Genomic DNA, 56,453 nt, shown 5'->3' on the forward strand with positions numbered 1-56,453 from the left:
TCGATGCCGCCCTCGGGCGACGCGGCCGCGTTGACGATCATCCCGCACGGCTGGCCCGGATCCTCGCTGTGGAACAGCTCGGTGCCGGGGCGGGCCGTGTTGGGCTCGACCTCGGCGTGCACCAGCGCCGTGCGGCGCTTGATCGTGCCGCGATACTGGCTGCGCGCGACGATTTCCTGGCCCGGATAGCAGCCCTTGCGGAAATTGACGGCGCCGATCACGTCGTAGTTGACCATTTGCGGCACGAACTGCTCGACCACCGGCTGCGTGATGCGGGGCTCGGCCGCGCGAATTTCGAGCCAATCCCACACGGCCGGCGAGACGCGCGCGAGCTTGCCGTCGAGCGCGGGCGCCGCCGCGTCGAACTGCTCGCGGGTGGCGATCCACAGGTAGCGCGGGCGATCGGCCGCGTCGGGCAGGCGCATCAGCGTGCCGGCCGGGCCGTCGAGCTTGGTGTGAACGCCGTCGGGCAGCGCCTCGAACAGCCCCGACAGCGCCTCGCGCACGTCGCCGGCAAAGCCGGTGGCGACCAGCTCGGCCGCGTCGCCGAGCTTGGCCTTGGCGCGCAGCACGAACATCGAGAGCCGCTTCTGGACGGCGGGCTGAATATCCTTCGAGACCAGCAGGCGCACGCCATTGGCGCTGCGCCAGGTGGTGAACGACGCCAGCAGCCGGCCTTTCGGCGAGCAGTAGCCGGCCAACCGGACGCTGGCCGCGTCGAGGTGTTCGACATCGTTGGTGAGTTGGCTGTGCAGGAAAGTCGCGGCATCGTCGCCGGCGACATCGATGATGCCGAACTGCGGCAGCGCCGCGTAGGCGCCGCCCGTGCGCACCGCCTCGAATTCGGCGGCGGCGGGACGGGGCAGGTCGGGGAGGCTGGGGGCAGCCGCAGCGGGCGCCCCGTTCGTGATCGGTAGGTTCATGGAACTGGGGAGCAGTCAATCCTGACTTTGGCAGAGACAAGCAAGTATTATATTGACCTTCACCGAACCCCGTTGCCGATGTCCTTATTCTCAAAATGCGCCGCGCTCGCGGCGGCGGCCGTCGTCGTGGCCGCTGCACTGGCGGGCGGCGGTTATTATCTGGCGATCCAGCCCCTCGTTTTGCCGGCCCCGACCATCGATGTCACGATCAAGCCCCGCAGCAGCGTCAAGAGCGTCGCGCAGCAGCTCGTGCATGGCGGCGTGCCGCTGCAGCCGCAGTTGTTCACGCTGATGACGCGCGTGCTCGGCCTGTCGAGCCGCCTCAAATCGGGCAATTACGAATTCAATACCGGCTTGACGTCGTACGACGTCTTGCAGAAGCTCGCGCGCGGCGACGTCAACGAATACGTGGCGACCGTGATCGAGGGCTGGACCTTCAAGCGCATGCGTGCCGAGCTCGACACCAATCCGGCCCTCGTGCACACCACGCTCGGCCTGAGCGACACGGAAGTGCTGCGCGCGATCGGCGCGACGCCGGCCGAGATCAACCGCGGCAGCGGCGAGGGCCTGTTCTTTCCCGATACCTATCTGTTCGACAAGGGCACCAGTGATATCAACGTCTACCGGCGCGCCTACCACCTGATGCAGACGCGCATCGACGAGGCGTGGCGCATGCGAGCACCGGGCCTGCCGTATCGCTCGCCCTATGAAATGCTGACGGTGGCGTCGATCGTCGAAAAGGAAACCGGCCACGCGGCCGACCGCTCCCTGGTGGCGGCGGTGTTCGCGAACCGGCTGAAGATCGGCATGCCGCTGCAGACCGACCCGAGCGTGATCTACGGCCTGGGCGACGCCTACGACGGCCACCTGCGCCGACGGGATCTGCAAATGGACACTCCTTACAATACCTACACGCGCCGCGGCCTGCCGCCGACGCCGATCGCGCTTCCGGGCGTGGCGGCGCTGCAGGCCGCCGTGAACCCGGCCGCCACCGCGGCGCTCTATTTCGTCGCGAAGGGCGACGGCACGAGCGTCTTCTCGGATACGCTCGGCGATCACAACAAGGCCGTGGACAAATACATTCGAGGTCAATGAGATGGCGCGTGGAAAATTCATCACGTTCGAGGGGATCGACGGCGCGGGCAAGACCACGCACCTCGCCTGGTTCTGCGAGCAATTGCGCGCGCGGGGCGCGAGCGCTGGCCGGCAGGTCGTGCAAACGCGCGAGCCGGGCGGCACCACGCTCGGCGAGGCGCTGCGCACGGTGTTGCTGGAGCAACCGATGGACCTGGAAACCGAGGCGCTGCTGATGTTCGCGAGCCGCCGCGAGCATCTGGCGCGCGTGATCGAGCCGGCGCTCGCGCGGGGCGACTGGGTGGTGTCCGATCGCTTCTCCGACGCCACGTTCGCCTACCAGGGCGGCGGGCGCGGGCTGCCGCGCGACAAGCTGGAAGCGCTCGAACGTTGGGTGCAGGGCGGTTTTCAGCCCGATCTGACGCTGCTGTTCGACGTGCCGCCCGATATCGCCAGCGAGCGGCGCGGCGCGGCGCGCGCGCCCGACAAGTTCGAGGCGGAAAGCGATGCCTTCTTCCTGCGCACGCGCGCCGAATATCTGCGCCGTGCCGAGGAAGCGCCGTACCGCTTCGTCATCGTCGACGCCACGCAGTCGATCGCGCAGATCCAGCGGCAGCTCGACGCCGTGCTGGCCGCGCTTTGAGCAGGGGGCCGATCCGATGATCTATCCGTGGCAAACCGACGACTGGAACCGCCTCCAGGCGCTGCGCACGGCCTGGCCGCATGCGCTGCTGCTGCATGGCCAGGCCGGCATCGGCAAGCTGCGCTTCGCGCAGCATCTGGCGCAGGGCTTCCTGTGCGAAGCGCCGCAGGCCGACGGCGAGCCGTGCGGCCAGTGCGTGGCCTGCAACTGGTTCGCGCAGGGCAACCATCCCGATTACCGGGTGGTGCTGCCCGAGGCGCTGGCCGGCGAGGCGCCGGGCGCGGTGGCCGAGGAGCCGAAGGCCGACGACGAGGGCGGCAAGAAAACCCGCACGCCGAGCAAGGAAATCAAGATCGAGCAGGTGCGCGGGCTGCTCGATTTCGCCGGCGTGGGTTCGCACCGCGGCGGCGCGCGCGTGGTGGTGCTGTATCCGGCCGAAGCGCTCAACGTGGCCGCCGCCAACGCATTGCTCAAGACGCTCGAGGAGCCGCCCGCGGGCATGGTGTTCCTGCTGGTGTCGGCGCGGCTCGACCGGCTGCTGCCGACCATCATCAGCCGCTGCCGCCAATGGCCGATGACCTTGCCGTCGCACGAGGCCGCCGTGGCCTGGCTCGACGCACAGCGCGTGCCCGATGCGGCCGCGTTGCTGGCCGAGGCCGGCGGCGCGCCGCTGACCGCGCTCGCGCTGGCCAGCGACGAGCACCGGCCGCTGCGCGACTGGACGCTGGCACAATTGGCCGCCGGCCCGAAGTGCGACGCGTTCGCCTGCGGCGAATCGCTCCAGAAACTGCCGGTGCCGGTCGTGCTCGGCTGGCTGCAGCGCTGGAACTACGATCTGCTGGCCCAGCGCGCGGCCGGCCAGCCGCGTTATTTCCCGGCCCAGCGCGCCGCGCTCGAACGCTGCGCGGCGGCCGTCGACGCGAACGCGTTCGCGCGTTTCATCAAGACCGTCACGCGGCAGCGCGCGATCGAGAATCACCCGCTCAATGCGCGGCTCGTGTTCGAGGAGTTGTTCCTCGGCTATCGCGAGATGTTCGCGTGAGCCCCAGGCCGCCCAGCCCGGGCCACGCCGCGCCGGCTTTTTTCACCGTCTGACAGGAAGCGCAGGATGTTCGTCGATTCCCATTGCCACATCAATTTCGAAGGCCTCGCCGACCGGCTGCCCGAGGTGCTCGCCAACATGCGCGAGCAGCAGGTCACGCATGCGCTGTGCGTGTCGGTCGATCTGGAAACGCTGCCGCAGGTGCTCGCGATCGCCGAGCAGCACGCGCACATCTACGCGTCGGTCGGCGTGCATCCCGATCACGAGGACGTGCGCGAGCCGTCGCTGGCCGAGTTGATCGAGCTGGCCGCGCACCCGAAGGTGGTGGCGATCGGTGAAACCGGCCTCGACTACTACCGGCTCGGCGAGCGCAGCATCGCCGACATGGAATGGCAGCGCGAGCGCTTTCGCACTCACATTCGCGCCGCGCACGCCACGCGCAAGCCGCTGATCATCCATACGCGCGCCTCGTCGGAGGACACGCTGCGGATCATGGCCGAGGAAAACGCCTCGGTGCCGGGCGGCGTGATGCACTGTTTCACCGAGCCGTGGCCGGTGGCCGAGGCGGCGCTCGCGCAGAACTTCCATATCTCGCTGTCGGGCATCGTCACGTTCAAGAAGGCCGAGGACGTGCAGGACGTGGCGCGGCGCGTGCCGATCGAGCGCCTGCTGATCGAAACCGACTCGCCGTACCTCGCGCCGGTGCCGTATCGCGGCAAGCCGAATGAACCTGCGTACGTCAGTTATGTCGGACGCTTTATCGCGGCGCAACGCGGCATGTCCGACGAAGCGCTCGCCGCCGCGACCTCGCAGAACTTTTTCCGGCTGTTCGGCATCGCCGCCTGAGGCGCTGCCGCACCGGATCAACCCAGGGTAGGAGCCAACAATATGAAACCGATGAACGGTCCGTCCATGTCTCGCCCGGGCGTCGCGCTGCGCGCGCTCGTCCTGTCCGCCGGCCTGGCAGCCGGCTTCGCGGCGCCGCTCGCGCACGCCGAATCGCGCGATGCGATCGTCAAGGCCGTCAAGTTCGACGATATCAGCGACATCGCCAAGCAACTGAAGCAGGGCCTCGACCCGAACCTGACCGACGACAAGGGCAACCCGCTGCTGGTGATCGCCGCGCGCGAAAAGTCCGACAAGGTGGCCGACGCGCTGGCGTCCGCGCCGAACGTCGATCTCGAGAAAACCGATCCGGCCGGCGAGAACGCGCTGATGATGGCGTCGCTCAACGGCGATTTGCCACTCGTCAAGCTGCTGATCGACAAGGGCGCCGAAGTCAGCAAGAAGGGCTGGTCGCCGCTGCATTACGCGGCCACCAACGGCCAGGACGAGGTGGTGCGCTACCTGATCGACAAGTCGGCCTATATCGACGCCGGCTCGCCGAACGGCACCACGCCGCTGATGATGGCCGCGCGCGGCAACCACGACACGACCGTCACGCTGCTGCTCGACCAGGGCGCCGATCCGGCCATCAAGAACCAGCTCGGCGTCACCGCGCTGGAATTCGCCCAGCACTACAAGGCGCCCGACGCGGTCCAGATCCTCTCGAAGCGCACCACGCGCCTCGGCGACGCCCAGCCCGCGAACGGGAATGGGGCTGGTGGCCAAAACAGTGCAAAATAGCGGTTTTGGGCGCGGCGCTTGCCGCGCCGCTTTCGTCGTACCGGCCTGACGCCGCCGACCTGACATAAGGAATATCCAATGTTGCGGGCGCTGTTTTTTGCCGCCGTGTTCGTCGCGCCGCTTTCCGCGCACGCCTTCACGGCCGGTGATCTCGACAAGCTCTGTGCGAAGACCGACGTGAAGTCGCGCGCATCGTGCGGTGCGTATATCGAGGGCGCCGCGGATGGCGTCTACAACACGATCGACGCCATCGGCGGCACCACCGGGCCACGCGTCGGCCAGTATTTCTGCCTGCCGCCCGACATCAAGGCGCAGCAGATGACCGACGCGATCCGCAAGTACGTCGCCGAGAATCCCAAGATCGTCGACTACAACGCGAGCACGGCCGTGTCGCTCGGCCTCGGCAAGGCGTTTCCGTGCCGCAACGGCAACTGATCTGAATCACGGGCGCGCCCGCATCGGCGGCCGGTTTGCGCCGGCGCAGCGGGCCGCCCGCGCCTGACACAGCGTTGCCGGCTTCGGCCGGCCTTCCTGGCGCACCGTGGCGGTTTTCGCGCGGCCGCGCCCCGAACCACCTGTAGCGGGCACCCCGCCCGCCCCAACGACGACACCCCGCGCGATGACGATCCCTATCGATCAACTCGCGGCCATCGCCGATGCGCCGCTCCACACCTGGCTTGGCACGCTGTTCGTTGCCGTGCTCCTGCTGGCCCTCGCGGCCGGTGTCCACCGGCTCGGCGCGCGAATCCTGATTCCGCTCGCGCGCCCGTATCCGTTCATGAGCGTCATCGTGCGCTATATCGACCGGCCCGCGCTCGCCGTGCTGTCGTTCCTCGTGCTCGAATTCCTGTCCCTGCAAGTCGCCGACGAGCTGTCGCATGCGGGCGGCCTGCGCACGCTGTCGGCCGTCGGGCTGATCATCGCCCTGACCTGGCTGCTGATGCGGCTCGCGGCGGCGGTGGGCGAGGCGATCGTGCAGGCCAATCCGGTCGACCGGGCCGATAATCTTGCCGCGCGCCGCATCCACACCCAGGCGCGGGTGCTGGCACGCTCGGCGATGGTGGTGGTGGTGATCGTCGGTGCGGGCGCCGCGCTGATGACGTTTCCGAACGTGCGGCAGATTGGCGCCAGCCTGCTGGCCTCGGCCGGCGTGGCCGGGCTGGTGGCCGGTATCGCCGCGCGGCCGGTGCTCGGCAACCTGATCGCGGGCTTGCAGATCGGCCTCTCGCAGCCGATCCGGCTCGACGACGTGGTGGTGATCCAGGGCGAATGGGGCCGGATCGAGGAAATCACCGGCACTTATGTCTCGGTGCGGCTCTGGGATCAACGCCGGCTTGTGGTGCCGCTGCAATGGTTCATCGAGAATCCGTTCCAGAACTGGACCCGCAACAGCGCCGAGATCATCGGCACGGTGTTTCTGTTCGTCGATTACCGCACGCCGCTCGAACCGCTGCGTGCGGAACTGTCGCGGATCGTGACCTCGGCGCCCGAGTGGGATGGCCGCGTGCAGGTGTTGCAGGTGACCGACGCGACCGAGCGCTCGATCCAGTTGCGCGCGCTGGTCAGCTCGGTCGATTCGTCGCTGTCGTGGGACTTGCGCTGCCGCGTGCGCGAAGGCTTGATCGCGTTCCTGCAGACGCATTACCCGGACAGCCTGCCGCGCGGGCGCATGGAGCTGGCCACGCCGGGCGAGGCGAGCACGCCGGACCTGCCGTCGTGGCTGTCGCACCCGCCGGCCTCCAGCACCTCGGCCAACACGCCGGCCGATCCGGCCGCGGCCGAAGCGCCGCTGCGCTGAACCGGGCCGATCCGTCATGAGCCATGGCACCTGCCGCCCATCGCTGCCGCGGCTGACGGCCCTGGCCGTCGAGAACTACCGCTCGCTGCGAGATTTCATCGTGCCGCTGGCCGGGCTCAACGTGGTGACGGGGCCGAACGGCAGCGGCAAATCGAGCGTCTATCGCGCGCTGCGGCTGCTGGCCGATACGGCGCAGGGCCGCGCGATTCCGTCGCTGGCGCGCGAGGGCGGGCTGGCCTCCACGTTGTGGGCCGGCCCCGAGCGCTTCTCGCGTGCGATGCAGGCGGGCGAGGCGCCGGTGCAGGGCGTGACCCGCTCCGGCCCGGTGTCGCTGAAGCTCGGCTTCACCTGCGAGGATTTCGGTTACGCGATCGACGTCGGCCTGCCGATCGTCTCCGATACCCAGTTCGGCCTCGATCCGGTGATCAAGCGCGAATGCGTCTGGGCCGGCGCGCTGCTGCGGCCGTCGACGCTGCTGGTCGATCGGCAGGGCGCGCACCTGCGCACCCGCACGGCCGGCGGCGAATGGCGCAGCGTGCCGCAGCCGGTCGCCTCGTTCGACAGCATGCTGACCGAGTTCGTCGATCCGGCCGGCGCACCCGAGATGATCGCGGTGCGCGAGCGAATTCGCTCGTGGCGCTTTTACGACCATTTCCGCACCGATGCCGGCGCGCCGGCCCGCCAGACCCAGATCGGCACGCACACGCCGGTGCTGGCCGACGACGGCGCCGATCTGGCCGCGGCCCTGCAGACGATCATCGAGATCGGCGACCGCGAGGCGTTGGCGGCCAGCATCGACGATGCGTTCCCCGGTGCACGGGTGGCCGTCGACAACGTCGGCGGGCGCGGGCGCTTCGAGGTGACGATGCGCCAGCCCGGCCTGCTGCGCCCGCTCGGCGCGGCCGAGTTGTCGGACGGCACGCTGCGCTACCTGCTGCTCGCGGCCGCGCTGCTGACGCCGCGCCCGCCGGCCCTCTTGGTGCTGAACGAACCGGAAACCAGCCTGCATCCGGACCTGCTGCCGGCGCTCGGCCGGTTGATCGCGCTGGCCTCCGCGCGCTCGCAGGTGATCGTCGTGTCGCATGCGTCGCGGCTGATCGCGACGCTGGAGCGCGAGGCCGGCAGCCTGTCGCTGGTGCTCGACAAGCGGCTCGGCGAAACGCGCCTCGATGAAGACGGCCCCGAGCGCCCGGCCTGGAAATGGCCGTCGCGCTGAGTGCGGGGCCGGCTTGCCGGGCGGCTTGAAATCGGGTCGAACACCGGCTGCCGCGATGCGGTAAATCAGACCGGCATCGAATGTATCCGTGCTGTAACAACGTCCAGAAAATGCAATCCGGGTGCCCAGGCGGCCGCCGATCGGCCAATAATGGCGCAGTACCGGCGCGCGGCAGGCGGTGGCTTTGTCGCGCCGCAGCCGGCGGGCGTTCCTGGAGAACATAACGATGAAGATTGCTCAGATCGCGCCTTTGACCGAATCGGTGCCGCCGAAGCTCTACGGCGGCACGGAACGCGTCGTGTCCTACATCACCGAGGCGCTGGTTGAACTCGGACACGACGTCACGCTGTTCGCGAGCGGGGATTCGCAGACCAGCGCGAAGCTCGACGCCGTGTGGCCGCGCGCCATGCGGCTCGACGTGTCGATCCGCGACCGCGTCGCCCCGCACATGCTGTTGATGGAGCGCGTGGCACGCCGCGCCGCCGAGTTCGACGTGCTGCATTTCCATATGGATTACTACTCGTTCTCGGTGTTCAAGCGGCAGCCCACGCCGTTCCTGACCACCTTGCACGGCCGTCTCGACCTGCTCGAACAGCAGCCGATCTTCGACCTGTTCGATACCGCGCCGGTGGTATCGATCTCGAACTCGCAGCGCCAGCCGCTGCCGCGCGCGAACTGGCTCGGCACGGTGCTGCACGGGCTGCCCGACACGCTCTACACGCCGCAGCCGGTCGAGCCGCGCTATCTGGCGTTCCTCGGCCGCATTTCGCCCGAGAAGCGCGTCGATCGCGCGATTCGCATCGCCGAGCGCTGCGGCCTGCCGATCCGCATCGCGGCCAAGGTGGATACGGCCGACGAGGAATATTTCGAACGCAAGATCAAGCCGCTGTTCGCGCTGCCGCACGTCGAATACATCGGCGAGATCGCCGACAACCAGAAGGCCGAATTCCTGTCCGGCGCGCATGCGCTGCTGTTCCCGATCGACTGGCCGGAGCCGTTCGGCCTGGTGATGATCGAGGCGATGGCGTGCGGCACGCCGGTGATCGCGTTCAATCGCGGCGCGGTGCCGGAGGTGATCGACGAAGGGCTGACCGGCTATATCGTCGAGGACGAAATCGGTGCGGTGGCGGCCGTGAACCGGCTGTCGCGGCTGTCGCGCACGCGCGTGCGGCAGCGCTTCGAGGAGCGCTTCACGTCGCGCCGGATGGCGCAGCAGTACGTGGATGTCTATCAGGCGCTGATCCGCGCGCAGAAGCGCTCGCGCTTCAAGGTGATCGATTCGGCATCATGACGATGCGGCTGGCCGAAGGCACTGGCACCCGCAAACAAGAACGCCCCGAGTTTCTCGGGGCGTTTTTTCATGCTCGCTGGATTGCGTATCGGCACCCGCGCAGCCCTTGCCGGCCGCGCAGGCGCGTCATGCTCACCGGCTTACGGGTTGATGCGCGACACCTTGGTGCCGTTGATCGACACGTCGCCCATCAGGCCCGCGTTGGTCAGCACGATCACTTCCACCGGCGCGGTGGCCGTGTTGGTGTCGACCGCGCCGTTCGCGCCCATCTTGACGAGCGCGACCGAGGCGTCGGCGCCGGCCGACCAGCCGTCGGTGCCGCGGAATTTGTCGAGCGCATCCTGCGTCATGAACAGGAACACCACGGCCTTCGATTGCGCACCGGCCTGCAGGCCGACCGACAGCGACGACGTGTTGTAGTAGCCGGCCGTGCTGCCGCCGACGCGCAGCGCGCCATTGCCGGTTTGCGCGCCGACGATGAAGCCCGCCTGCAACACGCTCGGGAACACCAGGATGCCGCGCGACTTGGCGGCCAGTTCGCGCGAGCCGGGCACGGTGGTGTAGAGGCGCGACAGCGTCGCGTTCACGCTGGCGTCGATCGCGTTGCGCTTCGAGGCGCTGGTCGAGGCGTTATCGGGCTTGTCCGGGGTGGTGGTGCAGCCGGTCAGTGCGAGACTTCCGACGATGAGCGCGGCGGCGGCTTTCAACACGAGATTGCGTTTTTGCATGTTGTTTTCTCCATCAGGTGTGGTTTCGCGGGTCGTCCCGCCGAAACGGGGTCAAGCGCCACGTTTATATCACAGCCATCCGCGGCTTATCGCCGCATCTCGGTAAAAACAGTGTCAAATCGTTTCAGATCGTTAACGTATTGATTCGGCTGGTGAAATTTTGAATTTCTCAACAGTTGAAAGCAAATCGGAAGGCGGGCGCCGCGCACCATGAAAAATGCCGCGCCTGCGTGAGCAGGGCGCGGCATCGGAGCGTGACGCAGCGGGAACCGCGCGCGTCAGGCCGGCGGCTGGTTCGACAGGCAGCTCTTCATGAATGCCTTGCGGTCGTCACCCTTCTTGCCGGTGGCTTGCGTGTTGCAGGCCTTCATCTTGTCCTGTTGCGACATCTTCGGCGGGGTGGCCGACAGGCAATCCTTCATGAACGCCTTGCGTTCGTCGCCCTTCTTGCCGGCGGCTTGCGTGTTGCAGGCCTTCATCTTGTCTTGCTGGCTGTTCGCGGCGAACGCGGGGGAAGCCAGCATGCCGCCGACGAGCAGCGCGGCCATGAGCGATCGGATTTTCATTGGACACTCCGGTTCAATAATTGGCGTAGTCGTGACACCTGGGACGATGCGCGTGGCGCGAATCGCCGGGCCATTATGGCAAACCATTTCGGGAACAACAAAGGGACTAACGCGTGGCGGGGCCGCCGCGTTGACGGTGTTTCCACCAACGGGGCGGGCGTCTCGCGGCCAGGCCTCCCGAACCGGCAGGCCACCTCGCACGTCGGCAATCGCAGCGATTACAATCCCGGCCATGACACTTCCGACCTCCCAACCGATTTCCTCCGCCGCGCCGGCCTCGCTGCCGCGCATCGCGGTTCTCGCCACCGGCGGCACGATCGCGGGCGCCGCGCCCGACGCCACCAACACGGCCGGCTACCAGGCCGGCGCGCTCGGCATCGCCTCGCTGCTCGACGCCGTGCCGGCGCTGGCGCGCGTCGCGCGGATCGAGGGCGAGCAGATCGCCAGCATCGACAGCAAGGATCTCGATCCGGCGCTGTGGATCGTGCTGGCGCAGCGTGTTGACGCGCTGGCTGCCGATCCGCGCATCGACGGCATCGTGATCACCCACGGCACCGACACGCTGGAGGAAACCGCCACGCTGCTGCATCTGGCCGTCAAGACCGCCAAGCCGGTGGTGCTGACCGCGGCGATGCGCCCGGCCACCTCGCTGTCGTCCGACGGCCCGCTGAACCTGCTCAATGCCGTGACCGTCGCGGCCAGCCCGGCCGCGCACGGCCAGGGCGTGCTGGTTGCGTTCAACAACAAGATCCACAGCGCGCGCGACGTGGTGAAGACCAGCACCTACGCCGTCGATGCGTTCCAGTCTCCGGAGCTGGGCGTGCTCGGCTGGGTGCAGGACGGCCGCGTCGAATTCGCGCGCGGCGTGGTGCGCGCGCATACCGCCGCGACGCCGTTCGCGGTGGGCGCCGACTGGCCGGCCGTCGAGATCGTGACGAGCTATGCGGGCGTGTCGCGCACGGCCGTCGATGCGCTGGTGGCGGCCGGGGTGAAGGGCATCGTCGTGGCGGGCACCGGCAACGGCTCGATCCACGCCACGTTGCAGGCCGCGTTGGTCGATGCGGTGGCGAAGGGCGTGGCCGTGGTGCGCGCCTCGCGCGTCGGCTCGGGCCATGTGATGCGCAACGGCGCGGCCAGCGACGATGCGCTGGGCTTCGTCAGCGCCGGTTCGTTGAATCCGTTCAAGGCGCGCGTGCTGTTGATGCTGGCGCTCGCGTCCGGCGTGAGCGGCGCGCAGGCCTTGCAGGCGGCGTTCGATACGTACTGAGTACGGAGCGCCGGGCCTGATGAGCTAAGCGACGCCACCGATGCGCCGCCATGAAAAAAGCGGACTCGCGAGTCCGCTTTTTCGTTGTTGCACCGTGCGCGTGAGTGAACGATACGGTGCCGTGAATCGATCCGACGAGCGGACGCCCGACGACGACGTCTGACCGACCAAGGCTTCCCCGGCATCGCCGGGCGCCGCTGCGGACCCCAACACCGCTCTCAGCCCAGAGCGGCCTTCAAACCGCCCGCCGGATCTCGCGATCCACCGGGCGCCCCACGGGTGGGCGGCGATGCCGCCCGTGTGTCCTGCCTGCCGTGCGCCCGCGTTATTGGGCTTCGGCGATTTCGAGGTTCGACATGATTTCCAGCGCGCGCACGATGGCCGAGTGATCCCACGCCTTGCCGCCGTGCGCCGCGCAGACGCTGAACAGTTGCTGCGCGCTCGACGTGTGCGGCAGCGCGAGACCGAGCCGGCGTGCGCCGTCGAGCGCCAGGTTCAGGTCCTTCTGATGCAGCTCGATGCGGAAGCCCGGATCGAAGGTGCGCTTGGTCATCCGCTCGCCATGCAGTTCGAGGATGCGCGATGCCGCGAAGCCGCCCATCAGCGCGCGGCGCACGCGTTCCGGGTCGGCGCCCGAGCGCGCCGCGAACAACAGCGCCTCGGCCACCGCCTCCAGGTTCAGCGCGACGATGATCTGGTTCGCGACCTTGGTGGTCTGGCCGGCACCGTTGTCGCCGACCAGCGAGATGTTCTTGCCCATCGCCTCGAACAGCGGCTTCGCGCGCTCGAATGCTTTTTCCGGGCCGCCCACCATGATCGTCAGCGTGGCGTCGCGCGCGCCGACCTCGCCGCCCGAGACGGGCGCATCGAGGTAGTCGCAGCCCAGCGCGTTGATCTGCCTGGCGAATTCCTGCGTGTCGAGCGGCGAGATCGAGCTCATGTCGATCACCAGCTTGCCGGCCGTCAGGCCGCGCGCCACGCCGTCGTCGGCGAACAGCACGTTGCGCACGTCGGGCGTGTCGGGAACCATCGCGATGATGATCTCGGCGCTGTCGGCCACCGCCGTCGAGTTGCCGACCACGCGGGTGCGCTCGCGCAGGTCGTCCGGCACCGGGTAGGCGCCGTTCACCACCAGCGTGTGGCCGGCCTTGAGCAGGTTGCGGGCCATGTGCGAGCCCATGATGCCGAGTCCGATGAATCCGATCGTTGCCATATGTTCAAGTCTCCTGAATGAGTGAGGGCGGGCGGGGGGCGCGCGGCTCAGGCGTATTCGGCGCTGCGCAGCTTCGCCTCGCGCAGCCAGCCGAGGCCGTCGCGAGTGGTGCCGCGCGGCTTGTATTCGCAGCCGACGTAGCCGTCGTAGCCGAGTTCGTCGAGCAGTGCGAACAGGTACGGGTAGTGGATCTCGCCGGTGCCCGGCTCGTGGCGGCCGGGGTTGTCGGCAAGCTGGATGTGCGCGATCGACGGCAGCTTCGCGCGCAGCGTCGCCGCGAGTTCGCCCTCCATGCGCTGCATGTGATAGATGTCGTACTGCAGGAACAGGTTGTCCGAACCGACCGCGCGGATCACGTCGAGCGCCTCGGCCGAACGGTTCAGCGCGAAGCCCGGGATGTCGTAGGCGTTGCACGGCTCGACCAGCAGGCGGATGCCTTCCTGCTTGAGCGCCTTCGCCGCGAAGCGCAGGTTCTCGACGATCGTCACCAGCGTGGTGTCGCGCGCCGCGCTGGCCGAGGCGATACCCACCAGGCAGTTCAGTTGCGGCACCTTGAGCGCCTTCGCGTAGTCGATCGCGCGGCCCACGCCGTCCTGGAATTCGGCGGTGCGGTCGGGCAGGCAGGCGATGCCGCGCTCGCCCTGTTCCCAGTTGCCGGCCGGCAGGTTGTGCAGCACCAGCTTCAGGCCGTGCGTGTCGAGCCGTTCCGCCAGTTCCTGCTTGTCGTACGGGTAGGGGAACAGGAACTCGACGGCGTCGAAGCCCGCTTGCGCGGCCGCCTGGAAGCGGTCGAGGAACGGCAGCTCGTTGAACAGCATCGTCAGGTTCGCGGCGAATTTCGGCATGAGGGTGTCTCCGGTCGGTCAGTCAATCAATCAGGAAAACGAATCGAATCGGCGAGTGGGTGAGTCGATTCGATTCGGCGCAGCGAAGCCGTGCTCAATCGAGCAGCGAGATGGCGGTCGGCGCATGTTCGGGGCGCTCGGCCAGCGGCTCGAATTCGTTGATGGCGTCGATCTCGGCGCCCATCGCGATATTGGTCACGCGCTCGAGAATCACTTCGACCACCACCGGCACGCTGAACTCGGCGATCAGGCGCTTGGCCTGCTCGAAGGCCGGTGCGATCTCCTCCGGCTTGGTGACGCGCAGCGCCTTGCAGCCGAGCCCTTCGGCCACCGCGACGTGATCGACGCCGTAGCTGCCGAGCTCGGGCGCATTGATGTTCTCGAACGCGAGCTGCACGCAGTAATCCATGTCGAACTGGCGCTGCGCCTGGCGGATCAGGCCGAGATACGAGTTGTTCACCACCACGTGCACGTAGGGCAGCTTGAACTGCGCGCCCACCGCCAGCTCCTCGATCATGAACTGGAAGTCGTAGTCGCCCGACAGCGCCACGATCGGCCGCGACGGGTCGGCCACGCGCACGCCGAGCGCGGCCGGAATGGTCCAGCCGAGCGGGCCGGCCTGGCCGCAGTTGATCCAGTTGCGCGCCTTGTACACATGCAGGAATTGCGCGCCGGCGATCTGCGACAGGCCGATCGTGCTGACGTAGCAGGTGTTGCGGCCGAACGCCTGGTTCATCTCCTCGTACACGCGCTGCGGCTTGATCGGCACCTCGTCGAAATGGGTCTTGCGCTGTTGCGTGCGCTTGCGGGCCTGGCATTCAGCCAGCCACGCGCCGCGATCCTTCAGGCGGCCGGCGGCCTTCCACTCGGCGGCCACCTCGACGAACAGTTCGAGTGCCGCCTTCGCGTCCGACACGATGCCGAGATCGGGGCCGAACACGCGGCCGATCTGGGTCGGTTCGATATCGACGTGCACGAATTTGCGGCCCTTCGTATAGACCTCGACGCTGCCCGTATGACGGTTGGCCCAGCGGTTGCCGATGCCGAGCACGAAATCGGAGGCGAGCAGCGTGGCGTTGCCGTAGCGGTGCGAGGTCTGCAGGCCGACCATGCCGGCCATCAGCGGGTGATCGTCGGGAATCGCGCCCCACGACATCAGCGTCGGGATCACCGGCACGCCGAGCGTTTCCGCGAAGCTCACCAGCAGGTCCTCGGCCGCCGCGTTCAGCACGCCGCCGCCCGACACGATCAGCGGGCGTTCCGCGTCGTTGAGCAGGCGCAGCGCGGCCTCGATCTGCGTGCGCGTCGCCTTCGGCTTGTAGACCGGCAGCGGCTCGTAGGTGTCGATGTCGAATTCGATCTCGGCCAGTTGCACGTCGATCGGCAGATCCACCAGCACCGGGCCGGGGCGGCCCGAGCGCATCAGGTGGAAGGCCTGCTGGAATACGCGCGGCACCAGCGCCGGCTCGCGCACGGTCACGGCCCACTTGGTGACCGGCTTGGCGATCGATTCGATGTCGACGGCCTGGAAATCCTCCTTGTAGAGCCGGGCGCGCGGCGCCTGGCCCGTGATCGCGAGGATCGGGATCGAATCCGCCTGGGCCGAATAGAGGCCCGTGATCATGTCGGTGCCGGCCGGGCCGGAGGTGCCGACGCACACGCCGATGTTGCCGGGGGCGGCGCGCGTGTAGCCCTCGGCCATGTGCGAGGCGCCCTCGACGTGGCGGGCCAGCACGTGACCGATCGCGCCGGAGCGGCGCAGCGCCGAATAGAACGGATTGATCGCGGCGCCCGGAACGCCGAAGGCGGTCTGGATGCCTTCTTTCTCGAGCACCAGAACGGCTGCGTCGACGGCTCTCATCTTGGCCATGCATGTCTCCTTGGAATGGCGAATCACGGTGTGGAGACACTGTATGGCTGCGTCAAAGCTTTGATAAGATCGTCGCTTGTCGCTTATTTCAGAACTAAAAGTATCGAATCGGGGGTGCAAGCCGAGCCTTCAAGGCTTGGGGGCATGCCGATCGATCGAATGGACGGAGACGGACGATGGACCGGTTCAAGCAGATCGAGACGTTCATGCGCGTGGCCGACGCCGGCAGCCTCGCCTCGGCGGCGCTGGAGGAGGGGGTGTCGCCGGTGGTGCTGGGGCGGCGCATCGACGCGCTGGAAAAGCGCCTCGGCGTGAAGCTGATGTATCGCTCGACGCGGCGGCTGGTGGTCAGCGAGGAGGGCGCGGCCTTTCTTGAACGCTGCCGCGGCCTGCTCAGCGATTGGGCGCAGGCCGAAAACGAGGTGGCGGCCGGGCGCCGCGCGGTCAACGGGCACCTGATCGTGTCGGCGCCGGCCGCGTTCGGCCGCAAGCACGTCGCGCCGTTCGCGCCCGCGTTCGCCGCCGACAAGCCCGAATTGCAGATGTCGTTCAACTTGACCGATCGCGTGGTGGACCTGGTGCGCGAGGGCTACGACCTGTCGATCCGGATCGGCGGCGCAGTCGATCCGAACTTCGTCGCCGTCAAGCTGGCCACCAACCGCCGGGTGGTGTGCGGCACGCCCGACTATTTCCGCCGCCACGGCCGCCCGAAGACGCTGGAGGATCTGCCGAAGCACAATTGCCTCGCGTTCAATCTGCAAGGGGGCCAGAACCGCGGCTGGTATTTTCGCCGCAACGGCAAGGTGGCGACGATCCGCGTGGCCGGCAATCTCGACTGCAACGACGGCGAGCTGCTGCACCGCTGGGTGTCGGAAGGGCTCGGGCTCGGCTGGCGCTCCACCTGGGAGATCGCGCGCCAGCTCGAAACCGGCGAGCTCGAAACCGTGCTCGACGAATTCGCGCTGCCCGATTACGACATCCTGGCGGTCTATCCGCAGCAACGCTACGTGCCGGCGCGCGTGCGCTATTTCATCGACTATCTGCGCGAGGCCTATGCGCAGCCGGGGTACTGGCGCGGGGCAAGCTGAGGGCACGCGGCGCACCAATCGGGACGGATCGCGGGCCATGGTCAGGCCGATTTCAACGGCTCGGCCCGCCAGTTGCCGTTCAAGTCGTTGAAAACACGACCGATTCACGCCGGAAAACCACCGAAACCATTGCGTGCCCCTGCCGAACGGGTTATGATCTTCGGCTTCTCACTTGCCACACCGGTTCCGACGCCCGGGTGGCTTTAATCCCCAAGGAGTGTGTATGCGTCATTACGAAATCGTATTTATCGTGCATCCCGATCAGAGCGAGCAAGTGCCCGCGATGATCGAGCGTTACAAGACCACGATCACCACGCGCGGCGGCCAGATCCACCGCGTTGAAGACTGGGGCCGTCGTCAGCTGGCCTACATGATCGAGAAACTCGCCAAGGCTCACTACGTCTGCGTGAACATCGAGTGCGACCAGGCTACGCTCGACGAACTCGAACACGCGTTCAAGTTCAACGACGCAGTGCTGCGCCACCTCATCGTCAAGCTGAAGAAGGCCGAAACCGGCCCGTCGCCGATGATGAAGGAAGTTCAGCGCGAAGAAGCCAAGAAGGCAGCTGCAGCGCAGCCGGCCGAAGCGCAGGCTTAAGACCGAACGGTCAAGCCACCAAGGATCGCGTCTCTCCGTGAACAGGCTGCAACTGACGGCAAGCGTCGTCGAGCGACAAGCGGTGCGATATACGCCCGCCGGCGTTCCGATCGCAAGCTGCACCTTGCAGCACCACACGGAGGTCGTCGAAGCCGGTATCCGGCGCCAGGTCGAATTGACGATCGAGGCGATGGCCGCCGGCGAGGCGAGCGGCAAGCTGGAACGCTGCGAGATGGGCGTCGAAACGCTCTTCACCGGCTTCCTGGCAAAAAAAAGCCGCAACGCGCGAACCCTGGTGTTTCACATCACAGCATTGCAGGACATAGGAAAGGACTGAATCATGCCCCGTCCCACTGGCAAGAAATTCGACAAGCGTCGTCAGCAACAAAACCCGCTGTTCAAGCGCAAGAAGTTCTGCCGCTTCACGGCAGCCGGCGTTGAGCAAATCGACTACAAAGACACGGATACGCTGAAGGACTTCATCGGCGAAAACGGCAAGATCACGCCGGCGCGTCTGACGGGTACGAAGGCGCATTACCAGCGCCAGCTCGACACGGCAATCAAGCGTGCGCGTTTCCTCGCGCTGCTGCCGTACACGGACCAGCACAAGGCCTAAGGCCAGCGACGCAATAAGGAGAATTCGAATGCAAATCATTCTGTTGGAAAAAGTCGCGAACCTGGGCAACCTGGGTGACATCGTCAAGGTCAAGGACGGCTACGCACGTAACTTCCTGATCCCGAATCGCAAGGCTCGCCGTGCGACGAAGGACGCGATCGCCGAATTCGAAGTCCGCCGCGCGGAACTCGAAAAGGTCGCCGCCGAAAAGCTGGCAGCCGCTACGGCAGTCGGCGAGAAGCTGGCAGGCCAGTCGTTCGAAATCACGCAGAAGTCGGGCGTCGACGGCCGTCTGTTCGGCTCGGTCACGAACGCGGACATCGCTGAAGTGCTGAAGAAGGCCGGCTACGAAGTCGAAAAGGCACAAGTGCGTCTGCCGGAAGGCCCGGTCAAGATCATCGGCGAGCACGCTGTTCAAGTCGCGCTGCACACGGATGTCGTCGTCGACATCACCGTGAACGTGATCGGCGACCACGCCTAAGCGACATCACGGCAACCGGGCGGTGCTTACCGCCCATGCCGCGAAGGCAGGGCCCGGGAAACCGGCCCTGCCTTTTTCTTTTCCGCCGCCGTGTCTGGCGTCATCTCGCCCATTTCGCGATAATCCCAAGCCATGAACGTGCCGCACGACCCCCAAATCGAATCGCTGAAAGTCCCGCCGCACTCGGTCGAGGCCGAGCAATCGGTGCTGGGCGGCCTCCTGCTCGACAACGCAGCCTGGGACCGCATCGCCGACTTTCTTTCGCAACAGGATTTCTACCGCTACGACCACCGGCTGATCTACGAGCACATCGGGCGCCTGATCGCCTCGACGCGCCCGGCCGACGTCGTGACGGTGTACGAGGCGCTGGTCACGGCCGGCAAGGCCGACGACGTGGGCGGCCTGGCCTACCTGAATGCGCTGGCGCAGAACACGCCGAGCGCCGCGAACATCCGCCGCTATGCCGAGATCGTGCGCGACCGCGCGGTGCTGCGCCGGCTCGTGTCGGTGGCCGACGAAATCTCGGCCGACGCGTTCAACCCGCAGGGCAAGGAAGTGCGCCAACTGCTCGACGAGGCCGAGTCGAAGGTGTTCTCGATCGCCGAGGAAGGCGCGCGCGGCACACAGGGCTTCCTCGAAATCGGGCCGCTGCTGACGCAGGTGGTGGAGCGCATCGACACGCTCTATCACACGGCCAACCCGAGCGACGTGACGGGCACGCCGACCGGTTTCGTCGATCTGGACCGGATGACGTCGGGCATGCACGGCGGCGAACTGATCATCGTGGCGGGGCGTCCGTCGATGGGCAAGACCGCGTTCTCGATGAACATCGGCGAATACGTGGCCGTGGAATATGGCCTGCCGGTGGCGGTGTTCTCGATGGAAATGCCGGGCAGCCAGCTCGTGATGCGGATGCTCGGTTCGGTCGGCCGGCTCGACCAGCACCGCATGCGTACCGGGCGGCTGTCCGACGAGGATTGGCCGAAGCTGACGCACGCGGTGCAGAAGATGAGCGAGGCGCAACTGTTCATCGATGAAACCGGCGGCCTGAACCCGATGGAACTGCGCTCGCGCGCGCGGCGTCTGGCGCGGCAATGCGGCAAGCTCGGCCTGATCATCGTCGACTACCTGCAGCTGATGAGCGGTTCGTCGTCGCAGGGCGAGAATCGCGCGACGGAAATCTCCGAAATTTCGCGCTCGTTGAAGAGCCTGGCCAAGGAACTCGACGTGCCGGTGATCGCGCTGTCGCAGTTGAATCGCGGCCTGGAACAGCGCCCCAACAAGCGCCCGATCATGTCGGACCTGCGCGAATCGGGCGCAATCGAACAGGATGCCGACGTGATCCTGTTCATCTACCGCGACGAAGTGTACAACCCGGACAGCCCCGACAAGGGCACCGCCGAAATCATCATCGGCAAGCAGCGTAACGGCCCGATCGGCCCCGTTCGGCTTACGTTCATCGGTCAATATACGAAGTTCGACAACTTCGCCGGGTCGCAGCATTTCCAGGGAGATTGACGCCGCTTGTAAAGCCCGGCGCCGCGAAGCGTTGTATCTCGCGCGGCCCGGGAGAAGGGCCTTACGTGTTTGCCGGGAAACGGTACAATGGCGCCGCATTTGTGACAGTCATTTGACAATACTCGGAAATTTCATGTTCGGTCGATTCATGCCCACCGAGGGCAAGTTCTTCGAAATCTTCAATTCGCACGCGAACTTCATCGTGGCCGGCGGCCGCGAGCTCGAATTGCTGATCGACAATCTCGACGATGCCGAGATCCACAAGCAGAAGGTGCAATCCGCGGAGAAGTCGGCGGACAAGTTGACGCATGAAGCGATCGACCTGCTGCACAAGACCTTCATCACGCCGCTCGATCGCGACGAAATCCACAAGCTGATCACGACGATGGACGACATCCTCGACCTGATGGAGGACGTCGCCACGGCCGTGTCGCTGTACGACGTGCAAGCCGTCACGTCGGAGGCGAGCCAGTTGGCCCACATCGTCACGGCGTCGGCCCAGCATGTTCAGCAGGCGGTGGCGCTGCTGTCGGACATGAAGCAGTCCTCAAAGATCCTCAAGGCTTGCGAGGAGATCGACCGTCTCGAATCGGATGCCGATCGCGTGCTGCGCTCGGCGATGTCGAAGCTGTTCCGCGAGGAAAACGACGTCAAGAACCTGATCAAGCTGAAGGCGATCTACGAGCTGCTCGAGGAGATCACCGACAAGTGCGAGGACGTCGCGAACATCATCGAAGGCATCGTGTTGGAAAACGCCTGAGCGAGCCACGATGCATTCGATACAACTCGCCATCTGGGCCGTTGCGACGCTCGTCATCGTCGCACTCGTGTTCGACTTCATGAACGGTTTCCACGACGCCGCGAATTCGATCGCGACCGTCGTGTCCACCGGCGTCCTGAAGCCGCAGCAGGCGGTCGCGTTCGCCGCCGTGTTCAACGTCATCGCCTATTTCGTGTTCCACCTGAAGGTTGCGCAAACGGTGGGCAAGGGCACCATCGATCCGGCCATCGTCGATCACTACGTGGTGTTCGGCGCGCTGGTGGGCGCGATCGGCTGGAACATCATCACCTGGTATTACGGGATTCCGTCGAGCTCCTCGCATGCGCTGATCGGCGGGCTGGTCGGCGCGGCCGTCGCCAAGTCGGGCTGGGGTTCGCTGAACCTGGACGGGCTGATGAAGACGGTCGCGTTCATCTTCATCTCGCCGCTGCTGGGATTCGTGCTCGGCTCGCTGTTCATGCTCGCGGTGTCGTGGATCTACTTTCGAACGCCGCCGAGCAAGGTCGATCGCCGGTTCCGGCGCTATCAGCTGCTGTCGGCCGGGCTTTACAGCCTTGGGCACGGCGGCAACGATGCGCAGAAGACCATCGGCATGATCTGGATGCTGCTGATCGCCACCGGTTATGCGTCGGCCACGGCCGATGCGCCGCCGGTGTGGGTGATTGGCGGGTGCTATCTGTCAATGGGCCTCGGTACGCTGTTCGGCGGCTGGCGGATCGTCCGCACGATGGGGCAGAAGATCACCAAGCTCAAGCCGGTCGGCGGGTTCTGCGCCGAGCTGGGCGGCGCGCTGACGCTGTTCTCGGCGTCGTGGATGGGCATTCCGGTATCGACCACGCACACCATCACCGGCGCGATCGTCGGCGTGGGCGCGACGCGCAAGCTGTCGGCCGTGCGCTGGGGCGTGGCGGGCAATATCGTCTGGGCCTGGGTGCTGACGATTCCGGCTTCGGCGCTGATCGCGGCGGCGGGCTGGTGGGTGGGGCACCGCGTGTTCTGATCCGCGCAGTCCAGCCGTTGCGCGCCGTTGCTTCGAGCAGCGACAAAAAAGCGCCGCGAGCCGAAAGGCCGCGGCGCTTTGTTTTGTGAATTTGAGTTGATTGCCGCCAGTCGGGACAGGCGCTGCGCAGGGCGTCGCTCAGTAGCTGCCGGTGGCGAAGCGGGCGATCGGATCGTCGCCGCCAGCGTTGCCGCTTGTGGGGGCACCCGATGCAGTCGAGGCGCGGATGATGCCGCCAGCGCCGTCCGGCGATACCGTCTGCGCCTGGCGCGCTGCTTCACGGGCCGTGGGCGGCGGCGGTTCGAACGCATCGGCCGCCGCGTCGATCGGGTCGCGCGAGGTGGTGGTCGTGGCGGGCTGGCCTGGATCGGGTGAGGCGGCGTAGCGCGGGGCAGTGGCAACCGGAGTGTCGTCGACCGATGAGGTGGCCGACGTTGCGCCTGCGGCGCGCGCTTGCCGCTGCGCCGCCGACAGCGCGGTGGGTGGCGGTTCGAACGGATCGTCGCTGCTGGCGGCGGGCGCTGCGGTGGCGGCAATTCGAGGCGGCGGCGCGCTATAGACAGGTTGGGGTGTCCGCGCCGGCTCGATCGATGCCGCCGTCACGGCCGGCGCAGCGGCTGCCACGGCCGGCGCAGCGGCTGCCACGGCCGGAGGTGCGCTATCGGCTGCCGGCTCGGCTTGACGGTTGTCGGCTTCATAAGTCGGCGTATCGAACGGCGCAGGCGCGTGACGCGGCGGCGCAACCCGGCGGATGCCGTCGAAATGCTTGGCCCAGTAAGGGTTGGTCAGATAGTCGAGGCGCACCGTGCCGCCGGTGGACGGCGCATTGACGAAGCGCAGTTTGCCGACATAAATGCCGACGTGCGAATGCGGGCGGCCCGTGGTGTTGAAGAACACGAGATCGCCAGGCGCAATCTCGTCGGGTTCGACGGACACGCCGCGTGTGCTCATCTCGGCGGTGGTGCGCGGCAGCGATACGTTGGCAGCCCGCGACACGATGTAGCGCACCAGCCCGCTGCAATCGAAGCCGGCATCGGGCGTATTGCCGCCCCAGCGATAGGGAATACCGACGAGGCTCATCGCCTGGATCGGAATTTCCTCGCGGCCGATGCTGTGATCGACGAAATTCGGGAAGCCGCGTGGCGGCGCGAAGGCGCGCGGCGTGGTGATGCGCATCGACGAACCGGTGCGCGCCGATTGCTGCGGTGCGGTGGAGCACGCGGCAAGCAGGGAAAGCACGACGACGGACAGCCAGATTCGCAGCATTGGAAAAGGACGAGTGCCGATAAGCACCTATCGTATGACCACGGGTATTGCGGATAGTAGTCGGTCCGACGGGGCAGCGGCAAGCAATCTTCAGGCAGGACTTGAAGTATTGCCTGATTTGTAGGCAGGTCGTCAGAGTTTTTGCGCAAAAAGTCGGACCCTAATAAGAATCGACCGAAGCGCAGGCGAAAAAAAAGCGCTCCGTCGGGAGCGCTTTCTTGCATCGATCGGATGAGCGATCAGAGGATGTCGGACGCGTAGTCGGCCAGCCGCGAGCGCTCGCCACGCGCCAGCGTGACGTGGCCGCTGTGGCCCCAGCCCTTGAAGCGATCGACCACGTAGGTCAGGCCGGAGCTGCCTTCGGTCAGGTACGGCGTGTCGATCTGCGCAATATTGCCGAGGCAGACGATCTTGGTGCCCGGGCCGGCACGCGTGACCAGCGTTTTCATCTGCTTCGGCGTCAGGTTCTGCGCCTCGTCGATGATCACGTATTTGTCGACGAAGGTCCGGCCGCGCATGAAGTTCATGCTCTTGACCTTGAGGCGCGAGCGGATCAGTTCCTGCGTGGCGGCACGGCCCCATTCGCCGGCGGCATCGTCGGTTTTCTGCAGCACTTCGAGGTTGTCGTCGAATGCGCCCATCCACGGCTGCATCTTCTCTTCCTCGGTGCCGGGCAGGAAGCCGATGTCCTCGCCGACCGGCACGGTCGCGCGCGTCACGATGATCTCGTTGTAGCGCTTGTCGTCGAGCACCTGCGCGAGGCCGGCCGCGAGCGCGACGAGCGTCTTGCCGGTGCCGGCCTGGCCGAGCAGCGTGACGAAGTCGATCTCCGGGTTCATCAGCAGGTTCAGCGCGAAGTTCTGCTCGCGGTTGCGCGCCGTGATGCCCCACACGTTGTTCTTGTGGTGGCTGTAGTCGCGCAGCGTCTGCAGCAGCGCCGTCTTGCCGTTCAGCTCACGCACGATCGCGTGGAAGGTCGGCTCGCCGTTCTGCGGTTCGAGGAACACGAACTCGTTGACCAGCATCGAGTTCACCAGCGGGCCGGTCACGCGGTAATACGTGGTACCCGTCTTGGTGTCCTGCCAGCTTTCCATGCCCTTGGCATGGCGGGTCCAGAAGTCCTGCGGCAACTCGCGCACGCCCGAGTACAGCAGGTCCTTGTCCTCGAGCACCTGATCGTTGAAGTAATCTTCGGCGGGCAGGCCGAGCGCGTGGGCCTTGATCCGCATGTTGATGTCTTTCGACACCAGCACCACCAGGCGGTCGCTGCGCTCGCGTTGCAGCGCGCGCACCACGCCGAGGATCTGGTTGTCGGCCTTGCCTTCCGGCAGGCCTTCGACCGGCTCGATCGTGGTCAGCGTGGTCTGGAAGTAGAGGCGGCCGAGCGCATCGCGGTTGCCGAGGCGCGACAGCGCTATGCCGGCCGTGATCGTGCCGGCGTCGGCCACCAGTGCGTCGAGCGTGCGGCTGACCTGGCGCGCGTTGCGCGCCACTTCCGACATGCCCTTCTTGTGGTTGTCGAGTTCTTCCAACGTCATCATCGGCAGATAGACGTCGTGTTCCTCGAAACGGAACAGGCTGCTCGGATCGTGCATCAGCACGTTGGTGTCGAGCACGAACAGCTTCTGCTGCTCGACGGCAGCCGTCTTGCGGCCACGCGAGGTGCGGGCCGCCTCGCGGGCGGGCGCGGCCGGTGCGGCGGCAGCCTTGGCGACGGGCGCCTCGGCGCGTGCAACGGGAGCGGCCGGCGCAGCCGGCGTTTGCACGGGCGTCAGCAGGGCGGCGGTTTGCCTGGATTTGCGCGGGCGCGCCGCGCCGGGCGCGGCCTCGGCGGCGGGCGCAACGGCGTGCAGTGCGGCCGGGGTGTTCGCGGCGGGCGCCATCGGGTCGGCGACGTTCGCGTCGGCGTAATCGGCCGTGCCCTCATCGGCGGCGCGTTTCGCCGTGGTGCGGGTCGTGCGCGCTTTCACCTTGTATTCATCGGGCGGCAGCAGGCTGCCGAGCTTGCTGGGAGGAGTAGGCAAAGGCATGGTGTCCCTCGGAAGGAATCGTGTCGCTTGGAATGCGCCGCGGTTCGCATCCTGTCACGCAAAGCGTGCAGTTTGCGCGGCGTGGCGCAAAGGAGTGTCAAAACGCCGGTTCGCCTATTTTTCGATCAGCTCCTGGGCGGAAGTGTCGCGACGGACAGTGCGCGCCGCAAACGGCCATGAAAAAAGCCGCTTCCCCCGAACAGGGACAAGCGGCTCGGATTCTTGCAGCGTAGCGGCGCACCTTACGGGCCAGCGACCCTCGCGCTGACCGCCTGCACAGCTACGAAAAAGAGTGGGCTGACGGGCATTCATTGCGGGCCAATATAACCCGCCTCAAAGCGCTTGTACAGCGCCGAGCACCTCGTCGACATGGCCCGGCACCTTGATGCCGCGCCACTCCTGGCGAAGCACGCCGGCGGCGTCGATCAGGAAGGTCGAGCGCTCGATTCCGCGCACTTCCTTGCCATACATTTTCTTCATTTTCATGACGCCGAACAGCGCGCAGAGCGTTTCTTCGGGATCCGAAACCAGCGGGAACGGCAGTTCGAGCTTGGCCTTGAAATTGTCGTGCGAGCGCAGGCTGTCGCGCGACACGCCGACGATCTCCGCGCCCGCCTTCTGGAATTTCGGATACAGATCGCGGAATTGCAGACCTTCGGTCGTGCAGCCCGGCGTGTTGTCCTTCGGATAGAAATACAGCACGAGCTTCTTGCCGTTCAGCGCGGACAGCGTGAAGTCGCCGCCTGTTGCCGGCGCGGTGAAATCGGGAACGGCGCGGTCGATTTCGACGGACACGGGATTCTCCTGTTGTTATCGGCGGCACGCCGCGTGCGGCGTGCCGTGAGGGAGGGAAAACGGAGGCGGGAGCAGTCAGTCGGGCTGGACGATCAGCTCGCCGGAGCGGCCGGAAATTTCGCCCCACATGACAGGGTACGATGGCAGCGAATCGAAATCCAGCGCGGCATGATAGTCGCCCATCGTGGCGAACGTGTGGCCTTGTGCGCGCCAGCCGGCGAGCAGTTGCTCGAAGATCGGCGCGAGTTTCTGGCCTTCGAGCTCGGCGTGCAGCGTGAACACCTGATCGTGCGAGTTGTGTTCGGTCAGCTTGAGCAGGTGCGCGGCGACGTTCGATTCGTCGATGCCGTCGATGCCGAGCACCTCGTCGAGCGTGGGCAGCGTGGTGGGCATCTGCACATGCGCGAGCGTACGGCCCGCGACGACCGGCCGGTACGGGCCGTGGCCGCGGCCGTCCGAGGCGTAGAGCATGCCCCAGGCGTCGATCTGCTCGAACGCGCTGTCGTTCATCTGCCAGCCGGCCGCGCCGTGCGTGGCCGGCGGCGCGCCGAAAATCTCGATGAAGCGCGCGTGGCTCTTGCCCATCTCGCCGGCGGTCCAGTCGCGCGGGCGGGCCCGCACGTTGTCCTGCCAGTAGACGTGATCCCAGGTGTGAATCCCGCACTCGAAGCCGGCCTCGTGGATCGCGCGCATCTCGCCCACCGCGCGTCGCCCGATGTCCGGCCCGGGCAGCAGCACGCCGTACATCAACTGGCGGATGCCGTAGTGCTCGACCACCGAGGTGCGCGACACCTTCTTGAGGAAGCCCGGCCGCAGTACGCGGCGCATGGCCCAACCGGTGTGGTCGGGGCCGAGGCTGAACAGGAAGGTGGCGCGTGCGGCGTGACGATCGAAGATGCGGGCGAGGTTCGGCACGCCTTCGCGGGTGCCGCGAAGGGTATCGACGTCGATCTTGAGGACGATGCGGGCCAACGCGTCAGCCTTGCTGCTCGACCAGCGCGCGCGCGTCGGCCACGTGGCCGCGATACGCTTCGAAGATGTTGCGCAGCGCGTCGTCGAACGTCGAGACCGGCGCCCAGCCGAGTTCCTGCATCGTGTTGTCGATTTTCGGCACGCGATTCTGCACGTCCTGGTAGCCGTTGCCGTAGTAGGCGCCCGAGGTGGTTTCCACCAGTTGGACCTGCTTGGCCATGTCGGCGTACTCGGGGAATTCGGCGGCCAGTTCGAGCATCTTGTGGGCCAGTTCGCGCACCGAGTAGTTGTTGCTCGGGTTGCCGATGTTGTAGATCTTGCCCGAGGCGACGCCGTTCGGGTTGTCGATGATCTTCATCAGCGCGCTGATGCCGTCGTCCACGTACGTAAACGCGCGCTTTTGCGAGCCGCCGTCGACGAGGCTGATGTTCTCGCCGCGCACAATGTGGCCGAGGAACTGCGTGACCACGCGCGAGCTGCCTTCCTTCGGCGTGTAGATCGAGTCGAGGCCCGGGCCGATCCAGTTGAACGGGCGGAACAGCGTGAAGTTCAGGCCTTCCATGCCGTAACCCCAGATCACGCGATCCATCAACTGCTTCGAGCACGCGTAGATCCATCGCGGCTTGTTGATCGGGCCGTAGGTCAGCGCCGAGGCGTCCGGGTCGAACTGCTCGTCCGAGCACATACCGTAGACCTCGGAGGTCGACGGAAACACCAGGTGCTTGCCGTACTTGACGGCCGAACGCACGATCGGCAGGTTCGCCTCGAAATCGAGTTCGAACACGCGCAGCGGCTGCTGCACGTAAGTGGCGGGCGTGGCGATCGCGACCAGCGGCAGGATCACGTCGCACTTCTTGACGTGGTACTCGACCCATTCCTTGTTGATCGTGATGTCGCCTTCGAAGAAGTGCATCCGCTCGTGATTGACGAGATCGCCAAGCCGATCGGTCTGCATGTCCATCCCGAACACTTCCCAATCGGTGGTTTCAAGAATGCGCTTGGACAGGTGATGGCCGATGAAGCCGTTCACACCCAGGATCAGGACTTTTTTTGCTTTCATGACTGACGGGAAGAATCAATGAACTGCGCGAATTGAGCGGGAGAGACGACCGTTTCGTGTTCCGGACGGCCGTCGGGCTGCTCGCGCAGCTCGAGGATGGTGACGGCGCGGCTGTCGCCGCAGACGCCGAATAGCGCATTATCGCTTACGTGCAGGCCTGCCGGCAATTCCCGCGCGGCCTGTGCGGCCGGCGAGCCGGGCGCCGCGAGCCGCGCGCGCGCGACCACGAAACGCGTGCCGTGCAGGTCGACAAACGCGCCCGGATAAGGGGGCGCGACCGCGCGGATCAGGTTGTAGACCTCGGCGGCCGGCTTCGACCAGTCGAGGCGGCCGTCCTCGGGCTTGCGCCCGCCGAAGTAGCTGCCCTGCGACAGATCGTTCGGCAGATGCGGCGCCTCGCCGGCCAGCAGCGCCGGCAGCACGCGCCAGAGCGTCTGCTCGGCGGCCACCGTCACCTTGTCGAACACTTGCGCGGCGGTGTCGTCGGGCAGGATCGGCACGGCCGTCTGGCCGATGATGGCGCCGGCATCGGGCTTGGCGGCCATTTCGTGCAGCGTCGCGCCGGTGTCGGTTTCGCCGTTCAGCACCGCCCAGTTGGTCGGCACGCGGCCGCGGTACTTCGGCAGCAGCGAGCCGTGCATGTTGTAGGCGCCGCGTGGCGCGAGCGCCAGCAGCGCGACCGGCAGCATGTGCCGGTAATAGAACGAGAAGATGAAATCGGGCCGGGCCGCCGAGACGGCCTCGCGCAGTTCGGCGGCGGCCGGATCGGCCGGCGTCAGCACCGGGATGCCGTGCTCGCGCGCCACCGACGCGACGCTGCCGAACCAGATGTTCTCGGTCGGGCTGTCCTCGTGGGTGACGACCAGCGCCACCTCGACGCCGCGCGCGAGCAGCACCTGCAGGCAGCGCACGCCGACGTTGTGATACGCGAATACCACCGCGCGCGATTTCATCGCGATGCCTCCTGGGTGCCGGGCAGCGGCAGCGACGCACGGTCGTGGCGCTCCTCGAGCACGGTCTGGATCAGGTAGCGCGGGCGGGCGCGGACCTGTTGATAGATTCGTCCGATGTATTCGCCGAGCAGGCCGAGCGCGAAGATGATCACGCCGAGCATGAAGAACGTGATGGCGAACAGCGTGAACACGCCCTGGACTTCGGCGCCGATCACGAAGCGGCGGATCAGCAGCAGCAGGAACAGCCCGGCCGAGCCGATCGACAGGATCACGCCGACGAACGACAGCCATTGCAGCGGCACCACCGAGAAGCCGGTGACGAGGTCGAAGTTCAGGCGGATCAGGCTGTAGAGCGAATACTTCGATTCGCCGGCGAAGCGTTCCTCGTGCGCGACGTCGATTTCGGTCGGGTTCTGCGCGAACGTGTAGGCCAGCGCCGGGATGAACGTGTTGACCTCGCCGCAGCGGTTGATGGTGTCGATGATCTGGCGGTTGTACGCGCGCAGCATGCAGCCCTGATCGGTCATCTTGATGCGCGTGATGCGCTCGCGGAACCGGTTCATCACGGCCGAGGCCTTGCGGCGCCACAGGCTGTCCTGGCGCTGCATGCGGATCGTGCCGACGTAGTCGTAGCCTTCGCGCATCTTGTGCACCAGCTTGCCGATTTCCTCGGGCGGATTCTGCAGGTCGGCGTCGAGCGTGATGACGATCTGGCCGCGCGACTGCTCGAAGCCGGCCAGGATCGCCATGTGCTGGCCGTAGTTGCCGTTGAGCAGCACCACGCGCGTCGTGTCCGGGCGCTTGCGGAACTGCTCGGCGAGCAGGGCGGCGGAGCGGTCGCGGCTGCCGTCGTTGATCAGGATCACTTCGTACGACGCATCGAGTGCGTCGAGCGCCGGATACAGGCGGGAGAAGAGCGCGGCCAGCCCGGCTTCCTCGTTGTACACGGGGATGACGATCGAGACTTCCGGGTTCATGGCGCGTGTTTCGGGGTGAGTCATTTCCGCTTATTTTCCGTATCGTTCGCAAATCTGGTTGACGGCGCTGACGACGCGCGTCACGTCGGCCTCGCTCATCTGCGTGAAGAGCGGCAGCGTGACGGTCGACGCGCCGAAGCGCTCGGCGTGCGGGAACATGCCTTCGCGGAAGCCGAGCGCGCGGTACAGCGTGAACAGGTGGATCGCCGGGTAGTGCACGCCCGAGCCGATGCCGTGCTCCTTGAGCTGCGCCATGAAGTCGCCACGCGTGATCGCGAGCCGTTCGAGCGGCAGCGTGATCTGGAACATGTGCCAGTTGCCGTGCGCGAACTCGGCCACCGGCAGGCCGATGCCGAGCGCCGCGGCCGGGCCGCCGGCGAAGCCGTCGAAGTAGGCGCGGGCGAGCTGGCGGCGCACTTCCGTGAAGCGGTCGATCTGGCCGAGCTGGCCGAGGCCCACGCGGGCCGCGACGTCGGTCAGATTGTACTTGCCGCCGAGCACGTCGCAGTCCATGCCGTCGAGGCCGGTGCGCGTCACGCCCTGCAGGCGGTATTTCTGCGCGAGCTGTGCTTCGTCTTCATCGTTGAGCACCAGCGCGCCGCCCTCGATCGAGGTGACGTTCTTGTTCGGGTGGAAGCTGAACGAGACCAGATCGCCGAACGCGCCGATCCGCTTGCCCTTCCACGACGAGCCGAGCGCCTGCGCGGCATCCTCGATCACGCGCAGGCCGGCCGAACGGGCGATGGCGTACAGGCGGTCCATGTCGACTGGCAGCCCGCCGAGGTAGACCGGAATCACGGCCTTGGTGCGCGGCGTGATCGCGCGTTCGAGCGCGTCGAGATCGAGGTTGCGCGTGACCGGGTCGATATCGACGAACACCGGCGTGGCGCCCACTTCGAGGATCACGTTGCTGGTCGCAACCCAGCTCGCGGGCGTGGTGATGACTTCATCGCCCGGGCCGACGCCGGCAATGCGCAGGCCGATCTCGAGCGTGGCGGTGCCGGAGTTGAACGTGCGCACCGGGCGGCCGCCGCAATAGTCGGACAGCGCCGCTTCGAAGCGCTGGTTCTGCGGGCCGGTCGTGATCCAGCCGGAGCGGAGCACTTCGGTGACGCCCTGAATGGTGTCCTCGTCGATTTCCGGGCGGGTCATCGGCAGAAACGGAACGGATGGCTGGCTCATGTCGGCTGGTGAGTAGATTTTAAATGGGGCCGGATCTCATGCGATCCGGCATGCGCATTAAACACTGGTTCGCGAGAGTACAACGTCTCTTTTTGTGGGGGGAAGGGGGATTGCCGCGATGGCGCCGGCGGCCCCCTGCGGCGCTTCAGCCGCGCGCCAGCACCACCACGCCGATCAGGATGATGCCGATGCCGATCAGGCGTTGCAGGCTCATCACCTCGCCGAACAGATACCAGGCGGCGAACGCGTTGAGCACGTAGCCGAGCGAGAGCATCGGATAGGCGATCGAGACGTCCACGCGCGACAGCCCGACGATCCACACCACCACGCTCAGCACATAGCAGCTCAGGCCGCCGATGATCGGCAGTTGCGTGGCGATCTTGAAGCCGATCGGGATGATGTTGGCGCGCGAAATGTCGAAATGGCCGACGGCGTTGACGCCGGCCTTGAGCAGCAATTGCGCGACGGCGTTGAGCAGTACGCCGATGAGGATGCAGACGAGGGAAACGGGATTCACGGAACGGCGGTCCTTGGGAGGCTCAGGATTGGGGCGGCGTGGCGGCCGGTGTTGCAGCCGACGCCGCGGCCGGCGTGGCGACGATCACGCGGCGATTGTCGCGCGCGATCACCGTCATCGGCAGGCCTTGCTTGACGAATGCGTCGTAGCGCTCGGGGCGCATCATCGCCAGCGCCGGGCTGCCGCTGCGCCAGCGGCGTTCCCACTCGGCGATGGTCGGCACCCATTTCTGCGGTTCCTGCCCGATGCCGAAGCTCAGTTCGTCCTGATAGGCCACCAGCGTGGTGGTGTGGCGCACGTAGAACGGCACGGTGTGGTCGAGCATCTCGATCGAGTAGAACGGCGTGTCGGGCGGCAACCTGGCGAACTCGGCGCGCACGGCAGGCGCGAGCAGCGCGCCCGAACTGTAGCGGCCGAACGCGTCGTGGCCGGTGCCCCCGATGGTGCCGAACAGCAGCCAGCCGGCACCGAACACGAAGGCGGTGGCGGCGATGCCGGCCTTGCCACGGCGGTTGATCGACAGCGCGAGCAGCGTCAGCACGAACGCGACGGCCAGCGCCGCATACACCCAGTGCTGGAAATCGACGTACTGCGCGTTCGGCGTGCGGGCGTCGCCAAGGCGGCCCAGCACGATGCAGCCGCAGGCGGCCGCGATCAGGAACAGCAGATAGCCGATCAGGTGCCAGCGGTAGCGCTCGCGCGCCACCAGCGGCAGGTAGGCGCCGAGCATCAGCGCCAGCGACGGGGCGATCGGCAGCACGTACGACACCAGCTTCGAGTGCGAGGCGCTGAAGAACACGAAGATGAAACCGGTCCAGATCAGCAGCACCAGCATCGGCGCGAAGCCGTTCGGCTGACGCGGCATGCGCCAGGCGTGGCGCAGGCTCTGGCCCGCGATCGACAGCCACGGCAGGAAGCCCACCAGCAGCACGCCGACGAAGTAATACACGGGGCCGGGGCGGTTCTGCTCGGGCGTCAGGTAGCGGCGGAACTGCTGGACCACGAAGAAGAAGTTGAAGAATTCGGGGTTGCGCTGCTGCATCAGCACGAACCACGGCGCGGCGATCGCGAAGAAGATCAGCAGGCCGCTCACCAGGTGCAGGCGCTTCCAGAGCGCCCAGTCGCGGGCGATCAGCGTGTAGAGCACCAGCACCGCGCCGGGCAGCACCACGCCGATCAGCCCCTTGGACAGCACGGCCACGGCCATCGACGCCCAGCACAGCCACATCCAGCCGCGCGTGGCGCGCGTCGGCAGGCCGGGACGTTGCGCCAGCAGCAGCGCGCCGAGCGTGACGGCCATCCAGAACGACAGGCCCATGTCGAGCGTGTTGAAGTGGCCCATCAGGTTCCAGTATGGCGAGGACGCGAGCACCACGGCGGCGCACAGGCCGGCCAGCGGGTTGAACACGCGCGCGCCGGTGTAGCCGACGAACAGGATGCCGGCGAAGCTGGCCAGCGCCGTGTACAGGCGCGCCTGCCATTCGCCGAGGCCGAACCAGGCGAACGTCAGCGCGTTCATCCAGGTCTGCATCGGCGGCTTCTCGAAATACTTGTAGCCGTTGTAGCGCGGTGTGATCCAGTCGCCGGTGGCGAACATTTCGCGCGCCATTTCGGCGTAGCGGCCCTCGTCGCTGGGGATCAGATGGCGCAGCCCGAGCGGGCCGAACCAGATCAGGGCGAGTGCCAGCACGATCAGGAGGAGTGCGGCGCGGTTGAGCGGTAGCCTCGATGGCGTATCGTTCATGAGTCGGTCAGCCTGTCAGACGGTCGTTGTTGGAATGGCGGAGATCGGAAACCGGCCCGGCCCGGGGGGCGGTGCGGCATCGACGTACGGCATCGTTTCCCGGTAGGGGAACCGATGCCGCCCGGCTTTGTAACGCATCGCGCCTTAACGTTCAATTAACGTCGCTTTCAAACGGGTGTCACGCGGGCCGGGTTCGATGGGAGCGGGCGCCGGTTCGTCTGCCTGTTGCCGTTTATTGCGCCGCGCGTTCGATCAGCAGCGCGGCGGCGACCTTGCGGCCCTCGGACATCAGGATGTTGTAGGTGCGGCAGGCGGCCTGGAAATCCATCGTTTCCACGCCGATCCGGCGCGCCGTGAGTGCGGCAGTCAGCCGCGGGTGGGGGAACCGCAATCGCGCGCCGCTGCCGAAGATCACGACTTCCGGGGCGGAATCGAGCAGCATCGCGAAATGCTCGGCGGCGAGCGCGTCGAACGCCTCGACGGGCCACGGTGCGACGGGCGCGTCCGGCAGGACGAGCACGCTGCCGTCATGGCGCTGCAGGTTGATCTCGACGTAATCGGGGCCGTAGCCGGTGACGGTATTGAGCGCGTCGCTCGGTTCCTGGTGTAGTTTCAAATCGTTGTCCGCGGTGTCGGGTGGGCCGCTCCGACGGCTCCGACTGGCCGGGCAGGGCCGCCGGAGGCGGCTGCCGGGCGCCGCAGCCGGTGGCCGCGCGCGGCGCCGGTGTGCCGTGCGCAGGCGGTCGAGCCGGATTGGTGCATTGCGAAAGCGGGTGAAAATCCGCTAAATTATAGCTTTTTAGCTGCCACCGGGCGGCATTTGCGTCGCGCGTTGCCACAAGCCGCGTCCGGCCTCGCTTCCGACCGTCTCCTGAACAGCGCGCACCGACCGGCCGCTCTCCAGTTGTGGACCTCCTTCCCCCAGCTTCGCCAAGCCTTGCCCAGGAACGTGCCTGCCGTGAAACCGATTCAGAAATCCAACAAGCTGCTCAACGTGTGCTACGACATTCGCGGCCCGGTGCTCGAGCACGCCAAGCGCCTCGAAGACGAAGGCCACAAGATCATCAAGCTGAATATCGGCAACCTGGCGGCGTTCGGTTTCGAAGCCCCGGATGAAATCATTCAGGACATGATCCGCGCGCTGCCGAACGCATCGGGCTACTCGGATTCGAAGGGCGTGTTCTCGGCGCGCAAGGCCGTCATGCACTACACGCAGGAAAAGGGCGTGAAAGGCGTCGAACTCGACGACATCTACATCGGCAACGGCGCGTCGGAACTGATCGTGATGGCCACCCAGGGGCTGCTCAACGACGGCGACGAAGTGCTGCTGCCGGCGCCCGACTACCCGCTGTGGACGGCCGCGGTCAGCCTGTCGGGCGGCACGCCCGTGCATTACATCTGCGACGAGCAGAACGGCTGGATGCCCGACCCGGACGACATCCGCCGCAAGATCACGCCGAACACCAAGGCGCTGGTGGTGATCAACCCGAACAACCCCACCGGCGCGCTCTATTCGGACGATCTGCTGCGCGAACTGATCGCGATCGCGCGCGAGCATGGCCTGGTGATCTTCGCCGACGAGGTGTACGACAAGATCATCTACGACGGCAAGACCCACACCGCGCTCGGCTCGCTGTCCGAGGACGTGATCACGGTCACGTTCAACAGCCTCTCGAAGAGCTACCGTTCGTGCGGCTACCGTGCCGGCTGGATGTTCGTGTCCGGCCTGACGGGCGAAAACCGCCGCCGGGCGAAGGATTATCTCGAAGGGCTCGGCATTCTGTCGTCGATGCGGCTGTGCGCGAACGTGCCCGGCCAGTTCGCGATCCAGACCGCGCTCGGCGGCTACCAGAGCATCAACGAGCTGATCGTGCCCAGCGGCCGCCTGTACCGCCAGCGCGAGGTGGCCTACGACATGCTGACCTCGATTCCGGGCGTCACTTGCGTGAAGCCCGACGCGGCGCTCTACATGTTCCCGCGCCTCGATCCGAAGCTCTACCCGATCCAGAACGACCAGCAGTTCATTCTCGACCTGCTGCTCAAGGAACGCGTGCTGCTCGTGCAGGGCACGGGCTTCAACTGGCCCACGCCCGATCACTTCCGGGTCGTGTTCCTGCCGAACATCGACGATCTGACCGATTCGATCAACCGAATCGCGCGTTTCCTCGACGGCTACCGCAAACGCCACGCCGCCTGACCGGCTGCCCGTTCCGCCTTCATTCAACTTCATACAAGACCACACGCAGCATGGAACCGATCAAAGTCGCCCTGTTGGGCTTCGGCACCGTCGGCGGCGGCACCTTCGAGGTGCTGCGCCGCAATCAGGAAGAAATCAAACGGCGCGCCGGCCGGGGCATCGAGATCACGCGCATCGCGGTCCGCAACCCGGCGAAGGCGCAAGCCGCGCTCGGCGGCGCGAGCCTCGACGTGACCAGCGATTTCCACGCCGCCGTCGATGACCCGTCGATCTCGATCGTCGCCGAAATGATCGGCGGCACCGGCATCGCCCGCGAGCTGGTGTTGCGCGCGATCGCCAACGGCAAGCATGTCGTGACCGCCAACAAGGCGCTGCTCGCGGTGCACGGCAGCGAGATCTTCGCGGCCGCGCGCGCGAAGGGCGTGATGGTGGCCTTCGAGGCCGCCGTCGCCGGCGGCATCCCGATCATCAAGGCGCTGCGCGAAGGCCTGACGGCCAATCGCATCCAGTACATCGCCGGCATCATCAACGGCACCACGAACTACATCCTGTCGGAAATGCGCGACCGCGGCCTCGATTTCGCGACGGCGCTGAAGGCCGCACAGGAACTGGGCTACGCGGAAGCCGATCCGACCTTCGACATCGAAGGCGTGGACGCCGCGCACAAGGCCACCATCATGAGCGCGATCGCGTTCGGCGTGCCGGTGCAGTTCGACCGCGCCTACGTCGAGGGCATCAGCAAGCTCGCGGCCACCGATCTGCGCTACGCGGAGGAACTCGGCTACCGCATCAAGCTGCTCGGCATCGCGCGTCGCGCGGAGAAGGGCATCGAGCTGCGCGTGCATCCCACGCTGATCCCGGAAAAGCGCCTGCTGGCCAATGTGGAAGGCGCGATGAACGCGGTCGTGGTGCACGGCGACGCGGTGGGCACCACGCTGTACTACGGCAAGGGCGCCGGCGCCGAGCCGACCGCCTCGGCCGTGGTGGCCGACCTGGTGGACGTCACGCGCCTGCACACCGCCGACCCGGAGCACCGCGTGCCGCATCTGGCGTTCCAGCCGGAAAGCCTGTCGAACACGCCGATCCTGTCGATCGAGGACGTGACGAGCGGTTACTACCTGCGCCTGCGCGTGGCCGACGAAACCGGCGTGCTGGCCGACATCACGCGCATCCTGGCCGATTCGGGCATCTCGATCGACGCGCTGCTGCAGAAGGAATCCGAGCAGGTCGACAGCAACAACGGCGAGACCGACATCATCCTGATCACGCACGTGACGATCGAACGCAACGTGAACGCGGCGATCGCCCGCATCGAGGCGCTCTCGACGGTCCGCTCGCAGGTCACGAAGCTGCGCATGGAAGCGCTCAACTGAGACACGACATGAATTACATTTCGACGCGCGGCGCCGGCATCGGCGAGCGCCACACATTCTCGGACATCCTGCTGGGTGGCCTGGCCAAAGACGGCGGCCTGTATCTGCCGGCCGCGTACCCGCGCGTGTCGGCGGACGAACTGGCGCGCTGGCGCGCGCTGCCGTACGCGGAACTGGCGTTCGAGATCCTCTCGAAGTTCAGCGACGACATCCCGGCCGACGACCTGCGCGACCTGACGCGCCGGACCTACCGCGCCGACGTCTACAGCAACACGCGCCATGGCGAGAACGCGGCCGACATCACGCCGATCAAGCTGCTCGGCACCGAGGGCGGCACCACGCTCGCGCTGCTCGAACTGTCGAACGGCCCGACGCTGGCGTTCAAGGACATGGCGATGCAGTTGCTCGGCAACCTGTTCGAGTACACGCTGGCCAAGCACGGCGAGACGCTGAACATCCTCGGCGCGACCTCGGGCGACACCGGCAGCGCCGCCGAATACGCGATGCGCGGCAAGGCCGGCGTGCGCGTGTTCATGCTGTCGCCGCACAAGAAGATGAGCGCGTTCCAGTCGGCGCAGATGTACAGCCTGCAGGACCCGAACATCTTCAACCTGGCCGTGGAAGGCGTGTTCGACGACGCGCAGGACATCGTCAAGGCCGTCTCGAACGATCACGCCTACAAGGCGAAGCACAAGATCGGCACGGTCAATTCGATCAACTGGGCACGCGTGGTGGCGCAGGTCGTCTACTACTTCAAGGGCTATTTCGCGGCCACCACGAGCAACGACCAGCGCGTGTCGTTCACGGTGCCGTCGGGCAATTTCGGCAATGTCTGCGCGGGCCATATCGCGCGCATGATGGGCCTGCCGATCGAGAAGCTGGTGGTGGCCACCAACGAGAACGACGTGCTCGACGAGTTCTTCCGCACCGGCGCGTATCGCGTGCGCGGCGCCGAGAACACGTATCACACCAGCAGCCCGAGCATGGATATCTCGAAGGCCTCGAACTTCGAGCGCTTCGTGTTCGATCTGCTCGGCCGCGACCCGGCGCGTGTCGTGCAACTGTTCCGCGATGTCGAGCAGCACGGCGGCTTCGATCTGGCGAAGAGCGGCGATTTCGCCCGCGTCGCGCAGTTCGGCTTCGTGTCGGGCCGCAGTACGCATGACGATCGCCTGGCGACGATCCGCGATGTCTACGCGCGCTATTCGACGATGATCGATACGCATACGGCCGACGGCGTGAAGGTCGCGCGCGAACATCTGCAGCCGGGCGTGCCGATGGTGGTGCTCGAAACGGCGCAGCCGATCAAGTTCGGCGAGACGATCCGCGAGGCGCTGGGCCGCGAGGCCGAGCGGCCGTCGGCGTTCGACGGCATCGAGGCGCTGCCGCAGCGTTTCGAGGTGGTCAAGGCCGACGCGCAGCACGTCAAGGATTTCATCGCCGCGCATACGGGCGACTGATCCGCCGCCACGGCGCGCGGGTGGAAACGGACGGCTTCGGCTGCCCGGTTCGGCTCGCCGCCGTGCGCCACGGCCGCGACGGCTCCACGCCGTCGCGGCCGTTTCTTTGGGGCCGACGTCGCTCGCCGGACGTTGCGCGTTGAGCGCACAGCCGGCCGGCGCGCTCGCTACAATGTGGCTTCCGCTTTCCCCCACGATCACCGAGATGTCGAATCCCGCTCCCCAGGCTCCCCGCGCCCCGATGCTGTCGACCGCCGACGCGCTTGCCGCCTTGCTCGGCGCGGCCGTGCCGCTCACGGATGCCGAAACCGTGCCGACGCTCGATGCACTGGGCCGCGTGCTCGCGGCCGACGTGGTGTCGCCGCTCGACGTGCCGCCGATGGCGATCAGCGCGATGGACGGCTACGCCGTGCGTGTGGCCGACCTGACGCAGGGCGATCGCCGCCTGCCCGTCTCGCAGCGGATTCCGGCCGGCCATCCGGCCGCGCCGCTGGCGGCCGGCACCGCGGCGCGGATCTTCACGGGCGCATCGGTGCCGCCCGGCGCCGATGCCGTCGTCATGCAGGAGCAGGCTGCGGCGGCCGGCGACGAGGTCGACATCCTCCACACGCCGAAGGCCGGCGAATGGATCACCGCGCAGGGCGCCGACATCCGGCGCGGCGCCGTGATCCTGCCGGCCGGCACGCGGCTCGGGCCGCAGGCGCTCGGGTTGGCCGCCTCGGTGGGCTGCGCGAGCCTCACGGTGCGGCGGCGCGTGAAGGTGGCGGTGTTCTTCACGGGTGACGAACTGACGATGCCGGGCGAGCCGCTCAAGCCCGGTGCGATCTACAACTCGAACCGTTTCACGCTGCGCGGCTTGCTGGCGCGCTTCGGCTGCGAGGTCAGCGATTTCGGCATCGTGCCCGATTCGCTCGATGCGACGCGCGCCACGCTGCGCGAGGCGGCGCGCGGCCACGACCTGATCGTGACGAGTGGGGGCGTGTCGGTGGGCGATGAGGATCACGTCAAGCCGGCTGTCGAGGCAGAAGGCCGGCTGTCGCTGTGGCAGATCGCGATGAAGCCGGGCAAGCCGCTCGCCTACGGCGCGGTGCGCCGCGAGGGCGGAAGCGCGAGCGATGGGGCGCCGGCGGGCGAGGCGCATTTCATCGGCCTGCCCGGCAACCCGGTGTCGAGCTTCGTCACGTTCCTGCTGTTCGTGCGGCCGTTCCTGCTGCGGTTGGCCGGTGCGACGCAGGTGGCGCCGCGTGCGCTGTCGCTGCGCGCCGATTTCACGCAGCGCAGCGGCGATCGTCGCAACGAATTCCTGCGCGCGCGCGTCAACGACGCCGGCGGCCTCGATCTGTACCCGAACCAGAGTTCGGCCGTGCTGACCTCGACCGTCTGGGCCGATGGCCTGATCGACAATCCGCCGAACCACGCGATCAGCGCGGGCGAGACGGTCCGTTTCATTCCCTTTTCCGAATTGCTCGGCTGACGGCCGGGCTGCGTGACAGATGAACATCGAACTGAAATTCTTTGCCAGCGTGCGCGAGGCGCTCGGTGTCGCCAGCGAATCCGTGACGGTGCCGGACGGCATCGCGACTGTCGGCGACGTGCGCGGTTGGCTGCGCGCGCGCGGCGGTGTCTGGGCCGATACGCTGGCCGACGGCCGCGCGCTGCGCATGGCCTGCAACCATGTGATGACCGATGCCGGCACGCGCATCACCGACGGCTGCGAAGTCGCGTTTTTCCCGCCCGTGACGGGCGGCTGAGGAGGCGCGATGGCGACGGTACGCGTTCAGACCGAGGATTTCGACGTCAGCACCGAGCTGGCCGCGCTGCGCGCGCGCAACCCGAAGATCGGCGCGGTGGCCTGCTTCGTCGGCACCGTGCGCGATCTCAACGAGGGCGAAACGGTCGCCGCGATGGAGCTTGAGCACTATCCGGGCATGACCGAGAAGTCGCTGGAGGGGATCGCCGCCGAGGCGATCGCGCGCTGGCCCGGCATTGAGGTGGCGATCATCCATCGCGTGGGCCGGCTCGTGCCGCTCGACCAGATCGTGTTCGTGGCGACCGTCTCCGCGCATCGCGGCGAGGCGTTCGCGTCGTGCGAGTTCGTGATGGATTACCTGAAGACCCAGGCGCCGTTCTGGAAGAAGGAAAGCACGCCGGCCGGCGAACGCTGGGTCGATGCGCGCAGCAGCGACGATGCGGCGCTCGCGCGCTGGGGCCGTCACGACGGCGAACCGCGCGACGCGGGTTGATGCGCGCGGCATCGCCCGCTGGCGGCTCGCGGCTCGACGGCGTGCCATGCGCCCGCTACCATCGCGGCTTTCCCGAATTCTCACGCCGTTTCCGCTCATGACCGACGCATCGTCCAGCGCCATCCTGCTGGTGCCCGCCACCGGCTCCGCCGGCTTGTCTGCCTCGCAACGCCAGTTCAACGCACTGACCCGCCAGGTCGCGGCGCGACGCGAGCGGCTGCGCGCGTGGGAAACGGTCTGGCCGGCGTTCCAGCAGCGCTACGTCGACGAATGGGTGCCGCTGGCCCGCGACGTGACGGCGCGCGAGACGGAGCTGGTGCGCCAGCTCGACGTGGCGTTCGACATGAAGGGGCTGACGCGTGCCGAGCGTGCGCTGGTGGCCGAATTGATCGTCCATTTCGTGCGGCCGCTGCTCGGCGGCGAGACGGATCGCGAATTGCGCGCGATCGTGGCGCGCCATCGCTTTCCGGGGCAGGCCGAGGGCGAGGCTCGTTCCGGCGGCTCGTCGCGGCGCGCGCGCTCGCGTTCGCGCGATCGGGCCGCATCGGCGCCGGATGCGGATGCGCCGGCCGCCGAGCCGGAAGCCGAATCGGAAGAAGCGATGATGGCGCGGATTCAGGCCGAACTCGACGAGCAGGAAGCACGTGCGAACGCCCACGCCGAGGCCCGGCAGGCGCGTCAGAGCGAGCGCGCGGAGCGTCAGCGCGCGGCCAGGCGCAAAGTCGAATCCGCTGATGAAGAGGCTGCCTCGGGTCAGGGCGGCGAACGGCCGCAGGCCGATGAGGACGAAGCGGCCGCTGCCGCCAGCGGCGTGCCGGACCTGCCGCCAGCCCAGGTCAGCCGCTCGCTGCGCGACCTTTATCGCCGCCTCGCCAGCGCGCTGCATCCCGACCGCGAGCCCGATCCGGTCGAGCGCGAGCGCAAGACCGCGCTGATGCAGCGCCTGAACCGCGCGTACGACAAGCAGGATCTGCTGCAACTGCTCGAACTCGAACGCGATCTGGGGCCGGCCGACGCCGAACGGCTGGCCGGTGCCGGTGACGATCTGTTGCAACATTACAACGGCATGCTGAAGGCGCAACTGGGCTCGCTCGATCGCGAACTGCATCGCGTCGAGAACGATTTCCGGCATGGCTACGGGATCGGGGCATCCACGGTGCTGTCGCCCGAGAATGCACTGCGCACGCTCGGCGACGATATCGCCGCGCTCCAACGGGCGCAGGCCGAACTGGCCGGCGATCTGCTGGCGTTCCGCGACATCGGTGCGCTCAAGGGCTGGCTGGACGGCTTCGTCGGCTAGGGCCGGCCCGCCATTTCAAACCTCGGGCTTGCGCTTTGCGCCTCAGGCATCCTCGTCCGCCGAACGGCCGATGATCCGGGCCGGAAACGGCTCGCCGCGTGGCCGTTCGGGCGGGGCGGGGTGCGCATCGTCGTCGCGCACGCGTTTCGGCGAGATCGCATCGAGCAGCGCCTGCTGCTCGGCCGGAATCACGTAATCCCAGCCGAAGCGGCTCAATTGCAGGCTTTGTGCGATGCGCAGCGCCGGTTCCATGAAGCGCACGGCCGCGGCCGGCACATAGCGCGCATCGACCGTCTTGAGGAACAGCTTGAGCCAGCGGCTGAAATGCGCCGGTTCGAGGCCGTCGAGCGGCTGGTGCTTGGCCTGCACGTTGCCGCGATAGCCCTTGGTGCCGAGCACCAGGTTCGACCAGAACGCCTGCATTTTCGGCAGATGCTCGTCCCAGTGGCCGTCGAGTTTCGCGCCGAACACGGGGCCGAGCAGCGGGTCGGCACGCACCTGGTCGTAGAACGCATCGACCAGCTCGCGGATGTTGTTGGCGGTCGGTTCGGTGGCGCGCGGGGCCGGCGCGGAGGCGGCGTTCGAGGCCGAATCGTGGGAGAGCTTCATCGTCGGGCTGGGAATGAGGCCGGTACGGGGGCGTGATTTTGTCGCACAATAGCCCTCGGCCATCCAAAAAAAGTGCTTCAAGGGCGCATATTATCCCGCGATTCCTGAGACGGTACGTTTGCCCATCGCAGCGTGCCGGATAGCCGGGCACTCCAACGACACGATCGATTTCGCTCATGAGACTGACCGACTACACGGATTATTCGCTGCGCGTGATGCTGTTTCTGGCGGTTCGCGGCGAAGGGCTGTCGACGATCCAGGAAATCTCGGATGCGTACGGGATTTCGAAAAATCACCTGATGAAAGTGGTGCAGCGGCTTGGCGAACTGGGCTGGGTGGAGACGGTGCGCGGCCGCAACGGCGGGCTGCGCGCGAGCGCACGCTCGTCGGCGCTGACGGTGGGCGAGGTGGTGCGCGCGAGCGAGAACGATTTCGCGCTGGTGGGCTGTTTCGGCGGCGCGAACGACGGCGTCGAGCACCGCTCCTGCGTGATCGAGCCGCACTGCCGGCTCAAGGGCGTGCTGGTTGCCGCCCGCGACGCGTTTTTCGCCGAACTCGACCGCCACACGATCGGCGAACTGGCGCAACCGGCCTCGCCGCTCGCCGCGGCACTCGGGATCGGCATACCGGTCGTCGTCGAGTCGGCCTGAGGCTTGCGTCGGCGCGACGCATCGGCGCGCTTTTTGCCCGAACCCGCCTGGCGCCAGCTTGCCGCCTGCCGACGCGCAGCCCTCACTGCAGGCATCGAGCCGGGCGCTCCGCCAATTAATTATCTGCGACATGTCAATCGACTCGCGTCAAGGCACGTCTCTTGCTGTCGAGACGCTTGAAAGGCCGATATCCATCCTCATGTTGGTGCTATTCGAAAATTGGAGGTCTCTTCATGAGAATCGACAAGCTCACCACCAAGTTCCAGGAAGCCCTGGCCGACGCGCAGAGCCTCGCCGCGGGCCGTGACAATCAATACATCGAGCCGGCCCACGTGCTGGCCGCGCTGATCGCGCAGCAGGACGGCTCGGCGCGTTCGCTGATGTCGCGTGCCGGCGTGCACGTGCAGGCGCTGCAAGGCGCGCTGAACGAATCGATCTCGCGCCTGCCGCAAGTCACGGGCACCGGCGGCGAGATCCAGATCGGCCGCGAGCTGGCCGGCCTGCTGAACCAGGCCGACAAGGAAGCGCAGAAGCTCAACGACAGTTTCATCGCCAGCGAAATGTTCCTGCTGGCCGTGGCCGACGACAAGGGCGACGCGGGCAAGCTCGCGCGCCAGCACGGCGTGACGCGCAAGGCCATCGAGGCGGCCATCGCGGCCGTGCGCGGCGGCTCGCAGGTGCATAGCGCCGATGCCGAAAGCCAGCGCGAGGCGCTCAAGAAATACACGGTCGACCTGACCGAGCGCGCCCGCTCGGGCAAGCTCGATCCGGTGATCGGCCGCGACGACGAAATCCGCCGCTCGATCCAGATCCTGCAACGCCGCACCAAGAACAACCCGGTGCTGATCGGCGAGCCGGGCGTGGGTAAGACGGCCATCGTCGAAGGGCTGGCGCAGCGCATCGTCAACGGCGAAGTGCCCGAGACGCTGAAGAACAAGCGCGTGCTGTCGCTCGACATGGCCGCGCTGCTGGCCGGCGCGAAATATCGCGGCGAATTCGAGGAGCGTTTGAAATCGGTGCTCAGCGACGTGGCCAAGGATGAAGGCCGCACCATCGTCTTCATCGACGAGATCCACACCATGGTGGGCGCGGGCAAGGCCGAGGGCGCGATGGACGCCGGCAACATGCTGAAGCCGGCGCTCTCGCGCGGCGAGCTGCATTGCATCGGCGCGACCACGCTCGACGAATACCGCAAGTACATCGAGAAGGACGCCGCGCTCGAACGTCGCTTCCAGAAGGTGATCGTCGACGAACCGAGCGTCGAGGCGACCATCGCGATCCTGCGCGGCCTGCAGGAAAAATACGAGCTGCACCACGGCGTGGACATCACCGATCCGGCGATCGTCGCGGCGGCCGAGTTGTCGCACCGCTACATCACCGATCGTTTCCTGCCGGACAAGGCCATCGATCTGATCGACGAGGCCGCCTCGAAGATCAAGATGGAAATCGATTCGAAGCCCGAATCGATGGACAAGCTCGACCGTCGCCTGATCCAGTTGAAGATCGAGCGCGAGGCCGTCAAGAAGGAGCAGGACGAGGCGTCGCAGAAGCGCTTCCAGCTGATCGAGGAAGAAATCGAGCGGCTCGGCCGCGAATACGCCGACCTCGAGGAAATCTGGATGGCCGAGAAGGCCGCGGTGCAGGGCAGCGCGCATCTGAAGGAAGAGATCGACCGCGTGCGCGCCGATATCGCCAAGCTGCAGCGCGAAGGCAAGCTCGAGAAGGTGGCCGAACTGCAATACGGCAAGCTGCCGCAACTCGAGGCCCAACTGAAGCAGGTCACGCAGGCCGAGGAGCGCGAGCAGCAGAACCCGACCAAGCCGCGCCTGCTGCGCACGCAGGTCGGCTCGGAGGAAATCGCGGAAGTGGTGTCGCGTTCCACCGGCATTCCGGTGTCGCGCATGATGCAGGGCGAGCGCGAGAAGCTGCTTCATATCGAGGAAAAGCTGCATGAGCGCGTGATCGGCCAGGACGAGGCGATCAACGCCGTGTCCGATGCGATCCGCCGCTCGCGCGCCGGGCTGTCCGATCCGAACCGCCCGTATGGGTCGTTCCTGTTCCTCGGGCCGACGGGCGTCGGCAAGACCGAACTGTGCAAGGCGCTGGCCGGCTTCCTGTTCGATTCGGAAGATCACCTGATCCGCATCGACATGAGCGAGTTCATGGAGAAGCACAGCGTCGCGCGGCTGATCGGCGCGCCGCCGGGTTATGTCGGCTACGAGGAAGGTGGCTATCTGACCGAAGCCGTGCGCCGCAAGCCGTACAGCGTGATCCTGCTCGACGAGATCGAGAAGGCGCACCCGGACGTGTTCAACGTGCTGCTGCAGGTGCTCGACGACGGCCGCATGACCGACGGGCAGGGCCGCACCGTGGATTTCAAGAACACGGTGATCGTGATGACCTCGAACCTCGGTTCGCAGGTGATCCAGTCGATGGCCGGCTCGCCGCAGGAGGCGGTCAAGGACGCAGTGTGGGAAGAGGTGAAGCTGCACTTCCGCCCCGAGTTCCTGAACCGGATCGACGACGTGGTGGTGTTCCATGCGCTCGACCGCAGCAACATCCAGTCGATCGCGAAGATCCAGCTCGAACGCCTGCGCGAGCGGCTCGCCAAGCTCGACATGCAGCTCGACGTGTCGGATGCGGCGCTTGACCAGATCGGCAAGGTCGGCTACGACCCGCTGTTCGGCGCGCGTCCGCTCAAGCGCGCGATTCAGCAGGAGATCGAGAATCCGGTCGCCAAGCTGATTCTCGGGGGCCGCTTCGGGCCGAAGGACGTGATTCCGGTCGACGTGCAGGACGGCACGTTCGTGTTCGATCGCGTCGTGCACTGAGCCGGCTGCAACGGCATGAAAAAACCCCGCCTCGGCGGGGTTTTTTGATGGGCGCGGCCGTTGCCGCCCCTGAGCGTGGGCCGGCGGCGGCCGGGCTCAGGCCGTCTTGCCGCCGCCGAACAGGCCTGCCAGTTGCGAGAGCGCGCCGAGCACGTTCGAGCTGTCGACCTGGCCGTCCGCCGGCACTTCGCCGTTCGGCGTGGCGTGGTTGACCACGTGCGGCAGCACCTGCGCGAGCAGGCCCGAAGCGGCCGACGGATCGATGCCGACCTTGTTGGCCAGCGCCGTGACCGTGTCCGAGCCGAGCACGTTCTGCAGCGTGTCGGGCGAGATCGGCTGGTTTTCGCCGTTGCCGACCCACGAGCCGATCACTTCGCCGGCGCCGCCCTGGCGAAACTTTTCGATCAGGCCGTTCAGGCCGCCGGGCTGGTTGTTGATGAATTCGAGCGCGGTTGCGAGCAGCGCGTTCTGGTTGCCGCCGTTCTGGCCGCCGAGCATGCCGCCTACGATATCGAACAGACCCATGATGTCCTCTCAGATGTTGCGTGTTTCCGGTTTCACGAACCGGCGCCGCGGTGATCGGGCGACGCCGGATTGAACTTGCGGCCCGCCGCGTCGTGCGCGGCCGGCCGTCGATCAGGCACCTGACGCGGCCGATGCGCCCTGACTCTTCTTCGCCTTGCGCGATTTCTTGGCCTTCGGCTCCGACGCGCCGGTCGGGGCCGATGCGCCGGTTGCCGCGGCGGCGCTGGCGGCGGCTGCCGCTTTGTCCTTCTTCTTCGAGGCGCGCGTGGCCTTGGCCGGCTTGCCGTTGTCGGCCGGCGTGGTGGCGGCCGGTGCGGGCGACGGGGTGGGAGTGGCGGCCGTCGGGGCCGGCGCCGGTGCGCCGGTGCTGGTGCCGGCCTGCGTCTTGGTGGCGCGCTCCGGTGCGGGCGGGGCCTTCGCGCCGGTCGGCGGCGCGGACGAGCCGCCGATCGTCAACCCGGCTGTTTCCAGGTTCGCGACCGATTTCTGCCCCAAGCCCTTGACGCGGCTTGCCAGATCGTCGGCGCTCTTGAACGGCCCGTTCTTGGCCCGTTCGTCGATGATCGCCTTCGACTTCACCGGGCCGAGGCCCTTGACCGATTCGAGCGTGGCCTGATCGGCCGTGTTGACCTCGACGGCGGCCGCGATCGCGGTGCTCAGTGACAGCGACAACGCGACGAACAGCATCAGCAGCTTCTTCAGCATGACAAGGACTCCCCAGTTGAGCGGTGCAACCGCTGTTGGAACGGACAGACGATGGTGCGATGCAAAACGGCCGGGTGATGCGATCAAGCATAGGACACGCGCGCGCTTTTCGGAGCCGGCGCGCGCAGTGTTGCGCATTGCAGCGGGGGCTGTAAAGGGGGCGGGCGCCGGTCGTCTCGGTTTTGACGAAGTTTGACGTGGGCCGGAGATGGGCGGGAATGCGGTGGGACGGCAGGTTCGGGGAGGCGGCAGGCCGCTGGTGCGGTGTCGCGGAGCGCTCGTCGCGAAGGCTCTTGGCGCGGGCGGCTCCGTCAGCCTTCGCCGCGCAGCCGCTGGCGGCTGATGTGATTCAGATAGGTCAGAAGCGCCGCGCCCGCGATCAGCAGGCTCGCGAAGTTCGCGCTCCAGAAGCCGCGCGCGCCCGTCAGCGGTGCGGGCACCCAGCCGCCGATATCGAAGCCGAGCAGGTAGCCACCGCCCACGCCCACGCCCCACAGCGCCACGGCATAGATCACGGTCGGCACCACGGCCACCTTGTAGGCGCGCAGCACGAAGGCGGTGGTGACCTGGATCGCGTCGACGCAGTGGTAGAACGCCACGATCGTGACCAGCGGCAGCGCGGCGGCCATCACGTCCGGGTTCGGCGTATAGCCGTCGATGATCGCGTGGCGCAGCAGCAGCACCACGCACGCATAGCCGATCGCCGTCATGCCGGCGAACATCACGCCGCGCCGCGCGAGCAGCCGTGCCTCGTCCGGCCGGCCCGCGCCGAGCGCGCGCGCCACCAGCGTGGAGGCGGCGATGCCGATCGACAGCGGCGTCATGTAGAGCACCGCGCCAAGGTTGCCGGCGATCTGATGGCCCGCCAGCACCGTGGTGCCGAAATGCGAGATGAACAGCGCCATGAACGTGTACGAGGTCACTTCGATCAGGTACGACAGCCCCATCGGCAGCCCGAGCTTGAGCAGCGCCTTCTGGCGAGCCCAGGTCGGCGTGCAGAAACGCGCGAAGATGCCGAGCGGTGCGAACACGTCCAGGCGTGCCACCAGCGTGAACGCGATCAGCGCCAGCCCCCAGTTGATCAGCGTGCTGGCCAGCCCGCAGCCGGGGCCGCCGAGCGCCGGCACGCCGAGGCCGCCGAAGATGAACCAGATATTGAGCGGGATCTTCAGCGCGAGCGCGCCGATCTGCAGGATCATCGCGAGCCGCGGCTTGCCGGCCGCATTGGTGAGCGCGTTGTAGATCCGGAACATCAGGCTGGCCGGCAGCCCGAACGCGAGGATGCGCAGGTAATCGACGGTGCGGTCGTGCAGTGCGCTCGGCGTGTGTGCGAGGCGCAGCAACAGTTCGGGGGAATGCAGCAGCAGGAAGCCGGGCACGGCGAGCATCACGGCCAGCCACATCGCCTGGCGCACTTCCTCGCCGATTTCGTGGAAGCGCCGCGCGCCGAACAACTGCCCGGCGATCGGCTGCAGCGCCGACAGGATTCCGGTCAGGCCGATATAGATCGACACGTAGATCGACGAGCCGAGGCCCAGTGCGGCCAGGTCGACGGCCGAATAGCGTCCGACCATCGCGGTGTCGATCACGCCGAACGCGATGATCGCAAGCTGGCCGATCAGCACCGGCCACGCGAGGCCGGCGATCCGGCGGATGTCGGCCAGCATGGTCAATCGCGCGGCACGCGGGTGCCACGCGTGTAGCGGCGGCGGACCGGCGTCTGGGGCCGCTCGATGCGCTCGTAGAGGCGGAAGCGTTCGTCGCGGTCGGCCGCGCGGCGGCCTTCCCAGACCAGGCGCCAGACGTATTGCGATATCGAGCTCGGCTCGCCGTAATCGGCCGGGTCCTGGCGCAGGATCACGTCGCAGTCGTCCGTGAACGAGAAATGCATGTCGCCGAAGTAGGCGAAGGTGGCGATCTGCGCATCACCCAACCGCACCGGCGAAATGCACTCGTAGTCGGCCGGCAGGTGCGCGGCGATCTGCACGGCCACGTCGCGGTAGGTCCGGCTGTAGTTGACGAACGGCAGCCATAGCGTCATCAGCAGCACCCACATCAGCGTGGTACCCGCGCCCGACAGCACCACGCTGCGCCACAGCACCTTCGGCTGACGCGAGATGCGCCAGCGCACCAGCGCGAACCAGCACAGCGTGGCGATCAGCGCACAGGCGAACGCCAGCACGTTGAAGCGCGATTCGTAGCCCGGCACGAGGCGGCCGAGGTTGCGCGCGAGCGGATGCGGGAAGCCCGTCAACGACGCGAGCCAGACCAGCCACACGAAGCTGCCGAGGATCGTGAAACTGAGCACCGCGAACCAGTCGAACGCGTTGATCGCGCCGCGCTTGAGCGTGGGCAGCGCGAACGTGGCCAGCACCGCGAGCGGCGGCAGCAGCAGCATGTAGACGCGGTTGGTTTCCTGGCTTTGCAGGATCACGAGCGCCACCAGCGGCACCGCCACGGCGACCGGAATTGCGATGTGCGGGCGGCGGCGCCAGCCCTTCCAGCTGACCCAGGCCCAGATCGCGAGCGGCCAGGCCGGCCAGGTGAAGAGCGGCAGGTTCTTGGCGGCGTACTTGAGCACCGTGGTGGGCGGCCCCGAGAAGCGCATCAGGCTGCCGTGCAGCCATTGGTCGAAGAACCATGACGCGTCGTCCGGGTAGAACGACAGCGCGGCGAGCGGCCACAGCGCGAACAGCACGGCGGCAATCGGCAGCCCGACCAGCGCGAGATGGCGATGGCGCACCTCGGGCGTGATGGCGATCAGCACCACGGTGCCGACCAGCAGCGCGACGGTCAGCACCGGGTTGCCGGACAGCAGCAGCAGGCCCACCGCCACGCCCCACCACGCGGCGCCATGCAGCGGCTTGTCGGTCAGGCGCACGAGCCCGTACACGAACATCGCGATCCAGGCGAACTGGGCGAGCTGCGGGGTGGTTTCGTGGCCGCGCTCGGCCAGCCCGAAGCAGGCGAGCAGCACGAGCAGCGCGCCGTCGGCCAGCGTGCGGCCGTAGTCGCGCGGCTCGGGCTCGCCGCCGAACGCATATTTGAACGGCTGGACCTCGGCGCGGCGGCCGAGCAGGTAGGCGGTGTACCAGACGAACGCGCTGGCGACGCAGAACAGGATGCCGGTGGCGATCCGCGAGGCGTTGCTCGCCGAGATCCACGGGCCGAACGTCTGGATGCCGAGTGCGCCGAGCCAGTAGCCGAGCGGGCCGTCCGACGTGACGAACTTGCCGACCAGGTTCGGCAGCAGCCAGTCGTGCGCCGAGCCGCCCGCCATCGTCCACATCACGCCGAAGCCGGCTGCATCCTCGTTCTTCCACGGGTCGCGCGCGAACAGGCCGAATCCCGCGTAGACGATGCAGAGCGTGAGCAGCAGCCAGCGCGGCAGCGCGCGCGTGGCAGAGGCGGTGAGACGAACGACGGGCTTCATGCAGTGAATGACTTGTTATGAGTGGGCGCCGGGCGGCGTCGCGAGGTGTCGCCGTTTTCGGGCATCCGGCATTGTAGACGTTGCGGGCAGCCGGTGCCTCAACGCGCACGGCCGCCGCAGACGAAAAAGGGCAGCCTGGGGCTGCCCTTTTCGTGGCGTGCCGAGCCGGCAAACTGCCGGCCCGTGTCGCGCGCGACTGGCTTACGAAGCCTTGCCGCTGGCGCGGACGCCGAACTTGTTGCGGAACTTCTCGACACGGCCTGCCGTGTCCATGATCTTTTGCTGGCCGGTGTAGAACGAGTGCGATTCCGACGACACTTCGATCTTGGCGAGCGGGTAGGTCTTGCCGTCGAGTTCGATGGTTTCGCGCGTCTGGATGGTCGAGCGCGTCACGAACTTGAAGCCGTTCGACATGTCTTGGAAGACCACATCGCGGTAATTCGGGTGAATGCCAGGTTTCATGATGTTTCCTGTAATGGAGCGGTAGCCAACCCGCCGCGCCGTCCTGTGAACCGGAACCGATGCCTGACGAGCCACTTGCCTAGGGTCGAAAAACGGCGATTATGCCAGAAAATCAGGCGGTTGGCGATTATTTGCAACGTCTGTCGCGGCGGCGCGAAGCCGTGCCGGGCGGGCCTGCGGCGGCCGTTTCCGGCCTTCAAACGGCCGGCAGGCCATCGAGTGCGCCGGTGCCGGCCGGGTCCTGCCGGTAATAGTGCGCGAGCAGCCGGTACAGCTCGGGAAATTCGGCCTCGAAGGCGGTCGGACGCACGAACAGCGCCTCGCTGCAGACGGCGAAGAACTCCGACGGATGATCGGCCGCATAGGGATCGATCAGCGAATTGCGCTCGAAGCGCGCCCAGGCGCGCTCGGGCACGGCGTCGACGCGATCGCAGAAGCGGTCGTACGCGTGATCGAACACGTTCTCCCAGCGCGCCGCATCCAGATGCGGCGCATGCAGGCGGCGAAAGAGGGGCGGATGGCCGTCGGTTTCGCCGCCGAGCATGTCGATCTTGTGAGCAAACTCGTGGATCACGACGTTATAGGCGTCGCTGCCGTCCGACATCTGCACGTCTTCCCACGACAGGATTACCGGGCCGCCTTGCCAGGCTTCGCCGCTTGCGTCGTGTTCGACTTCGTGCACCACGCCGTCCTCGTCCTCCACCGTCTTGCGGATCACGAACTCGCCCGGATACACCACCACGCCGACCCAGCCGCGATACAGGTCGAGGCCCAGGTTGAGCACCGGCAGGCAGGCCTGCACGGCGATGCCGACCGTCATCGCATCGGTCAATTCGAGCCCGTGCGCCGTGGAGAACGATTTCTCGGCGAGAAAGCCGCTCGTCATGTCGCGCAGCCGCGCGCGATCCGCGTCCGACAGCGTCGACAGGAAGGGCAGGCGGGCGAGCGTGTCCGCCCACAGCGTGTCGGGAATCGGAAAGCTGCGCAGCGCGCGGTCGCGGCGGCGCGTGTCGAGCCACCGGGAAAGTCGGGAGAGCATCGGGTGCCAAGGGCGTGACGAAACACGCGCACGTTAGCTCAATCGATGGCTTTTTGCCAGGCGGCGATCACGCCGCCGCACAACGCTACCCCGGCCACGAACAGGAAGCCGTCGAGCGAGGTCAGGAACGCGGCCTGGCGCGCGATGGTCTGGCCGATGGTGGCCAGCGCGAGCGCATGCGCCTCGTTGGCCGCGTAGCCCGCGCCGGCGAAGCCGTGCGTCAGCGTATCGAGCGTTTGCACGAACATCGGATTGAACGGGTTGGCCTGCTCGAACAGGCGCTCGCGGTGCAGTGCGTCGCGATGCTGTTCGACGATGATCACCGAGGCCGTGGCGAACGACAGCGTCAGTTGCTTGAAGATGTTCTTCAGGCGATAGCTGTGCGTGTAGTCGTCGATCGAGAACACGCGGAACGTCAGGTTCGCCACCGGCAGCACGATGAACAGCAGCAACAGGCCGCGGATCAGCAGCGGCACGATCAGTTGCGCCTCGCCGACGGCCGGCGTCATGCGCGACATCGCGAACGCGGTGCCGGCCGCCAGCGCGAAGCCCGGCACGATCACCCATTTCTTGTGCGACACGTATTTCGCGTAACGCAGGTAGACGAACAGCGCGCTGGCCGCGATCAGCGAGGTGATGCCGGTCAGGCGCCCGGCGTTCTCGACCGGGTAGCCGAGCCCGGCCTCGAGAAAACGTGAGGTCAGATAGCTGAACGACGTGGTGATGTAGTAATAGAACACATACAGCAGCAGGCCGATCTGGAACGTGCGCTGGCGAAATGCCGACATCCGCACCAGCGGCGACGGATGGTTCCATTGCTGGCGCGCGAACCAGGCCAGCGAGACGAAGCCGGCCGCCGTCAGCAGGATCAGGAACGGCGACGACAAAAACAGTTGATAGCGCACTTGCTGCATGACGATCTGCAATGCGGCCTGCGCAAACGCGAAGATCACGTAAGGCCAGATATGCGTGTTGGTGCGCTCCTCGGGCGGCGCGTAACCGGAATCGGGCAGCGCGCCGAACGCGAGGGCGCCGAACCCCAGCGCCAGCGGCACCGTGCAGGCGAACAGCGCGCGCCACGTGAAATGCGCAACCAGTTCGCCGCCGACGATCGGCGCGAGCGAGGTGCCGAGCAGCAGCAGGATCAGGAACGCGCGCGTGGCCCGTGGCCGCTGCTGCGGCGTGTAGCTGATCTGGATCAGGATGCGGCAGGCACCCATGATCGGGCCGATGAAATAGCCTTGCAGGCCGCGCGCGAAGGCGAGTTGAAGCGAGGTATCGGCCAGCGTCGCGGCCACCGCGCCGGCCGCGTAGAACAGCATGCAGCCGCTGACGTAGCGGCGATGGCCGACGCGGTCGATCCACCATTGCTGCTGCAGGATGCCGAGCACCGCCGCCATCGCATAGCTGCTCGACGACCACACCAGCTCGTCGGGCGACGCGTTGATGCCGCCCGCGATATAGCTCGCGAAAAACGAAAAGATTGCGTTGTCGAAGTAATCGAGGCCTGTGACAAGCGCGATGACCCATGGAAACAGGTCGCCGCGCAAGGTGGCGAGGCTCCAGAACGCGGGGCGCGCGCCGGTGCCATTCATGGGCGCGCCTTGCGGGGGCGGCCGAGTTTCGCGGCGGCTTGGCGCTTGACGATCAGGTCGTCGGGATCGTCGCCGGCGAGGCGGCGTTCGACGTAGTCGAGGTCGTGCCGCAGTTCGGCGCGAACGGCCTCGACTTCGCGCAGCTCGCGGCGGGCCGCCGTGATGCGCTCGTCGAGTTGCGCGATCTGCCCGGCGAGGTCGGCGTGGATGTCGCGCAGCGAATGGTCCGAGTAGCGGCGGCGCCCGTTGTCGCCGGCCGGCTCCAGCGGGCGCTTGAGCATTTCCGTGATGCCGTGCAGCGAGAAGCCGATCGCGCGTAACCGCAGGATGCGTGCGAAGCGGTCGAGATCGGCTTCGTCGTAAAGCCGGTAACGGCCTTCGCTGCGGCTCGGGGTGACCAGCCCGCGTTCTTCGTAATACTTAAGCGTGCGCGGCGTGACGCCAAGACGCTCGGCGGCGTCGCGCACGGTCAACAGCGTGGAATCGGCGGGGCGGGGCATACGTGCGAGTCGAAGTGATGGAATCGCACGGATTGTAGATCAACCTGTACGTTCACGTATAGGTTGGGGCGGGCAATGGATTACTGCCCGAATCGGGGGAATCGTTTGAAACAGGCGTAAAAAAACCGCCTCGAAAGGCGGTTTTTCTTGCCGGCGCGTGCTGGTCAGCCGCCGCGGCGCATCAGATCGAAGAACTCGGAATTGCTCTTGGTCTGACGGATCTTGTCGAGCAGGAATTCCATCGCTTCGACTTCGTCCATGTCGTGGATGAACTTGCGCAGCACCCAGATCTTCTGAAGGATGTCGGCCTTGATCAGCATTTCCTCGCGGCGCGTGCCCGACTTGTTCAGGTTGATCGACGGGTAGACGCGCTTTTCCGCGAGACGGCGTTCGAGGTGCACTTCCATGTTGCCGGTGCCCTTGAACTCTTCGTAGATCACGTCGTCCATGCGGCTGCCGGTTTCGATCAGCGCCGTGCCGATGATGGTCAGTGAGCCGCCTTCCTCGATGTTGCGGGCCGCGCCGAAGAAGCGCTTCGGGCGTTGCAGCGCGTTGGCGTCGACACCGCCCGTCAGCACCTTGCCCGAAGCCGGGATCACGGTGTTGTAGGCGCGGGCGAGACGCGTGATCGAGTCGAGCAGAATCACCACGTCGTGCTTCATTTCGACGAGGCGCTTGGCCTTCTCGATCACCATTTCGGCGACCTGCACGTGACGCGTGGCCGGTTCGTCGAACGTCGAGGCGATCACTTCGCCCGCCACCGAACGCTGCATTTCCGTCACTTCTTCCGGGCGCTCGTCGATCAGCAGCACGAACAGGATCACATCCGGGTGGTTCTGCTTGATCGCGTGCGCGATGTGCTGGAGCATGACCGTCTTGCCCGACTTCGGCGAGGCGACCAGCAGGCCGCGCTGGCCCTTGCCGATCGGCGCAATCATGTCGATGATGCGGCCCGTGACGTTTTCCTCGCCGCGCATTTCGCGCTCGAGCGACAGCGGCTTGTTCGGGTGCAGCGGCGTGAGGTTCTCGAACATGATCTTATGTTTCGAGGCCTCGGGCGGCTGCCCGTTGACCTTGTCGACCTTGACCAGTGCGAAATAGCGCTCGCCATCTTTCGGCGTACGCACTTCCCCTTCGATCGTGTCGCCGGTGTGCAGATTGAAGCGGCGGATCTGCGACGGGCTGATATAGATGTCGTCCGTGCTCGCGAGATACGACATTTCGGGCGAGCGCAGGAAGCCGAAGCCGTCCGGCAGGACTTCGAGCGTGCCGTCACCGAAGATCGTCTCGCCCGTCTTGGCGCGCTTTTTGAGAATGGCGAACATCAACTCCTGCTTGCGCAGGCGGTTCGCGTTTTCGATCTCCAGGCCATTGGCCATTTCGATCAATTCGGAGACGTGCAGAGACTTGAGCTCGGATAAATGCATACGGAGAACCCGCCAGGGAGGAGAAGATGCAGAGAAAGAATATAGGGAGGGGGGCGAGCGGAAACGCTCTGAGACTTTTGCGTCGGATGGCGACGTCGATTCAAATTCTACCACACGCCGATTCGGGCTTGCCTTGCCGTTCGGCGCTTACACAAAGCGCCTGTTGCCGGTTGGCAACAGGCGCTTTGGAGAATACGGCTTTTTACAGGTGGCTGTCGAGGAATGCCGTCAGTTGCGACTTGGACAGCGCGCCAACCTTTTGAGCGGCGAGCACGCCATTCTTGAACAGGATCAGCGTCGGGATGCCTCGCACGCCGAACTTGGCGGGCGTTGCGGTGTTGTCGTCGACGTTGATCTTCGCGACATTCAGCTTGTCGCCATATTCCTTCGAGACATCGTCGAGAATCGGGGCAATCATCTTGCA

At 66.7% G+C, this 56,453-nt stretch carries 55 protein-coding genes (2 of these 55 only partly in view); 27 read left to right on the forward strand and 28 right to left on the reverse strand.

Annotated elements, in window-relative coordinates; translation table 11 throughout:
- A protein-coding gene (locus AB4851_RS24220; protein ID WP_414451748.1) for a YgfZ/GcvT domain-containing protein crosses the window boundary here: on the reverse strand, positions 1-923 show its 5' portion. Its footprint begins 118 nt before the window's first position; only the first 923 of its 1,041 coding nucleotides appear in the window; it begins with the start codon at positions 921-923; its stop codon lies off the left edge, out of view.
- Between the two features lie 78 nt (positions 924-1,001).
- Here AB4851_RS24220 and mltG point away from each other — a divergent pair, with 78 nt between their 5' ends.
- From mltG to AB4851_RS24265, 9 genes are all read left to right on the forward strand, one after another.
- Positions 1,002-2,018 (forward strand): endolytic transglycosylase MltG, encoded by a 1,017-nt coding sequence (mltG, locus tag AB4851_RS24225; protein WP_414451749.1) that lies wholly within the window; start codon positions 1,002-1,004, stop codon positions 2,016-2,018.
- Between the two features lies 1 nt (position 2,019).
- Positions 2,020-2,640, forward strand: a complete 621-nt coding sequence (gene tmk, locus AB4851_RS24230; RefSeq protein ID WP_414451750.1) for a dTMP kinase — start codon at positions 2,020-2,022, stop codon at positions 2,638-2,640.
- Between the two features lie 16 nt (positions 2,641-2,656).
- Positions 2,657-3,682: a DNA polymerase III subunit delta' gene (locus AB4851_RS24235; RefSeq protein ID WP_414451751.1), complete on the forward strand. Its 1,026-nt coding sequence runs from the start codon at positions 2,657-2,659 to the stop codon at positions 3,680-3,682.
- Positions 3,683-3,748: 66 nt separating this feature from the next.
- Positions 3,749-4,528: a TatD family hydrolase gene (locus AB4851_RS24240; protein ID WP_414451752.1), complete on the forward strand. Its 780-nt coding sequence runs from the start codon at positions 3,749-3,751 to the stop codon at positions 4,526-4,528.
- Between the two features lie 42 nt (positions 4,529-4,570).
- Complete coding sequence (locus AB4851_RS24245) at positions 4,571-5,308, forward strand: ankyrin repeat domain-containing protein (protein WP_414445490.1); 738 nt, start codon at positions 4,571-4,573, stop codon at positions 5,306-5,308.
- A 78-nt stretch (positions 5,309-5,386) separates the two neighbouring features.
- Entirely contained in the window at positions 5,387-5,743 is a 357-nt protein-coding gene (locus tag AB4851_RS24250) for a Rap1a/Tai family immunity protein (RefSeq protein ID WP_414445489.1), read from the forward strand.
- A 184-nt stretch (positions 5,744-5,927) separates the two neighbouring features.
- Entirely contained in the window at positions 5,928-7,106 is a 1,179-nt protein-coding gene (locus AB4851_RS24255) for a mechanosensitive ion channel family protein (RefSeq protein ID WP_414451753.1), read from the forward strand.
- A gap of 16 nt (positions 7,107-7,122) precedes the next feature.
- On the forward strand, positions 7,123-8,322 hold the full coding sequence (locus tag AB4851_RS24260) for an AAA family ATPase (RefSeq protein ID WP_414451754.1): 1,200 nt from the start codon (positions 7,123-7,125) through the stop codon (positions 8,320-8,322).
- 226 nt (positions 8,323-8,548) lie between these two features.
- Positions 8,549-9,613 (forward strand): glycosyltransferase family 4 protein, encoded by a 1,065-nt coding sequence (locus AB4851_RS24265; RefSeq protein WP_414451755.1) that lies wholly within the window; start codon positions 8,549-8,551, stop codon positions 9,611-9,613.
- Positions 9,614-9,753: 140 nt separating this feature from the next.
- Here the strand turns inward: AB4851_RS24265 and AB4851_RS24270 are convergent, their stop codons facing one another.
- Both AB4851_RS24270 and AB4851_RS24275 read right to left on the reverse strand, forming a co-directional pair.
- Positions 9,754-10,341 (reverse strand): YSC84-related protein, encoded by a 588-nt coding sequence (locus AB4851_RS24270; RefSeq protein ID WP_414445485.1) that lies wholly within the window; start codon positions 10,339-10,341, stop codon positions 9,754-9,756.
- A gap of 278 nt (positions 10,342-10,619) precedes the next feature.
- On the reverse strand, positions 10,620-10,907 hold the full coding sequence (locus tag AB4851_RS24275) for a PsiF family protein (protein WP_414451756.1): 288 nt from the start codon (positions 10,905-10,907) through the stop codon (positions 10,620-10,622).
- Between the two features lie 232 nt (positions 10,908-11,139).
- Here AB4851_RS24275 and AB4851_RS24280 point away from each other — a divergent pair, with 232 nt between their 5' ends.
- Entirely contained in the window at positions 11,140-12,174 is a 1,035-nt protein-coding gene (locus AB4851_RS24280) for an asparaginase (RefSeq protein WP_414451757.1), read from the forward strand.
- Positions 12,175-12,499: 325 nt separating this feature from the next.
- On the opposite strand, the gene AB4851_RS24285 is transcribed toward AB4851_RS24280, so the two are convergent.
- The 3 genes from AB4851_RS24285 to gcl all read right to left on the reverse strand — a co-directional run bounded on the left by AB4851_RS24285 (position 12,500) and on the right by gcl (position 16,102).
- Positions 12,500-13,387 carry a 2-hydroxy-3-oxopropionate reductase gene (locus AB4851_RS24285; protein ID WP_414451758.1) on the reverse strand — a complete coding sequence of 296 codons (888 nt, stop codon included), beginning with the start codon at positions 13,385-13,387 and terminating at the stop codon, positions 12,500-12,502.
- Between the two features lie 47 nt (positions 13,388-13,434).
- Positions 13,435-14,232 (reverse strand): hydroxypyruvate isomerase, encoded by a 798-nt coding sequence (gene hyi / locus AB4851_RS24290; protein WP_414451759.1) that lies wholly within the window; start codon positions 14,230-14,232, stop codon positions 13,435-13,437.
- 94 nt (positions 14,233-14,326) lie between these two features.
- Positions 14,327-16,102, reverse strand: coding sequence for a glyoxylate carboligase (gene gcl, locus AB4851_RS24295; RefSeq protein WP_414445480.1), 1,776 nt, complete (start codon positions 16,100-16,102; stop codon positions 14,327-14,329).
- Positions 16,103-16,278: 176 nt separating this feature from the next.
- On the opposite strand from gcl, the gene AB4851_RS24300 reads away from it, so the two are divergent.
- From AB4851_RS24300 to AB4851_RS24335, 8 genes are all read left to right on the forward strand, one after another.
- Positions 16,279-17,190: a LysR family transcriptional regulator gene (locus AB4851_RS24300; RefSeq protein WP_414451760.1), complete on the forward strand. Its 912-nt coding sequence runs from the start codon at positions 16,279-16,281 to the stop codon at positions 17,188-17,190.
- A 223-nt stretch (positions 17,191-17,413) separates the two neighbouring features.
- Positions 17,414-17,788 (forward strand): 30S ribosomal protein S6, encoded by a 375-nt coding sequence (gene rpsF / locus AB4851_RS24305; RefSeq protein WP_414445478.1) that lies wholly within the window; start codon positions 17,414-17,416, stop codon positions 17,786-17,788.
- A 37-nt stretch (positions 17,789-17,825) separates the two neighbouring features.
- On the forward strand, positions 17,826-18,125 hold the full coding sequence (priB, locus tag AB4851_RS24310) for a primosomal replication protein N (RefSeq protein ID WP_414445477.1): 300 nt from the start codon (positions 17,826-17,828) through the stop codon (positions 18,123-18,125).
- A 3-nt stretch (positions 18,126-18,128) separates the two neighbouring features.
- Positions 18,129-18,404 carry a 30S ribosomal protein S18 gene (gene rpsR, locus AB4851_RS24315; protein WP_174941147.1) on the forward strand — a complete coding sequence of 92 codons (276 nt, stop codon included), beginning with the start codon at positions 18,129-18,131 and terminating at the stop codon, positions 18,402-18,404.
- Between the two features lie 28 nt (positions 18,405-18,432).
- A complete protein-coding gene (rplI, locus tag AB4851_RS24320; protein WP_414445476.1) occupies positions 18,433-18,885 on the forward strand; it encodes a 50S ribosomal protein L9 in 453 nt (150 codons plus the stop codon).
- A 132-nt stretch (positions 18,886-19,017) separates the two neighbouring features.
- Complete coding sequence (locus tag AB4851_RS24325; RefSeq protein WP_414445475.1) at positions 19,018-20,403, forward strand: replicative DNA helicase; 1,386 nt, start codon at positions 19,018-19,020, stop codon at positions 20,401-20,403.
- A gap of 133 nt (positions 20,404-20,536) precedes the next feature.
- Positions 20,537-21,163, forward strand: coding sequence for a DUF47 domain-containing protein (locus tag AB4851_RS24330; RefSeq protein WP_414445474.1), 627 nt, complete (start codon positions 20,537-20,539; stop codon positions 21,161-21,163).
- Positions 21,164-21,173: 10 nt separating this feature from the next.
- Entirely contained in the window at positions 21,174-22,184 is a 1,011-nt protein-coding gene (locus AB4851_RS24335) for an anion permease (RefSeq protein ID WP_414451761.1), read from the forward strand.
- Between the two features lie 138 nt (positions 22,185-22,322).
- Here AB4851_RS24335 and AB4851_RS24340 read toward each other — a convergent pair whose 3' ends face one another.
- The 11 genes from AB4851_RS24340 to AB4851_RS24390 all read right to left on the reverse strand — a co-directional run bounded on the left by AB4851_RS24340 (position 22,323) and on the right by AB4851_RS24390 (position 34,296).
- Positions 22,323-23,450, reverse strand: a complete 1,128-nt coding sequence (locus tag AB4851_RS24340; RefSeq protein ID WP_414451762.1) for an NlpC/P60 family protein — start codon at positions 23,448-23,450, stop codon at positions 22,323-22,325.
- Positions 23,451-23,689: 239 nt separating this feature from the next.
- Positions 23,690-25,480, reverse strand: a complete 1,791-nt coding sequence (locus tag AB4851_RS24345) for a PhoH family protein (protein WP_414451763.1) — start codon at positions 25,478-25,480, stop codon at positions 23,690-23,692.
- A gap of 333 nt (positions 25,481-25,813) precedes the next feature.
- Positions 25,814-26,275 carry a peroxiredoxin gene (locus AB4851_RS24350; protein WP_414445470.1) on the reverse strand — a complete coding sequence of 154 codons (462 nt, stop codon included), beginning with the start codon at positions 26,273-26,275 and terminating at the stop codon, positions 25,814-25,816.
- Positions 26,276-26,350: 75 nt separating this feature from the next.
- Positions 26,351-27,247 carry a 4-deoxy-4-formamido-L-arabinose-phosphoundecaprenol deformylase gene (locus AB4851_RS24355; RefSeq protein ID WP_414451764.1) on the reverse strand — a complete coding sequence of 299 codons (897 nt, stop codon included), beginning with the start codon at positions 27,245-27,247 and terminating at the stop codon, positions 26,351-26,353.
- 4 nt (positions 27,248-27,251) lie between these two features.
- Positions 27,252-28,307, reverse strand: a complete 1,056-nt coding sequence (locus tag AB4851_RS24360) for a bifunctional UDP-4-keto-pentose/UDP-xylose synthase (RefSeq protein ID WP_414451765.1) — start codon at positions 28,305-28,307, stop codon at positions 27,252-27,254.
- Positions 28,304-29,260: a formyltransferase gene (locus tag AB4851_RS24365; RefSeq protein WP_414451766.1), complete on the reverse strand. Its 957-nt coding sequence runs from the start codon at positions 29,258-29,260 to the stop codon at positions 28,304-28,306. The genes AB4851_RS24360 and AB4851_RS24365 overlap by 4 nt, the downstream gene beginning before the upstream one ends.
- Entirely contained in the window at positions 29,257-30,261 is a 1,005-nt protein-coding gene (locus AB4851_RS24370; protein ID WP_414451767.1) for a glycosyltransferase, read from the reverse strand. The genes AB4851_RS24365 and AB4851_RS24370 overlap by 4 nt, the downstream gene beginning before the upstream one ends.
- Before the next feature lie 6 nt (positions 30,262-30,267).
- Positions 30,268-31,419 carry a DegT/DnrJ/EryC1/StrS family aminotransferase gene (locus AB4851_RS24375; RefSeq protein WP_414451768.1) on the reverse strand — a complete coding sequence of 384 codons (1,152 nt, stop codon included), beginning with the start codon at positions 31,417-31,419 and terminating at the stop codon, positions 30,268-30,270.
- 145 nt (positions 31,420-31,564) lie between these two features.
- Positions 31,565-31,936 carry an SMR family transporter gene (locus AB4851_RS24380; protein WP_414451769.1) on the reverse strand — a complete coding sequence of 124 codons (372 nt, stop codon included), beginning with the start codon at positions 31,934-31,936 and terminating at the stop codon, positions 31,565-31,567.
- Positions 31,937-31,958: 22 nt separating this feature from the next.
- A complete protein-coding gene (locus AB4851_RS24385) occupies positions 31,959-33,680 on the reverse strand; it encodes a glycosyltransferase family 39 protein (protein ID WP_414451770.1) in 1,722 nt (573 codons plus the stop codon).
- Between the two features lie 232 nt (positions 33,681-33,912).
- The gene (locus tag AB4851_RS24390; protein WP_414445462.1) at positions 33,913-34,296 is read right to left on the reverse strand and encodes an Mth938-like domain-containing protein; all 384 of its coding nucleotides are present in this window, start codon (positions 34,294-34,296) and stop codon (positions 33,913-33,915) included.
- 342 nt (positions 34,297-34,638) lie between these two features.
- Here AB4851_RS24390 and AB4851_RS24395 point away from each other — a divergent pair, with 342 nt between their 5' ends.
- The 7 genes from AB4851_RS24395 (at position 34,639) to AB4851_RS24425 (ending at position 42,253) form a co-directional block, all read left to right on the forward strand.
- Positions 34,639-35,877, forward strand: a complete 1,239-nt coding sequence (locus AB4851_RS24395) for a pyridoxal phosphate-dependent aminotransferase (protein WP_414451771.1) — start codon at positions 34,639-34,641, stop codon at positions 35,875-35,877.
- A gap of 50 nt (positions 35,878-35,927) precedes the next feature.
- On the forward strand, positions 35,928-37,250 hold the full coding sequence (locus tag AB4851_RS24400; RefSeq protein WP_414451772.1) for a homoserine dehydrogenase: 1,323 nt from the start codon (positions 35,928-35,930) through the stop codon (positions 37,248-37,250).
- A gap of 8 nt (positions 37,251-37,258) precedes the next feature.
- Positions 37,259-38,710 (forward strand): threonine synthase, encoded by a 1,452-nt coding sequence (gene thrC / locus AB4851_RS24405; protein ID WP_414451773.1) that lies wholly within the window; start codon positions 37,259-37,261, stop codon positions 38,708-38,710.
- 205 nt (positions 38,711-38,915) lie between these two features.
- On the forward strand, positions 38,916-40,184 hold the full coding sequence (gene glp, locus AB4851_RS24410; protein WP_414451774.1) for a gephyrin-like molybdotransferase Glp: 1,269 nt from the start codon (positions 38,916-38,918) through the stop codon (positions 40,182-40,184).
- Between the two features lie 19 nt (positions 40,185-40,203).
- Complete coding sequence (gene moaD, locus AB4851_RS24415; RefSeq protein WP_414445457.1) at positions 40,204-40,461, forward strand: molybdopterin converting factor subunit 1; 258 nt, start codon at positions 40,204-40,206, stop codon at positions 40,459-40,461.
- Positions 40,462-40,470: 9 nt separating this feature from the next.
- Positions 40,471-40,953, forward strand: coding sequence for a molybdopterin synthase catalytic subunit MoaE (gene moaE, locus AB4851_RS24420; RefSeq protein WP_414451775.1), 483 nt, complete (start codon positions 40,471-40,473; stop codon positions 40,951-40,953).
- A gap of 97 nt (positions 40,954-41,050) precedes the next feature.
- A complete protein-coding gene (locus AB4851_RS24425) occupies positions 41,051-42,253 on the forward strand; it encodes a J domain-containing protein (RefSeq protein WP_414451776.1) in 1,203 nt (400 codons plus the stop codon).
- A gap of 42 nt (positions 42,254-42,295) precedes the next feature.
- Here AB4851_RS24425 and AB4851_RS24430 read toward each other — a convergent pair whose 3' ends face one another.
- A complete protein-coding gene (locus AB4851_RS24430) occupies positions 42,296-42,862 on the reverse strand; it encodes a group III truncated hemoglobin (RefSeq protein ID WP_414451777.1) in 567 nt (188 codons plus the stop codon).
- Positions 42,863-43,038: 176 nt separating this feature from the next.
- Here AB4851_RS24430 and AB4851_RS24435 point away from each other — a divergent pair, with 176 nt between their 5' ends.
- Positions 43,039-43,512 carry an Rrf2 family transcriptional regulator gene (locus tag AB4851_RS24435; protein WP_414445453.1) on the forward strand — a complete coding sequence of 158 codons (474 nt, stop codon included), beginning with the start codon at positions 43,039-43,041 and terminating at the stop codon, positions 43,510-43,512.
- A gap of 233 nt (positions 43,513-43,745) precedes the next feature.
- A complete protein-coding gene (gene clpB / locus AB4851_RS24440; RefSeq protein ID WP_414451778.1) occupies positions 43,746-46,343 on the forward strand; it encodes an ATP-dependent chaperone ClpB in 2,598 nt (865 codons plus the stop codon).
- A 96-nt stretch (positions 46,344-46,439) separates the two neighbouring features.
- Here the strand turns inward: clpB and AB4851_RS24445 are convergent, their stop codons facing one another.
- The 10 genes from AB4851_RS24445 to trxA all read right to left on the reverse strand — a co-directional run.
- Positions 46,440-46,868, reverse strand: coding sequence for a YidB family protein (locus AB4851_RS24445; protein WP_414445451.1), 429 nt, complete (start codon positions 46,866-46,868; stop codon positions 46,440-46,442).
- 111 nt (positions 46,869-46,979) lie between these two features.
- Positions 46,980-47,573, reverse strand: coding sequence for a ComEA family DNA-binding protein (locus AB4851_RS24450; RefSeq protein WP_414451779.1), 594 nt, complete (start codon positions 47,571-47,573; stop codon positions 46,980-46,982).
- 311 nt (positions 47,574-47,884) lie between these two features.
- Positions 47,885-49,240: an MATE family efflux transporter gene (locus AB4851_RS24455; RefSeq protein WP_414451780.1), complete on the reverse strand. Its 1,356-nt coding sequence runs from the start codon at positions 49,238-49,240 to the stop codon at positions 47,885-47,887.
- A gap of 2 nt (positions 49,241-49,242) precedes the next feature.
- Complete coding sequence (locus tag AB4851_RS24460) at positions 49,243-51,006, reverse strand: ArnT family glycosyltransferase (protein WP_414451781.1); 1,764 nt, start codon at positions 51,004-51,006, stop codon at positions 49,243-49,245.
- Positions 51,007-51,207: 201 nt separating this feature from the next.
- Positions 51,208-51,468 carry a type B 50S ribosomal protein L31 gene (locus AB4851_RS24465; RefSeq protein WP_414451782.1) on the reverse strand — a complete coding sequence of 87 codons (261 nt, stop codon included), beginning with the start codon at positions 51,466-51,468 and terminating at the stop codon, positions 51,208-51,210.
- Between the two features lie 196 nt (positions 51,469-51,664).
- Positions 51,665-52,507, reverse strand: coding sequence for a zinc-dependent peptidase (locus AB4851_RS24470; protein WP_414445446.1), 843 nt, complete (start codon positions 52,505-52,507; stop codon positions 51,665-51,667).
- Between the two features lie 38 nt (positions 52,508-52,545).
- Positions 52,546-54,102 carry an MFS transporter gene (locus AB4851_RS24475; RefSeq protein ID WP_414451783.1) on the reverse strand — a complete coding sequence of 519 codons (1,557 nt, stop codon included), beginning with the start codon at positions 54,100-54,102 and terminating at the stop codon, positions 52,546-52,548.
- Positions 54,099-54,602 carry a MerR family transcriptional regulator gene (locus AB4851_RS24480; protein WP_414451784.1) on the reverse strand — a complete coding sequence of 168 codons (504 nt, stop codon included), beginning with the start codon at positions 54,600-54,602 and terminating at the stop codon, positions 54,099-54,101. The genes AB4851_RS24475 and AB4851_RS24480 overlap by 4 nt, the downstream gene beginning before the upstream one ends.
- Positions 54,603-54,766: 164 nt before the next feature.
- Positions 54,767-56,029 (reverse strand): transcription termination factor Rho, encoded by a 1,263-nt coding sequence (gene rho, locus AB4851_RS24485; RefSeq protein WP_015875474.1) that lies wholly within the window; start codon positions 56,027-56,029, stop codon positions 54,767-54,769.
- A 202-nt stretch (positions 56,030-56,231) separates the two neighbouring features.
- Positions 56,232-56,453, reverse strand: the 3' portion of a protein-coding gene (gene trxA / locus AB4851_RS24490; protein WP_414445443.1) for a thioredoxin TrxA. The gene runs 105 nt beyond the window's last position; the window shows 222 of its 327 coding nt (coding positions 106-327); the start codon falls outside the window, past its right edge — the gene reads right to left on this strand; the stop codon is at positions 56,232-56,234.

It is taken from the genome of Burkholderia sp. 22PA0099, from assembly GCF_047497165.1.
Taxonomy (GTDB): Bacteria; Pseudomonadota; Gammaproteobacteria; order Burkholderiales; family Burkholderiaceae; genus Burkholderia.

Excerpts from the sequence above, each read along its gene's own strand:
- AB4851_RS24345 (WP_414451763.1), bottom strand. The coding sequence starts at position 25,480 with ATGCCTTTGCCTACTCCTCCCAGCAAGCTCGGCAGCCTGCTGCCGCCC.
- AB4851_RS24280 (WP_414451757.1), top strand. The coding sequence starts at position 11,140 with ATGACACTTCCGACCTCCCAACCGATTTCCTCCGCCGCGCCGGCCTCG.
- gcl (WP_414445480.1), bottom strand. The coding sequence starts at position 16,102 with ATGGCCAAGATGAGAGCCGTCGACGCAGCCGTTCTGGTGCTCGAGAAA.
- rpsR (WP_174941147.1), top strand. The coding sequence starts at position 18,129 with ATGCCCCGTCCCACTGGCAAGAAATTCGACAAGCGTCGTCAGCAACAA.
- rpsF (WP_414445478.1), top strand. The coding sequence starts at position 17,414 with ATGCGTCATTACGAAATCGTATTTATCGTGCATCCCGATCAGAGCGAG.
- AB4851_RS24275 (WP_414451756.1), bottom strand. The coding sequence starts at position 10,907 with ATGAAAATCCGATCGCTCATGGCCGCGCTGCTCGTCGGCGGCATGCTG.
- AB4851_RS24260 (WP_414451754.1), top strand. The coding sequence starts at position 7,123 with ATGAGCCATGGCACCTGCCGCCCATCGCTGCCGCGGCTGACGGCCCTG.
- AB4851_RS24250 (WP_414445489.1), top strand. The coding sequence starts at position 5,387 with ATGTTGCGGGCGCTGTTTTTTGCCGCCGTGTTCGTCGCGCCGCTTTCC.
- AB4851_RS24455 (WP_414451780.1), bottom strand. The coding sequence starts at position 49,240 with ATGCTGGCCGACATCCGCCGGATCGCCGGCCTCGCGTGGCCGGTGCTG.
- moaE (WP_414451775.1), top strand. The coding sequence starts at position 40,471 with ATGGCGACGGTACGCGTTCAGACCGAGGATTTCGACGTCAGCACCGAG.
- rho (WP_015875474.1), bottom strand. The coding sequence starts at position 56,029 with ATGCATTTATCCGAGCTCAAGTCTCTGCACGTCTCCGAATTGATCGAA.
- AB4851_RS24285 (WP_414451758.1), bottom strand. The coding sequence starts at position 13,387 with ATGGCAACGATCGGATTCATCGGACTCGGCATCATGGGCTCGCACATG.
- AB4851_RS24245 (WP_414445490.1), top strand. The coding sequence starts at position 4,571 with ATGAAACCGATGAACGGTCCGTCCATGTCTCGCCCGGGCGTCGCGCTG.
- AB4851_RS24265 (WP_414451755.1), top strand. The coding sequence starts at position 8,549 with ATGAAGATTGCTCAGATCGCGCCTTTGACCGAATCGGTGCCGCCGAAG.
- AB4851_RS24300 (WP_414451760.1), top strand. The coding sequence starts at position 16,279 with ATGGACCGGTTCAAGCAGATCGAGACGTTCATGCGCGTGGCCGACGCC.
- mltG (WP_414451749.1), top strand. The coding sequence starts at position 1,002 with ATGTCCTTATTCTCAAAATGCGCCGCGCTCGCGGCGGCGGCCGTCGTC.
- AB4851_RS24470 (WP_414445446.1), bottom strand. The coding sequence starts at position 52,507 with ATGCTCTCCCGACTTTCCCGGTGGCTCGACACGCGCCGCCGCGACCGC.
- AB4851_RS24475 (WP_414451783.1), bottom strand. The coding sequence starts at position 54,102 with ATGAATGGCACCGGCGCGCGCCCCGCGTTCTGGAGCCTCGCCACCTTG.
- AB4851_RS24360 (WP_414451765.1), bottom strand. The coding sequence starts at position 28,307 with ATGAAAGCAAAAAAAGTCCTGATCCTGGGTGTGAACGGCTTCATCGGC.
- AB4851_RS24370 (WP_414451767.1), bottom strand. The coding sequence starts at position 30,261 with ATGACTCACCCCGAAACACGCGCCATGAACCCGGAAGTCTCGATCGTC.
- clpB (WP_414451778.1), top strand. The coding sequence starts at position 43,746 with ATGAGAATCGACAAGCTCACCACCAAGTTCCAGGAAGCCCTGGCCGAC.
- AB4851_RS24465 (WP_414451782.1), bottom strand. The coding sequence starts at position 51,468 with ATGAAACCTGGCATTCACCCGAATTACCGCGATGTGGTCTTCCAAGAC.
- AB4851_RS24445 (WP_414445451.1), bottom strand. The coding sequence starts at position 46,868 with ATGGGTCTGTTCGATATCGTAGGCGGCATGCTCGGCGGCCAGAACGGC.
- tmk (WP_414451750.1), top strand. The coding sequence starts at position 2,020 with ATGGCGCGTGGAAAATTCATCACGTTCGAGGGGATCGACGGCGCGGGC.
- AB4851_RS24425 (WP_414451776.1), top strand. The coding sequence starts at position 41,051 with ATGACCGACGCATCGTCCAGCGCCATCCTGCTGGTGCCCGCCACCGGC.
- AB4851_RS24435 (WP_414445453.1), top strand. The coding sequence starts at position 43,039 with ATGAGACTGACCGACTACACGGATTATTCGCTGCGCGTGATGCTGTTT.
- AB4851_RS24385 (WP_414451770.1), bottom strand. The coding sequence starts at position 33,680 with ATGAACGATACGCCATCGAGGCTACCGCTCAACCGCGCCGCACTCCTC.
- AB4851_RS24335 (WP_414451761.1), top strand. The coding sequence starts at position 21,174 with ATGCATTCGATACAACTCGCCATCTGGGCCGTTGCGACGCTCGTCATC.
- hyi (WP_414451759.1), bottom strand. The coding sequence starts at position 14,232 with ATGCCGAAATTCGCCGCGAACCTGACGATGCTGTTCAACGAGCTGCCG.
- AB4851_RS24330 (WP_414445474.1), top strand. The coding sequence starts at position 20,537 with ATGTTCGGTCGATTCATGCCCACCGAGGGCAAGTTCTTCGAAATCTTC.
- AB4851_RS24255 (WP_414451753.1), top strand. The coding sequence starts at position 5,928 with ATGACGATCCCTATCGATCAACTCGCGGCCATCGCCGATGCGCCGCTC.
- AB4851_RS24270 (WP_414445485.1), bottom strand. The coding sequence starts at position 10,341 with ATGCAAAAACGCAATCTCGTGTTGAAAGCCGCCGCCGCGCTCATCGTC.
- thrC (WP_414451773.1), top strand. The coding sequence starts at position 37,259 with ATGAATTACATTTCGACGCGCGGCGCCGGCATCGGCGAGCGCCACACA.
- rplI (WP_414445476.1), top strand. The coding sequence starts at position 18,433 with ATGCAAATCATTCTGTTGGAAAAAGTCGCGAACCTGGGCAACCTGGGT.
- AB4851_RS24235 (WP_414451751.1), top strand. The coding sequence starts at position 2,657 with ATGATCTATCCGTGGCAAACCGACGACTGGAACCGCCTCCAGGCGCTG.
- AB4851_RS24460 (WP_414451781.1), bottom strand. The coding sequence starts at position 51,006 with ATGAAGCCCGTCGTTCGTCTCACCGCCTCTGCCACGCGCGCGCTGCCG.
- AB4851_RS24450 (WP_414451779.1), bottom strand. The coding sequence starts at position 47,573 with ATGCTGAAGAAGCTGCTGATGCTGTTCGTCGCGTTGTCGCTGTCACTG.
- AB4851_RS24340 (WP_414451762.1), bottom strand. The coding sequence starts at position 23,450 with ATGCTGCGAATCTGGCTGTCCGTCGTCGTGCTTTCCCTGCTTGCCGCG.
- AB4851_RS24325 (WP_414445475.1), top strand. The coding sequence starts at position 19,018 with ATGAACGTGCCGCACGACCCCCAAATCGAATCGCTGAAAGTCCCGCCG.
- moaD (WP_414445457.1), top strand. The coding sequence starts at position 40,204 with ATGAACATCGAACTGAAATTCTTTGCCAGCGTGCGCGAGGCGCTCGGT.
- AB4851_RS24375 (WP_414451768.1), bottom strand. The coding sequence starts at position 31,419 with ATGAGCCAGCCATCCGTTCCGTTTCTGCCGATGACCCGCCCGGAAATC.
- AB4851_RS24480 (WP_414451784.1), bottom strand. The coding sequence starts at position 54,602 with ATGCCCCGCCCCGCCGATTCCACGCTGTTGACCGTGCGCGACGCCGCC.
- AB4851_RS24365 (WP_414451766.1), bottom strand. The coding sequence starts at position 29,260 with ATGAAATCGCGCGCGGTGGTATTCGCGTATCACAACGTCGGCGTGCGC.
- AB4851_RS24400 (WP_414451772.1), top strand. The coding sequence starts at position 35,928 with ATGGAACCGATCAAAGTCGCCCTGTTGGGCTTCGGCACCGTCGGCGGC.
- glp (WP_414451774.1), top strand. The coding sequence starts at position 38,916 with ATGTCGAATCCCGCTCCCCAGGCTCCCCGCGCCCCGATGCTGTCGACC.
- AB4851_RS24240 (WP_414451752.1), top strand. The coding sequence starts at position 3,749 with ATGTTCGTCGATTCCCATTGCCACATCAATTTCGAAGGCCTCGCCGAC.
- AB4851_RS24430 (WP_414451777.1), bottom strand. The coding sequence starts at position 42,862 with ATGAAGCTCTCCCACGATTCGGCCTCGAACGCCGCCTCCGCGCCGGCC.